The organism is Alicyclobacillus pomorum DSM 14955 (genome assembly GCF_000472905.1).
Taxonomy (GTDB): Bacteria; Bacillota; Bacilli; order Alicyclobacillales; family Alicyclobacillaceae; genus Alicyclobacillus_A; species Alicyclobacillus_A pomorum.
On the sequence record NZ_AXAR01000006.1, the window covers coordinates 1 to 55,807 of the forward strand.

63 protein-coding genes, 4 tRNA genes, 2 pseudogenes and 1 riboswitch (1 of these 70 cut by a window edge) are annotated in these 55,807 nt (G+C 52.5%); of the genes and pseudogenes, 19 read left to right on the forward strand and 50 right to left on the reverse strand.

Annotation, left to right across the window (positions count from 1 at the left end):
* The first annotated feature begins 1,141 nt into the window (after positions 1-1,141).
* Positions 1,142-1,477: a hypothetical protein gene (locus YWK_RS0107380; protein ID WP_035466424.1), complete on the forward strand. Its 336-nt coding sequence runs from the start codon at positions 1,142-1,144 to the stop codon at positions 1,475-1,477.
* Positions 1,478-1,645: 168 nt separating this feature from the next.
* On the opposite strand, the gene YWK_RS0107385 is transcribed toward YWK_RS0107380, so the two are convergent.
* From YWK_RS0107385 to YWK_RS0107440, 10 genes are all read right to left on the reverse strand, one after another.
* Positions 1,646-2,356, reverse strand: a complete 711-nt coding sequence (locus tag YWK_RS0107385; RefSeq protein ID WP_026964298.1) for a hypothetical protein — start codon at positions 2,354-2,356, stop codon at positions 1,646-1,648.
* Between the two features lie 15 nt (positions 2,357-2,371).
* The gene (locus tag YWK_RS0107390; RefSeq protein WP_156909069.1) at positions 2,372-2,596 is read right to left on the reverse strand and encodes a hypothetical protein; all 225 of its coding nucleotides are present in this window, start codon (positions 2,594-2,596) and stop codon (positions 2,372-2,374) included.
* Between the two features lie 115 nt (positions 2,597-2,711).
* A complete protein-coding gene (locus tag YWK_RS0107395; protein ID WP_026964300.1) occupies positions 2,712-3,002 on the reverse strand; it encodes a hypothetical protein in 291 nt (96 codons plus the stop codon).
* A 14-nt stretch (positions 3,003-3,016) separates the two neighbouring features.
* Positions 3,017-3,169 carry a hypothetical protein gene (locus YWK_RS21835; protein WP_156909070.1) on the reverse strand — a complete coding sequence of 51 codons (153 nt, stop codon included), beginning with the start codon at positions 3,167-3,169 and terminating at the stop codon, positions 3,017-3,019.
* Between the two features lie 152 nt (positions 3,170-3,321).
* Complete coding sequence (locus YWK_RS0107405) at positions 3,322-3,645, reverse strand: hypothetical protein (RefSeq protein ID WP_026964302.1); 324 nt, start codon at positions 3,643-3,645, stop codon at positions 3,322-3,324.
* Positions 3,646-3,667: 22 nt separating this feature from the next.
* Complete coding sequence (locus YWK_RS0107410; RefSeq protein WP_026964303.1) at positions 3,668-3,862, reverse strand: hypothetical protein; 195 nt, start codon at positions 3,860-3,862, stop codon at positions 3,668-3,670.
* A 3-nt stretch (positions 3,863-3,865) separates the two neighbouring features.
* Positions 3,866-4,066 carry a helix-turn-helix domain-containing protein gene (locus tag YWK_RS18795; RefSeq protein ID WP_156909071.1) on the reverse strand — a complete coding sequence of 67 codons (201 nt, stop codon included), beginning with the start codon at positions 4,064-4,066 and terminating at the stop codon, positions 3,866-3,868.
* 343 nt (positions 4,067-4,409) lie between these two features.
* Positions 4,410-4,619 carry a hypothetical protein gene (locus YWK_RS0107420; protein WP_026964304.1) on the reverse strand — a complete coding sequence of 70 codons (210 nt, stop codon included), beginning with the start codon at positions 4,617-4,619 and terminating at the stop codon, positions 4,410-4,412.
* Positions 4,619-5,065: an ECF-type sigma factor gene (locus tag YWK_RS22850; RefSeq protein ID WP_026964305.1), complete on the reverse strand. Its 447-nt coding sequence runs from the start codon at positions 5,063-5,065 to the stop codon at positions 4,619-4,621. The genes YWK_RS0107420 and YWK_RS22850 overlap by 1 nt, the downstream gene beginning before the upstream one ends.
* A 1,164-nt stretch (positions 5,066-6,229) precedes the next feature.
* Positions 6,230-6,685 (reverse strand): hypothetical protein, encoded by a 456-nt coding sequence (locus tag YWK_RS0107440; RefSeq protein WP_156909072.1) that lies wholly within the window; start codon positions 6,683-6,685, stop codon positions 6,230-6,232.
* 742 nt (positions 6,686-7,427) lie between these two features.
* Between YWK_RS0107440 and YWK_RS0107445 the strand changes: the two genes are divergently transcribed.
* Complete coding sequence (locus YWK_RS0107445) at positions 7,428-7,994, forward strand: site-specific integrase (RefSeq protein ID WP_026964307.1); 567 nt, start codon at positions 7,428-7,430, stop codon at positions 7,992-7,994.
* A 333-nt stretch (positions 7,995-8,327) separates the two neighbouring features.
* On the opposite strand, the pseudogene YWK_RS21415 reads toward YWK_RS0107445, so the two are convergent.
* The 4 genes and pseudogenes from YWK_RS21415 to YWK_RS0107495 form a co-directional block, all read right to left on the reverse strand.
* A pseudogene (locus YWK_RS21415) lies at positions 8,328-8,489 on the reverse strand (helix-turn-helix domain-containing protein); the annotation flags it as partial.
* 975 nt (positions 8,490-9,464) lie between these two features.
* A complete protein-coding gene (locus YWK_RS0107465; RefSeq protein WP_026964309.1) occupies positions 9,465-9,689 on the reverse strand; it encodes a hypothetical protein in 225 nt (74 codons plus the stop codon).
* Between the two features lie 120 nt (positions 9,690-9,809).
* Positions 9,810-10,328, reverse strand: coding sequence for a hypothetical protein (locus YWK_RS0107470; RefSeq protein WP_026964310.1), 519 nt, complete (start codon positions 10,326-10,328; stop codon positions 9,810-9,812).
* A gap of 2,768 nt (positions 10,329-13,096) precedes the next feature.
* The gene (locus tag YWK_RS0107495) at positions 13,097-13,348 is read right to left on the reverse strand and encodes a hypothetical protein (protein ID WP_026964313.1); all 252 of its coding nucleotides are present in this window, start codon (positions 13,346-13,348) and stop codon (positions 13,097-13,099) included.
* A 658-nt stretch (positions 13,349-14,006) separates the two neighbouring features.
* Here YWK_RS0107495 and YWK_RS0107500 point away from each other — a divergent pair.
* Positions 14,007-14,204 (forward strand): helix-turn-helix transcriptional regulator, encoded by a 198-nt coding sequence (locus YWK_RS0107500; RefSeq protein ID WP_211231387.1) that lies wholly within the window; start codon positions 14,007-14,009, stop codon positions 14,202-14,204.
* Here YWK_RS0107500 and YWK_RS20885 read toward each other — a convergent pair whose 3' ends face one another.
* Positions 14,205-14,681 (reverse strand): helix-turn-helix domain-containing protein, encoded by a 477-nt coding sequence (locus YWK_RS20885; RefSeq protein ID WP_051375330.1) that lies wholly within the window; start codon positions 14,679-14,681, stop codon positions 14,205-14,207. It lies immediately after the preceding gene.
* A gap of 140 nt (positions 14,682-14,821) precedes the next feature.
* On the opposite strand from YWK_RS20885, the gene YWK_RS22855 reads away from it, so the two are divergent.
* Genes YWK_RS22855 through YWK_RS22860 form a run of 3 tightly spaced genes read left to right on the forward strand, consistent with a single transcriptional unit; the run spans position 14,822 to position 15,478 of the window.
* Positions 14,822-14,998 carry a helix-turn-helix domain-containing protein gene (locus YWK_RS22855; RefSeq protein ID WP_169727151.1) on the forward strand — a complete coding sequence of 59 codons (177 nt, stop codon included), beginning with the start codon at positions 14,822-14,824 and terminating at the stop codon, positions 14,996-14,998.
* A 2-nt stretch (positions 14,999-15,000) separates the two neighbouring features.
* The gene (locus tag YWK_RS20890) at positions 15,001-15,192 is read left to right on the forward strand and encodes an Arm DNA-binding domain-containing protein (protein ID WP_051375332.1); all 192 of its coding nucleotides are present in this window, start codon (positions 15,001-15,003) and stop codon (positions 15,190-15,192) included.
* Entirely contained in the window at positions 15,134-15,478 is a 345-nt protein-coding gene (locus YWK_RS22860; protein WP_169727152.1) for a tyrosine-type recombinase/integrase, read from the forward strand. Before YWK_RS20890 ends, YWK_RS22860 begins: the two co-directional genes overlap by 59 nt.
* A gap of 89 nt (positions 15,479-15,567) precedes the next feature.
* Here the strand turns inward: YWK_RS22860 and YWK_RS0107520 are convergent.
* The 4 genes from YWK_RS0107520 to YWK_RS0107535 form a co-directional block, all read right to left on the reverse strand.
* Positions 15,568-15,641 (reverse strand) — tRNA-Cys (locus YWK_RS0107520).
* Positions 15,642-15,650: 9 nt separating this feature from the next.
* Positions 15,651-15,725 (reverse strand) — tRNA-Gly (locus YWK_RS0107525).
* A 62-nt stretch (positions 15,726-15,787) separates the two neighbouring features.
* A tRNA-Phe gene (locus tag YWK_RS0107530) sits at positions 15,788-15,863 on the reverse strand.
* Positions 15,864-16,003: 140 nt separating this feature from the next.
* Positions 16,004-16,078: transfer RNA gene (locus YWK_RS0107535), tRNA-Ala, on the reverse strand.
* A 136-nt stretch (positions 16,079-16,214) separates the two neighbouring features.
* On the opposite strand from YWK_RS0107535, the gene YWK_RS0107540 reads away from it, so the two are divergent.
* Positions 16,215-16,700 (forward strand): hypothetical protein, encoded by a 486-nt coding sequence (locus YWK_RS0107540; protein WP_026964317.1) that lies wholly within the window; start codon positions 16,215-16,217, stop codon positions 16,698-16,700.
* 80 nt (positions 16,701-16,780) lie between these two features.
* Here YWK_RS0107540 and speD read toward each other — a convergent pair whose 3' ends face one another.
* The 5 genes from speD to YWK_RS0107565 all read right to left on the reverse strand — a co-directional run bounded on the left by speD (position 16,781) and on the right by YWK_RS0107565 (position 20,412).
* The gene (speD, locus tag YWK_RS0107545) at positions 16,781-17,164 is read right to left on the reverse strand and encodes an adenosylmethionine decarboxylase (protein WP_026964318.1); all 384 of its coding nucleotides are present in this window, start codon (positions 17,162-17,164) and stop codon (positions 16,781-16,783) included.
* Between the two features lie 233 nt (positions 17,165-17,397).
* Entirely contained in the window at positions 17,398-18,036 is a 639-nt protein-coding gene (locus tag YWK_RS18805; protein ID WP_051375337.1) for a rhomboid family intramembrane serine protease, read from the reverse strand.
* Positions 18,037-18,080: 44 nt separating this feature from the next.
* A complete protein-coding gene (locus tag YWK_RS0107555; protein ID WP_026964319.1) occupies positions 18,081-18,971 on the reverse strand; it encodes an NAD-dependent epimerase/dehydratase family protein in 891 nt (296 codons plus the stop codon).
* Positions 18,968-20,107: a glycosyltransferase gene (locus YWK_RS18810; RefSeq protein WP_051375338.1), complete on the reverse strand. Its 1,140-nt coding sequence runs from the start codon at positions 20,105-20,107 to the stop codon at positions 18,968-18,970. Before YWK_RS18810 ends, YWK_RS0107555 begins: the two co-directional genes overlap by 4 nt.
* A complete protein-coding gene (locus tag YWK_RS0107565) occupies positions 20,107-20,412 on the reverse strand; it encodes a hypothetical protein (protein ID WP_026964320.1) in 306 nt (101 codons plus the stop codon). Before YWK_RS0107565 ends, YWK_RS18810 begins: the two co-directional genes overlap by 1 nt.
* A 220-nt stretch (positions 20,413-20,632) precedes the next feature.
* Here YWK_RS0107565 and YWK_RS0107570 point away from each other — a divergent pair, with 220 nt between their 5' ends.
* Positions 20,633-21,481, forward strand: a complete 849-nt coding sequence (locus tag YWK_RS0107570) for a zinc metalloprotease HtpX (RefSeq protein WP_026964321.1) — start codon at positions 20,633-20,635, stop codon at positions 21,479-21,481.
* A gap of 74 nt (positions 21,482-21,555) precedes the next feature.
* Here the strand turns inward: YWK_RS0107570 and YWK_RS0107575 are convergent, their stop codons facing one another.
* From YWK_RS0107575 to YWK_RS0107595, 5 genes are all read right to left on the reverse strand, one after another.
* Positions 21,556-22,767 (reverse strand): ABC transporter permease, encoded by a 1,212-nt coding sequence (locus tag YWK_RS0107575; protein WP_026964322.1) that lies wholly within the window; start codon positions 22,765-22,767, stop codon positions 21,556-21,558.
* On the reverse strand, positions 22,764-23,447 hold the full coding sequence (locus YWK_RS0107580) for an ABC transporter ATP-binding protein (RefSeq protein WP_026964323.1): 684 nt from the start codon (positions 23,445-23,447) through the stop codon (positions 22,764-22,766). The genes YWK_RS0107575 and YWK_RS0107580 overlap by 4 nt, the downstream gene beginning before the upstream one ends.
* Positions 23,444-24,499 carry an efflux RND transporter periplasmic adaptor subunit gene (locus tag YWK_RS18815; protein ID WP_051375340.1) on the reverse strand — a complete coding sequence of 352 codons (1,056 nt, stop codon included), beginning with the start codon at positions 24,497-24,499 and terminating at the stop codon, positions 23,444-23,446. Before YWK_RS18815 ends, YWK_RS0107580 begins: the two co-directional genes overlap by 4 nt.
* A 113-nt stretch (positions 24,500-24,612) precedes the next feature.
* A complete protein-coding gene (locus YWK_RS0107590) occupies positions 24,613-25,008 on the reverse strand; it encodes a hypothetical protein (RefSeq protein ID WP_026964324.1) in 396 nt (131 codons plus the stop codon).
* Between the two features lie 111 nt (positions 25,009-25,119).
* Complete coding sequence (locus YWK_RS0107595) at positions 25,120-25,368, reverse strand: DUF3905 domain-containing protein (RefSeq protein WP_026964325.1); 249 nt, start codon at positions 25,366-25,368, stop codon at positions 25,120-25,122.
* A 116-nt stretch (positions 25,369-25,484) separates the two neighbouring features.
* Between YWK_RS0107595 and YWK_RS0107600 the strand changes: the two genes are divergently transcribed.
* The gene (locus YWK_RS0107600; RefSeq protein WP_026964326.1) at positions 25,485-25,853 is read left to right on the forward strand and encodes a hypothetical protein; all 369 of its coding nucleotides are present in this window, start codon (positions 25,485-25,487) and stop codon (positions 25,851-25,853) included.
* A gap of 115 nt (positions 25,854-25,968) precedes the next feature.
* Positions 25,969-26,406, forward strand: coding sequence for a CBS domain-containing protein (locus YWK_RS0107605; protein ID WP_026964327.1), 438 nt, complete (start codon positions 25,969-25,971; stop codon positions 26,404-26,406).
* 35 nt (positions 26,407-26,441) lie between these two features.
* Here YWK_RS0107605 and YWK_RS0107610 read toward each other — a convergent pair whose 3' ends face one another.
* The 4 genes from YWK_RS0107610 to YWK_RS0107625 all read right to left on the reverse strand — a co-directional run bounded on the left by YWK_RS0107610 (position 26,442) and on the right by YWK_RS0107625 (position 28,859).
* The gene (locus YWK_RS0107610) at positions 26,442-26,807 is read right to left on the reverse strand and encodes a phage holin, LLH family (RefSeq protein WP_026964328.1); all 366 of its coding nucleotides are present in this window, start codon (positions 26,805-26,807) and stop codon (positions 26,442-26,444) included.
* A 144-nt stretch (positions 26,808-26,951) separates the two neighbouring features.
* Positions 26,952-27,152: an alpha/beta-type small acid-soluble spore protein gene (locus YWK_RS0107615; protein ID WP_026964329.1), complete on the reverse strand. Its 201-nt coding sequence runs from the start codon at positions 27,150-27,152 to the stop codon at positions 26,952-26,954.
* Positions 27,153-27,291: 139 nt separating this feature from the next.
* A complete protein-coding gene (locus YWK_RS0107620) occupies positions 27,292-27,495 on the reverse strand; it encodes an alpha/beta-type small acid-soluble spore protein (protein WP_026964330.1) in 204 nt (67 codons plus the stop codon).
* Positions 27,496-27,722: 227 nt separating this feature from the next.
* Positions 27,723-28,859 carry a citrate synthase gene (locus YWK_RS0107625; protein ID WP_026964331.1) on the reverse strand — a complete coding sequence of 379 codons (1,137 nt, stop codon included), beginning with the start codon at positions 28,857-28,859 and terminating at the stop codon, positions 27,723-27,725.
* 424 nt (positions 28,860-29,283) lie between these two features.
* Here YWK_RS0107625 and tpx point away from each other — a divergent pair, with 424 nt between their 5' ends.
* Entirely contained in the window at positions 29,284-29,796 is a 513-nt protein-coding gene (gene tpx, locus YWK_RS0107630) for a thiol peroxidase (protein ID WP_026964332.1), read from the forward strand.
* A gap of 131 nt (positions 29,797-29,927) precedes the next feature.
* Here the strand turns inward: tpx and comA are convergent, their stop codons facing one another.
* From comA to YWK_RS0107650, 5 genes are all read right to left on the reverse strand, one after another.
* Positions 29,928-30,896, reverse strand: a complete 969-nt coding sequence (gene comA / locus YWK_RS18820; protein WP_051375342.1) for a phosphosulfolactate synthase — start codon at positions 30,894-30,896, stop codon at positions 29,928-29,930.
* Between the two features lie 108 nt (positions 30,897-31,004).
* Complete coding sequence (locus tag YWK_RS0107640; protein WP_035466427.1) at positions 31,005-31,547, reverse strand: manganese efflux pump MntP; 543 nt, start codon at positions 31,545-31,547, stop codon at positions 31,005-31,007.
* Positions 31,544-32,935 (reverse strand): bifunctional folylpolyglutamate synthase/dihydrofolate synthase, encoded by a 1,392-nt coding sequence (locus YWK_RS0107645; RefSeq protein WP_026964334.1) that lies wholly within the window; start codon positions 32,933-32,935, stop codon positions 31,544-31,546. Before YWK_RS0107645 ends, YWK_RS0107640 begins: the two co-directional genes overlap by 4 nt.
* 113 nt (positions 32,936-33,048) lie before the next feature.
* Complete coding sequence (locus YWK_RS22645) at positions 33,049-33,180, reverse strand: hypothetical protein (protein WP_281172238.1); 132 nt, start codon at positions 33,178-33,180, stop codon at positions 33,049-33,051.
* Positions 33,181-33,300: 120 nt separating this feature from the next.
* Positions 33,301-34,728: an NAD(P)/FAD-dependent oxidoreductase gene (locus YWK_RS0107650; protein ID WP_026964335.1), complete on the reverse strand. Its 1,428-nt coding sequence runs from the start codon at positions 34,726-34,728 to the stop codon at positions 33,301-33,303.
* Positions 34,729-34,946: 218 nt separating this feature from the next.
* Between YWK_RS0107650 and YWK_RS18825 the strand changes: the two genes are divergently transcribed.
* The gene (locus YWK_RS18825) at positions 34,947-36,758 is read left to right on the forward strand and encodes a B12-binding domain-containing radical SAM protein (RefSeq protein WP_051375343.1); all 1,812 of its coding nucleotides are present in this window, start codon (positions 34,947-34,949) and stop codon (positions 36,756-36,758) included.
* Here YWK_RS18825 and YWK_RS22410 read toward each other — a convergent pair.
* Positions 36,722-37,135, reverse strand: coding sequence for a GNAT family N-acetyltransferase (locus YWK_RS22410; RefSeq protein ID WP_342664239.1), 414 nt, complete (start codon positions 37,133-37,135; stop codon positions 36,722-36,724). The genes YWK_RS18825 and YWK_RS22410 overlap by 37 nt on opposite strands.
* Before the next feature lie 102 nt (positions 37,136-37,237).
* Positions 37,238-37,975: pseudogene (map, locus tag YWK_RS22415) on the reverse strand (type I methionyl aminopeptidase); the annotation flags it as partial.
* A gap of 153 nt (positions 37,976-38,128) precedes the next feature.
* Here map and def point away from each other — a divergent pair.
* From def to YWK_RS0107675, 3 genes are all read left to right on the forward strand, one after another.
* Positions 38,129-38,866: a peptide deformylase gene (def, locus tag YWK_RS20900; RefSeq protein ID WP_051375344.1), complete on the forward strand. Its 738-nt coding sequence runs from the start codon at positions 38,129-38,131 to the stop codon at positions 38,864-38,866.
* A gap of 228 nt (positions 38,867-39,094) precedes the next feature.
* Entirely contained in the window at positions 39,095-39,448 is a 354-nt protein-coding gene (locus tag YWK_RS0107670) for a phasin family protein (RefSeq protein WP_026964336.1), read from the forward strand.
* A gap of 21 nt (positions 39,449-39,469) precedes the next feature.
* A complete protein-coding gene (locus tag YWK_RS0107675; RefSeq protein WP_035466429.1) occupies positions 39,470-41,161 on the forward strand; it encodes an ABC1 kinase family protein in 1,692 nt (563 codons plus the stop codon).
* Positions 41,162-41,239: 78 nt separating this feature from the next.
* On the opposite strand, the gene YWK_RS0107680 is transcribed toward YWK_RS0107675, so the two are convergent.
* Positions 41,240-42,538: a nucleobase:cation symporter-2 family protein gene (locus tag YWK_RS0107680; RefSeq protein ID WP_035466430.1), complete on the reverse strand. Its 1,299-nt coding sequence runs from the start codon at positions 42,536-42,538 to the stop codon at positions 41,240-41,242.
* Entirely contained in the window at positions 42,535-43,137 is a 603-nt protein-coding gene (locus tag YWK_RS0107685; RefSeq protein ID WP_026964339.1) for a xanthine phosphoribosyltransferase, read from the reverse strand. The genes YWK_RS0107680 and YWK_RS0107685 overlap by 4 nt, the downstream gene beginning before the upstream one ends.
* A gap of 188 nt (positions 43,138-43,325) precedes the next feature.
* Positions 43,326-43,427, reverse strand: a riboswitch (purine riboswitch).
* Between the two features lie 148 nt (positions 43,428-43,575).
* Here YWK_RS0107685 and YWK_RS0107690 point away from each other — a divergent pair.
* Positions 43,576-43,914 carry a hypothetical protein gene (locus tag YWK_RS0107690; protein WP_026964340.1) on the forward strand — a complete coding sequence of 113 codons (339 nt, stop codon included), beginning with the start codon at positions 43,576-43,578 and terminating at the stop codon, positions 43,912-43,914.
* 12 nt (positions 43,915-43,926) lie between these two features.
* Here YWK_RS0107690 and proC read toward each other — a convergent pair whose 3' ends face one another.
* Positions 43,927-44,769: a pyrroline-5-carboxylate reductase gene (proC, locus tag YWK_RS0107695; RefSeq protein WP_026964341.1), complete on the reverse strand. Its 843-nt coding sequence runs from the start codon at positions 44,767-44,769 to the stop codon at positions 43,927-43,929.
* Positions 44,770-45,139: 370 nt separating this feature from the next.
* A complete protein-coding gene (locus YWK_RS0107700; protein ID WP_026964342.1) occupies positions 45,140-45,973 on the reverse strand; it encodes a Cof-type HAD-IIB family hydrolase in 834 nt (277 codons plus the stop codon).
* Positions 45,974-46,573: 600 nt separating this feature from the next.
* Here YWK_RS0107700 and YWK_RS0107705 point away from each other — a divergent pair.
* Complete coding sequence (locus YWK_RS0107705; protein ID WP_026964343.1) at positions 46,574-47,023, forward strand: hypothetical protein; 450 nt, start codon at positions 46,574-46,576, stop codon at positions 47,021-47,023.
* Here the strand turns inward: YWK_RS0107705 and YWK_RS0107710 are convergent.
* The gene (locus YWK_RS0107710) at positions 47,020-47,526 is read right to left on the reverse strand and encodes a hypothetical protein (protein WP_026964344.1); all 507 of its coding nucleotides are present in this window, start codon (positions 47,524-47,526) and stop codon (positions 47,020-47,022) included. The genes YWK_RS0107705 and YWK_RS0107710 overlap by 4 nt on opposite strands.
* A gap of 305 nt (positions 47,527-47,831) precedes the next feature.
* Here YWK_RS0107710 and ilvA point away from each other — a divergent pair, with 305 nt between their 5' ends.
* Positions 47,832-49,118, forward strand: a complete 1,287-nt coding sequence (gene ilvA / locus YWK_RS0107715) for a threonine ammonia-lyase IlvA (protein ID WP_051375345.1) — start codon at positions 47,832-47,834, stop codon at positions 49,116-49,118.
* Between the two features lie 120 nt (positions 49,119-49,238).
* On the opposite strand, the gene YWK_RS0107720 is transcribed toward ilvA, so the two are convergent.
* A complete protein-coding gene (locus YWK_RS0107720) occupies positions 49,239-50,528 on the reverse strand; it encodes a glycoside hydrolase family 18 protein (protein ID WP_026964346.1) in 1,290 nt (429 codons plus the stop codon).
* Positions 50,529-50,768: 240 nt separating this feature from the next.
* Here YWK_RS0107720 and YWK_RS0107725 point away from each other — a divergent pair, with 240 nt between their 5' ends.
* Positions 50,769-51,008: a hypothetical protein gene (locus YWK_RS0107725; RefSeq protein ID WP_026964347.1), complete on the forward strand. Its 240-nt coding sequence runs from the start codon at positions 50,769-50,771 to the stop codon at positions 51,006-51,008.
* Here YWK_RS0107725 and YWK_RS0107730 read toward each other — a convergent pair.
* From YWK_RS0107730 to YWK_RS0107745, 4 genes are all read right to left on the reverse strand, one after another.
* Positions 50,992-52,461 carry a hypothetical protein gene (locus YWK_RS0107730; RefSeq protein ID WP_026964348.1) on the reverse strand — a complete coding sequence of 490 codons (1,470 nt, stop codon included), beginning with the start codon at positions 52,459-52,461 and terminating at the stop codon, positions 50,992-50,994. The two genes, YWK_RS0107725 and YWK_RS0107730, sit on opposite strands and share 17 nt — an antisense overlap.
* Positions 52,462-52,471: 10 nt before the next feature.
* The gene (locus YWK_RS0107735) at positions 52,472-53,362 is read right to left on the reverse strand and encodes a DUF7847 domain-containing protein (RefSeq protein ID WP_026964349.1); all 891 of its coding nucleotides are present in this window, start codon (positions 53,360-53,362) and stop codon (positions 52,472-52,474) included.
* A 134-nt stretch (positions 53,363-53,496) separates the two neighbouring features.
* On the reverse strand, positions 53,497-53,925 hold the full coding sequence (locus tag YWK_RS18840) for a cupredoxin domain-containing protein (RefSeq protein ID WP_051375346.1): 429 nt from the start codon (positions 53,923-53,925) through the stop codon (positions 53,497-53,499).
* Positions 53,926-54,008: 83 nt separating this feature from the next.
* Positions 54,009-55,807, reverse strand: the 3' portion of a protein-coding gene (locus tag YWK_RS0107745) for an ABC transporter ATP-binding protein (protein ID WP_026964350.1). Its footprint extends 7 nt past the window's final position; the window shows 1,799 of its 1,806 coding nt (coding positions 8-1,806); its start codon lies beyond the right edge, outside the window; the stop codon is at positions 54,009-54,011.

Sequence of the window (55,807 nt, forward strand, 5' to 3'; positions counted from 1 at the left end):
CGCCAAAGTACCATACAGACATATTGGGAAACCATGAATCAGGCATAACTATGGTTCTGAGGTGGTGGGATAAGGGGGCAGATCCGACAGACCGCATGTATAATAGTATGACATCGGAATGGACGACTGTCTTATTTCATTTGCTTGATAGGTACAAGCCGTTGTTTTTGAACTGTGGTGGCATATATTAAAATTACCCATCGATGCACCACTAAAGCCACCATCGTACATTCACCTTCCAATAAAACGCCCCCGTTTCTAGGGGCGTTTTATTGTTTGTCTAATAAGGGCGTACAAGCCGTGCATTTCTATGATACAAGCCGTTTCACGACTGAATCTCCCGCCATACCCTATATTAACTTTGACTTATAAGGAGGTGACTCAGAATGTCCTTTGGCGTACGTCGAGCTGAAATTGCGTTTCTCGTGATTTTTGTCCTGTTCTTCGTTCTTTTCACTCCATTTGGCGAGTTTTAAGTACAAGCCCAATAAAACGTCCCTCTGTACGGGGACGTTTTATTGTTTGTCTAATAAGGGCGTACAAGCCGCGCATTTCTATGATACAAGCCGTCTCACGACTGAATCTCCCGCCATACCCTATATTAACTTTGGTTTATAAGGAGGTGACTCAGAATGTCAGATGGGTTCCGACTGCGTCGAGCTGAAATTGCGTTTCTCGTGATTTTTGTACTGTTCTTCATTCTTTTCCCGTTCTGTTGATAGGTACAAGCCCAGTACAACGTCCCTCTGTACGTGAATCTCCCGCCATTTCCTATATTAACTTTAGCTTATAAAGAGGTGACTCAGAATGTCCTTTGGCGTACGTCGAGCTGAAATTGCGTTTCTCGTGATTTTTGTCCTGTTCTTCGTTCTTTTCACTCCATTTGGCGAGTTTTAAGTATAAGCCCAATAAAACGCCCTTCTGTATGGGGGCGTTTTATTGTTTGTCTAATAAGGGCGTACAAGCCGCTCCTTCTATGATACAAGCCGTCTCACGACTGAATCTCCCGCCATACTCTATATTAACTTTGGTTTAAAGAGTTGATGGCGATAACTCCTGCATATTGAGCAATCAATGATGGGGCAATGGGTAGAAGCACGAACGAAGCAGACACGACGGAGAAAGGAGGAGGGATATTTCTATGCCAAGGAAGTTCTTCGTAAAAAAGTCGTCTGCATTAAATGTACTGAAGCGAAATCTTGCGGGTAAAGGAAATGTTTTTGGGATTCTCGATGCGGTTAAAAAAGTCAATCCCGAGCAGTGGAAAAACCGATCGCAAGTGGAACAACTTGCTAGAAAGTATATCGACAAGTTGGGTCTTGCGGTTCCCGAACAACGCATCAAGCAATTTATGGATGCGTATACGGACGCAATAAGGAACGGATCGAATGCTGATGAATTGATTCAAAAATACGGTAAGAATGTAGATGAAGGGACCGCAACGGCGATTAAAAAATATGTTTCGAAATCAAAATGAACATAAAACCGGCATATCGGAGGGGTAACTGTACCCCTCCGATATGTTTGCTGTTCTGACTTTAAAAGTAAATTCGGTAGTAACTTTCCCCAAGGAAAGTGTTTGAGACCCCACAAGGCGACTTGTCCTACAAGATACCTGTCCGTTCCAACTGAGAATGACTCGTCACTATGATATGGCATGTCTGTGGTACACAAAAACATTGTTTCGACGAACGTAGATTTTCCGTTTGCGCCAGTTCCGTACAGGAAGAACAAACACTGTTCGTTGGTCTTCCCCGTCAAAGAGTAACCCACTGTACGCTGCAAGAACCGAATCATATCCTCGTTGCCGCTCATGATACGGTTTAGGAACGCTAACCATGTTGAGCATTCCACATACGGATTGTATGTGACATTGGCAATCTTGGTTAATGTCCCTTGAGTCATGCGCTTTGAATTGTCCAGTGCGTAAATCAATGGTTCCGTTTTGAACATTAAAAACCATCGGGTCGCGCTCAAACTGTGTAATCGTACATGCAATTCCTGGCCGCGTTGCAGCAAGTGCCAGCATATTGTTGATTCCTCGTCTTGACTCACTATCCTGAGCGTGGTCAGTTAACTGCCGCCGTAACTGTTGATTTGAACACCGCGCTGCCTCTTCGTACATAGATTGAATCGTCATGTCCGCCAGTTGGTACACGGCAGACAACTCATCCTCTGCCCATCGCTTGCCGTCGTAGATGTACCATTTCTGCTGAGACGTGACGTAGCGTAAATAGACAGAGTGTTGATCCGCAAATCGTTTGGCGTTACCCAAATCATTCAGGTTGTATGAATTGAGACTCACCACGTTATTCGGCATATGTTCGTTTTGCTGTGTGCTCTGTTCCGCGTTCATCCTTTCACCTCCTCATCATTTCTCTGCCATTGCCGTTACGCTCGGTACAAACCACAACACCTTGAACCGTGCGCGATCCGGCATACTGTTTTGGCGCAGATATTCCAATGCCTCTTTGTAGCCGTTGATTATAGTCTCGTCTGGTACGCTGTATCCAAGTTCGATATTCGCTAATGCGCCCTCATTCACGCCGAGGTAACGTACGATATAATACCGGGTTGCACCGGCGCGTTCTCTCATCCGTTTCAACTCTCGTCCAATACTCTTAGATAGATTCCTCCTGCAATATAGAAGGCCGATCCATCCGACCGGCCCGCGTGGTTAATATGGTTTGTCTTTATATGGTCTTGCGTGATTATTTGCGTTTGATGAAGAAAATACGTTGTGCATCTACATAGAAAACTTCATATCCATCCGCACCAAGCTGGAGCAGTTGGTTGTAAAAGTCCTCACTGAATTGGTCACGAGGTGTGCGCTCGATGACATGGTATTTAGGGAACTGCCCATCGTCTTCAAAACGAGAGAACCATCCACTCGCCAGATTTTTCTTAATCTCCGACTCGTCCGATACCTCCCACTCGATTTTTTCAGTGACCCAGTGTTGACCGTTGAAAACCGTATTACCTCTGCCGCAAATGAATTTCATGTGCTACGCCTCCTTTACTTATGCAGCAACACTTTGCCGTTTTTGGACATAAACACACGCCAGTTTTCGGTAATCACCTTGTTCAATTCACGTTCCAGGTGTGCATCTGCATCGACACGCGACACGAGATTCTTGAAATCAACCAAATAAAATTGAGTGTTGTTCATACCCGTTTCATCCTCCAATACGTTAATGATTTCGCAACCTTGCTCTACAAGCATCCTAATGTCTTCCAAGTGTCCACATGTGACGTACCCCTCAGCATCAAACCGAGACATTACCACGTTCGCCATCGTTGGGTTGTGCAGCCGTACGACCATTAACGGATCACCGCCTTCTTGAAGGTGATCCGCACCGTGTTACCGCTCTGGTATTGCTCGCTCTCGATTGCGTAGCCAGCAGACGCCATTTGCAGAACTAGACCATCACGTTTGTATGTCTGTTCAGTCACGGTGAACGTGTCGGGAGCAGTTGTCTTGGCTGTCGTCGCGTTGTCGGTGTTGAGTCCCAACTCTTGTTCGCGCTTGCGAATACGCGCCTCCCTACGTTGGAATGCCTCGTGCATCTTCTTTGCCGCATCAACTGTCTCGCTCACAGTTTTAACCAACAATTCCGGTGTAATTTTCTGGTTTTGATTTTCCATGATTAAAACATCCTCCTTGAAATTAAATGGTGAATTTGCTTACCAGTTTGCGAAATGCCATAGACGGATAAGATGTCCCACTCCTCACGAGACACTGATTGATAGTCTGATCTCTTTGGCTGATGCGCTCTAGTGCATCCGTGATTTTCGACAGTTTGGCTGATGTGCTTTCGAGTCGAGATATCATCATCTCCAGTGCGATTTGTTGCTCTTCCACGACTTAGACAACCTCCTTGAAGTCATCTGCTGTAAATTCAAACACGCTAATCCATCTCTCCAACAGCTTCTTTGACGGCCTGCGTTTACCCAACTCAACCAAACTGACGTACTGACGTGTACAGCCAATCAGGTCAGCAACGATATCTTGACGCATGCCGACGCTCATCCTCATCAGCCGCAACGTCTGTCCACTAATCTTCACTGGATCACCCCCTTTTTCAGAGTTTGAAAAAGCAACTAACAAACCAAAAAATAAAAAGCACGCCACAAGGACGTGCCCCCTCACAGGAAGGAATCCATCTATGTCAAAGGAAGATGGATGGACGATATGGAGATGGATGATATATGTCTAACGAGGTGTGTACCCCCGACCAGACCGAAGTTAATGTTCTCCCCCTTATCAATTGGGGGTTAAAACGGGAAAAGTAGCGGTTTCCACTCTATGCATCCTGGGACGATCTTGTACAAGGTCATCCCTCTATATATTGAGGTTGCGAGTCGACCAAAATGCAAGGTGACAACCTATCCCCTTATTACCGCTAGCGTTACGCGTTATAGAACTTTTTCACGGGGCCTGCCAAACACGCCAACTGTTTCGGGCCGAGACGCTCAGACGGCAATCGAACATTAAATATTCTCTTGTAATAATCAATTGTCGAAAAGGTATTGTTGTCGTCCAACTCGCTCATTTCGCCGTATGCAGCACGCTTGTGACTTGTTGAAGTGGTTCGCGGTTTATCTTCCACTTCACGCATCAATACCTCCCAATCGGGACGGCCCGACACATCTTCACGGTCCAAAGCTTAGTGATGTAATATGGCGGTCGCTTGGATATGTACTCTTTGCGGTTAGATTTCGGTTTGCATCCAAATGTATCTAATATAGCGCGACTTACAGCGGTTGGAACAATCCACCACTGGTTGCGATTATGTAATATGTCCTCATTCCATTTGTCGATGTCGGGATGAAACGATATATGTAATCCTGGAGAAACTCTTTGATTAACCGGCGTCCCATCTCCCACCAGTGCATCTGTCCACCTGTCACGCCATTGATCGATTCGCTTCTCAATCGCCTTTTCGCTCTTACCTAGTACATGTGCCACCTCCCGATTCGTGAGTCCGGCAAAAAAACGAAATGCTACGGTTTGTCTATCCGATGGTGTAAGCATGTCTGATTGCAGACGCTTCTCCAAGTCCATGCAAATAGTCAACGCCGTAATCGTAACTCATTCGCATTTCAGTAAACCCATCCAGCAACAATTCAATGCCTACGAGTTGTTCACTCTTCTTCTTTCGTCCTATCGATCACCCTCCGATTCCAATTTGTGAAATGCCTAGGCACGCAATATTCGGTTGTCAGGGAACAGGTAAAACAAAAATCGAACTGTCGGCACGCTAGTGGGCACACCTCGCCCACGTCTCGGCGATACTTCAACAGTTCAATATGCCTATATTATAACACGACATGTATAACTTTGTAAACAACTACATATTTATACACACGGCATATAAACGGCACGTTGAAAGGCCGACTTTTATGTGTGGAGTGCGTTGTAGCTACATCTGGTGAACGTATTCGAGGGGTGGAAGGGTAATTGGTCATGCGCGGGGGATGTGGTGCATCAAAGTGACCTACAGCGCATCTGGTGAGAAAATAAAAAACCCGCCGAAGCGGGGATGGCAGGATGGCACAAATAAATTTTCAGAACCGTGTGAGCGGAAACTGCTCAAACGGAAACCTCTTGTCTAGCAACCGCTATGGCTTTGCGCAAGTTTTATCACCACCAACCCCATGGCCCTAGCGCCGCAAGCGCCAAAAAGGGTAAGTGGAGAAATGGAAAAAATGCCTCTTCAACGTCATCTTTTGGCTGAGGCATGTTTTCCAGCAAATCAATGTTTACAGTACTGGCGTCTGTTTCATTCGCTAGACGAGCTCCGCCCCCTACCGGACGCATGTAATTCCATCACCTGTTACGGAATGAAGAACTCCGCGGTGAGTTACACCATCCCTCGTGCGAATGACGACGGGCCGTCCAATAGACCGCATGCAATGAGCACGTGCAATCACGGTTTTATCCCCCCTCCCCGGTATTTACTTGCCAATGCCATTTAATGTTTAGGGGATTGTGCATGCGGATTTTACTGTTTAGTAACCGCCGTGATGCGGAACAAGCAGGAAGAACAGCACGAAGATAATCAGAAAAACAACTGCCCACCGGGTGAAACCACCAAATACTCCTCCATCGTACACGTACCCCACCTCCTTCCCGTCAGATGCTGTTAGGATACGCATGCTTGACTGCATAAGATTAAGCCATTTACCGTGCGTCACACGCGGAAATAAAAAACCCGCCGAAGCGGGATCATTTCATGTTGGTCAATTTTTTCTTAAGTTCTAATGAACGTTGTACGAAATGGGCTACATTCGTAAGCATGTCGGCTGGTATGTCCCAATCTGCTTTATCTTTATATGGAATAAGCTGGCGTTGAAGCTCAGTCAGGTACTCCCAATGGACATATAGCTCGCTCACGATATCTGGTTCAAACAAATCCAGTATCGAATCATCAGAAACACCTTTGGATAATCCCATTTCTACAAACGCGTTGACACCTGTCACGCGTGTTTGTTCAAGATTCTGCGCAATAAGATCTAGACGTAAAGCTAGGATTTTGGCTATTTTGATGCGCCGTTTCTTCGTCCTCCACCATTGTCTTCCGCCAAGAATGAAATTGGTGACAGTGGCTATTACGACAACTATTACGTTGATTAATGCGGTAACAGCTTGAACATATGTCGGCCATAGTGGCTGTTGTTGCAAGATATCTCCTCCCGATGTCTCATTCGACGTCAGGAAGGTTTTCCCTCCATATGAAACGTACTCATACTCAATACTCTGTCCGTCCAACGCAAAAACGCCCACGCAATGTGGACGTCTCTGCTGATCATCTATGCCAACCACCGGCACCACCCCACTTAGCCCGCTAACTCTAAACTAGCGTACCCATTTTGAGTAAATATGGAGCCAATACGGAGATATTATGGAGCAGTGTACAGAGAATTCCAACAAATTTTTCTAATAGAAATCACGGATCGCAAATTTGAGTGAAACGTGATGCGTGACATGGCGAAATAAGTTTGATGTGTTACCAAACTTTATCATATCGAGGTTTTGTTGATCAAATTCACCGGTCGACCTACCTTGTCGCCGCCGCCGAGCCGAAGACACATTCCGCAAAATAAGTCTGAGCAAAACGGCCGGATTAGTATGTTTATTCTCCTGTTCTATTGTTTGTGTATGGTGAGTAAGATAGTAGGTTTATCTACATTACATCCTGCATATCGTTACCTTGCCTCATCCTCCGTCCAACAACGCCACCGAGTTGAATGTTACACAATTAGATTCTGTCACATTGGATAAAACCCCGAATTCCGCGTCGAATTCCGCGTCGCTATTGGGATTCCTGGCCTTTTTCTATTTCTCGCCTTGAAGCAGTTGATTTTTAATGTGTCATATTGTATATATAGATACAATAAATACCATTCGATTGGAGCGGATAACAATGGAGTTTGTGCAGCCTATTCGTGACCGTAAGAAAATCGAAGCGATGAAGAAGATACTTAAAGCGGATAACCTACGTGATTACTGCCTGTTCGTTCTCGGTATCAATTCGGGACTTCGGATCAGTGACCTCCTGAAACTCAAAGTCGGCGATGTCATGGAGAATGGCAAGGTAAAAGAACGCATTGTAGTGCGGGAGAAGAAAACCGGTAAGACAAAGGACTTCCCTCTTGGTGATAGCGCAAAGAAGGCCATAAGCGAGTATATGAAGTCCAGAGGGGAATACACGCAGGATGAAGCGTTGTTTCCGAGTCGCAAAGGTGGAACACCGTTAACCCGTCAACATGCGTATCGCATCATCAATGACGCAGCCAGGGCAGTCGGTATTACTGAGCAAATCGGTACACACACCCTGCGTAAAACGTTTGGGTATCATGCATATCAATCAGGTGTCGACATTACACGCATTCAGAAGTTGTTGAACCATTCCGCACCATCTGTTACATTGGCGTACATCGGTATCACCCAAGAGGAATTAGATGATGTGTACGTGAATCTGAACCTGTAACTAGTCACCGTTCGACACACTTTGTGATACAATTACTTTGCAAAACTCCTTGGGTAACCTTACCCCCTCATCGAATGAGTCACCGATACTGTTGCGGTGGCTCTTTCGCGTGCGAAGATTTTGCGGAAGTCGAGGCGGCGGGCGTGCTGAGCAGGTTGTAAGTGGGTTTATCCCACCTACCAATGCACTAAAGATCTCTCCCAGTGTCCATATTTGTACAGTTAAATCCCGACAAATAAACTAGGGATTATCTACATTTTCCTCCACCACGCTTCATTTTTCTCGTCATTACGTCAAATCCAAATCCTATAATTCCGAGTTGGACACTATGTATTATTTATCCTCGTTTTCCTCCTCATCCGGCGTCCACACAATCCATTGCCACGGCTCAACCTTCAACGCTTTGCATATCGCGTCAATGTGCTTCAATTCCAACCGCTCAACATATCCCTTGCAGATGTGGCTGATGCGGGCCTGTCGCACACCAGATAACTCGGCGAGATGCGTCGTTGGACAGCGTCAACTCGCGATTGATTTGGATCGCGTTTAAATCTGGTTACAGTATGGCAATACAAAACTAAGGAGGTGTTTGTCGTGACTGTCAAGCCACAACAATTAATCGACCAAGTTCGTAACCAAATTGACAAAGTTAAAACCATGATTGGCCGGTTCTTGCGCGGGTAATCCGCCGTCATTACATGGATTGATGATATCAACGGGAACGAATGGGAGATTGAAGTTGTAGAGAGTGACAAAGTGGGTTTGATGGACATTTTTGTGGACATTGTGAGCAAGTATTATCTGTGAGGAGGAACAGAAAGACACAATGTCACTCAGTATACGGAGTAGGTAAGCCTACTCCTTTTCTACGTTTGAGTCCACGTCCACGCCGAAGTATTCGCGTAACCGCTGCACGACAATTTCTTCTTACAGTGACCTCGTCAGGATTAGCCGGTATGAGATCAAATGGATCGGTGTAAAAGTTACGATACTCCCATGCACGATACATTATCTTGAGTAGGTCGTCTGGTGTACTGATACACGCTTGCGCCACTCATCTGCTTGTCGTTGTATTTGTTTTTCATATTCCTGCTGCCTTCGTATCGCGTCATTCAATGCATGACGCGGGTCAACGAACACACAATCCCAAGTCGGATCGTTTACGTCAAGTTTCAGTTCAATTACCTGTTCCTTGCTTTCGAGATTTAAGGCCCGTAGCTTGTAGCGCTGGTATCGTTTAGTTGGCTCATGTGTTACCTCATATATCTCACGCTTTCTGTCTGCTGTGTAGTAAACTATGTCGCCAACGCTAAAATGCCTGATCACACCCTCCACCTGTATTATGTGGTAACATGTAGGGGAACCGCCAGCGTGTCAGTTCCCTCTCACTGTACCTATTCCCCGTCGAGGATAGTACCATGTCGCAATATTGAATGTCGATTATGCATAGTAAATTATCGTGCCTCCACACTATAATTTAGTGATATCTATGCCGCGTTTCCTTAGTTCGATTGCGATTGCTCCCATGATCCGACCGTATGTCTGTGCTTCGTCACGTAGCCTGTTTGACGCTGCCATAGCAAAGCCAGCGTTAAAATTACCGATTTCTGTCGACTGTTTGAGTCTTTTTTCGTACATTTCTTTCACTCTCTTGAATTCCTCAATAAGTTTTCCTGTAGACCACGTACTAAACATGTTCCATAGTCCCTCCTGATTATTGGTTTTCACCTATATAACCGTTTCTCGGATGGGCTGATTGGAAAGTAAGGATATGAAATTGACGTCCAGGTGGGAAAAACCCGCCGAAGCAGGGCTTTACTCTTCGAAAAGACCGTAAATTTCGATCATGGATTTGGCATGTATTCGCCTAATCTCCTTATACAGCGATATTAACTTGTATTGCCTTTCATGAAAGCTCACCACTATGTTGTCCGGATCAAAATTACGAAAGTAGTCGTTCGGATCAAGCCATTTAAATTTAGCAGGAACAATGATGTTTCCATCCGTAAATACTCTATATTTAGAGGACTTTGCCCAGCTATCAATTCGTTCATCGAAGTTTTTGAAATAATTGCGGAGGCTTCTATCCCTCAGAACCGAATCGTCTGGTACCGCAAGACTCTGACGAACGATCTGGCCACGCTCAGGGTTTGACTTCGGCCAAAGCAATTTTGAAATATTCCCCGCTGCGACCAAAAACGCCTGAACGGAATACCATAGACGATCCTCGTCATTACTCGACAATGCATTTTTCAGGTCATCCATGGCCATCAGAGCGAATTGTGATTGTCGCATTATTTGATTCTGGAATATGCGTAGCGTTTCGGTATCCAAGTTACACCCTCCCGCTTCACTAGTACGATCCTTGGAGTCACTATTTTCTTTTTAGACTATCTGCAATTTGCATAAGTACCCCTTTATCGTAAATGTTCCTACACCAGTGATTACTATAATTGACTTTCCCATAATTGCCATTAGAGTGCCTCCTCTAGCGACAAGTAAAACCGCGATGACTTCACGTGTCTTTATTCTCCTTGAAAAAAGAAGATAGATATACAATGGAATGATTAGCACGCATCCTCAGCTTGTGACCACTTAGGATTGCGGCGGCTTTGTGGCGGACATCGGTCACTGTATGTGTCATGTCACTCACCGTCCTCGCCATGCAACGCTTCAAACGTCAGCTTGCTTACCTCGTACATGCTCGGGTTGTTTTCTATCCGTCACAAGCTCCTTTCGCCCTGACAACTTGTCACACTGTGGCATACACTGAACTAGCTCTGGCAAAACACACACCCTACGCAGACCAAAACCGTATATACACACTCTCCTTCGACACCAGAGCTCAGGAGAAGGTCGATACGTCGCCTTCTCTTTTAATGTTCACTGACCAACACGCTTTCACTTGGGCTTGTTTTCTACATAAAATGTGTCTATATGTCACACGCTCCTTTCGCCTTCACACCTTGTTGAAGGTCCACATATGATGCCGTGATCCATCAGCTGACCCAACTTCATGAATTCTTCCGAGGACTCTTGGAAGGTCGTCCACCCTCACAGGCGGCCTTCTCTTTTTTTGCGAATTCAACGATTGGCCCAAACATCATGTCTAGACTGCGCATATCCTGAAACCGTCTCTGGCAGCCGCGCCAGAGTTAATGGAGGAGGTCGTCCACTGCGCCGGAGGCCTCCTCTTGACATTCACCGAGGCCAGGAATACTCACATCAATCGCACATATGGTTATGTTGCTGGCAGACAACACCCCTTCGTCGAGCCAAGGCCCCATTTGAGGTCGGTACACCCCCGATCCTTCTCTTCTTTTTAAGCCACACGTCCTCTCATCGAACTCTAATCGCTCAGTCATGGCTTTCTAACATCGAGCTGATAAATTGAGGTAGCAATGAACTTTCCTACCCATCAATACTTGGTTCAATCCTCCCAGCAGGCCGGATGATGAATCCGGTCTGTTGCTTTTTTCAAATCCCGAGCGTCAACTGCTCGTATGGCCGTAATCCGTAGTGCCGCACGTACTCTTCCAGTTCCTTTGGCGTTTAAAACGGTGCCCCGCCGCCTCCATTGCCGTCCAAGTCCGCATTGATGCTACGAACATGAGTGGTGCCACGTAGCAGATATATCGTTTCCTCCGGCTGGCCTGTGGTGTTCAGCCTGATACGCATACAAATGCCCACTCGGCTATGGCTGCAGTACTGACTCACTATGCATGTGTTTAAGCCTTGGTGATGTTTACGTCAACGTCTCCCAGTCAATAATGCAATGGTGGAGCTTCTCTCTTCCCCATACAGTTGCCCTCATCTTCAGTCGGATGGGGGCGTTTTGTCATCCTGCTTCAGCGATATACTCCGGTGTATCATTCCTCACGTTTCCCACGAACTCCCATGCCACTCCTTTGTAAAGAACGACCCACGTGGGCGGAGCGCACGTCTGGTATAGAGTAAATAGACAGTCAAATTTATGACTGTTGAATAGTAGAATATAACTATTTATTTTCTGGATACTGTAAGTTACAATTTACTCATAATGTTACGGGAGGGAGGGTATTGCCCCGGATCTGCAACGAGATTGTCCATTACGGGGCCGCAAGCTTGAAGGCAAAGTGCATCTTGTGCAAAAGCTATGTCGATGAGTCTGAAATGAAGGTTATATTCAAAACTGGTTTCATACGTAAAGACAACACAGATTTTCCAATGGGTATTTGCCAACAGTGCAGTCCTTCGGTTGACTACGAATCACCCGTACATAAGACACACAGTAACCCGTCCGAATCCTGAGATCGGCGGGTGTTTTTAACCTGGCCACTCACAAAGGAAAAACCGCCGAATCGGGACAAATAAAAAAGGATTAGCGTTTTGTCTTTGCGTAAAGCAGATCCCCTACATCACTGTACCGTACCCTGTGATACGTTGACGCGACCTTCACTGGTGCGCCCACTATACATAGAAAAGGATATTACCTTCCGATCAGCCTTGCGTAAGAGTTCCGTTTTTAACTGTGCGATGATTTCGTTGGAAACACCCGCTTCGCGCAGTCGTCTTTCTAAGTACTCTTCCTGTGACATGTGCGACCATCCAAACATCAGTACCCACCTCATGGCCTTTATGTGTTTCATGTATCACCGCAATGGAGACTATCACATTATCCATGTCGAGTAATGTCGAAAGATGACTGACACATTTCTTTTTCAATTCGCCTTTGCAGTACACCCCGTTCTATCATTCCGCACGTTCCTTGATGATGTTTACGCCAACATCTCCAAGGCAATAATGCAATGGGTGAGCTTTTCTCCATACAATAGCCCTCATCCTTTATCGGATGGGGGCGCTTTTTGTTACACATGAGCCGAATAAAAAATACGCCCACATTATATATGTGAGCGCTATGTGGTGATACAGTGATACAGGGTCGATGTCCCATGTCGGCCGGAGACGGTTAGAAGTGTAGCATCTGCATGTGAAAAATATATGTAGATTGAGTATATGGTTTGTTTGATTTTCATTGAACAGTTACAAAAATCCCCCACTCATATCATCGTAGGGGAAACGGTGACGGCACTGTACACGTTACGCACATCATTTCCTCTACATCACGGCGATAGCATAGTCCCTCCTTTGCTTCGACTCCGAAACACCTCTGCCGCCGCTCTTGTACACGCGCTGAAATACTCGGCCACGTACTGTTCGATAACCCTTACCGCTAACTTCTCGGCCAACTCCTTTCGACAGCGCCCATCCAACTCCTCGCCGGACTCGAAATAGTACAGTTCCTCAACAAGATCTTTTAACTTGCGAAACGTCACTTTGGGAACAGATATCACGACGTCCGTCCAGAACCCCATTGATTATGCCCCCTTTGTATGCTGTAAGGGCTACGTGGCACGTATCCAGGCGCGACCATCTGTGTCACGCAGGGATAGTCATAAGTAAATCGCAATAGTGCAGCAGCAGCGTGTGCTACAGGACGGCCAAACGCAAAACCCAGTGCGTCAATAGATGCCCAATCATCCTGTGTGAACCGCATGGATAAGTGCTCCGTTACGTGTCCGCGTGGATTGATTAACGCGTCTAGGTTTTCGTGGTCAAGATGCCCAATCCAAGCGTGTGTACCGTGTGCGTAGTCCCTCCACATGTATGGAGCTAGCCGGTTTAGAGTAGGGAAGTCATTTAGTGAGGCGATGACCAAACGTGCGCCTGTCTCTCCCTCAGACTGCCGAAGATAACGACTCATATCATGGACATGTTCTTTGATGAAGCGAGGTACATATGGCGATACCTTTCTCTTCCTGTCTGCCCTGATCATCCTTCCACCAACTCTTTCTGCGGAAATAAGTCCGTCCCTCGGTTCCACGGTTCCACCTTCCATCAGTGGGGGAGTGGCACTGTGTCCCTCGGTTCCATCCGGACAGTAGAAGGTATTGAGCACCGCTTGGCCGTTATACGTTGTCCGCATAAATCTTTTTAACAGGACAAAGATGTGCCACTGTAGAATACATGAGTATGACACCGTTAAAACGATTACTGTTCGAAAAACAATTGACGCATAGATGGCTTGCGCAACAAGTGGGGATGACTGAAACAGCGATAAGCCTTGTGATAAACGGAAAACGCGTCCCCTCATTGGAGAACGCGCTACGTATTGCAAAGGTATTGGAGACAAGTGTAGAGGCGTTGTGGGGATTTGTTATTGAGGATTAATCAATCAACCACGACATGTTTCGAATGCATAAAATCAATAAACTCCTTAATCGTCACCATTGCTTGCCGATCTCCTATAAGACTGATTTCGTACAACTTCCGCGCCACATCCATCTGCTGATTGAGGATGAACGATGTAGTCTCTAGAGACTCCAAATCCATCGTTTGAAGTTGCTCAGACAGATTTGATACGTACGCCGCCTTTAATTCCCGTCTGTGCTCCAATTCCCTCTCAATCTCTACCTGCATCTGCCGCTCAACCTCGTCAGGTACAAAACCGAAATAGTCCAAAACAGACTCCTCGATGCCCAGTACATCCGCAATGCGTTTTGCTACATCATAGTCGGGACGTTTGACCAATCCGCGCTCCAATTGAGAAATGTAAGCCGATGACATCCCCACTTGCCGCGACAACTCACGTGTTGAGAGTCCCTTTCCCTTCCGCTTGTGCTTTACCAACTGCCCGAAGTCGTCCATAACGTCACCTCATATTGTATAGTAATATGATACTGTATCATATAATAACTATTTACACAACACAAATGCGTATGATATAATACAACACGTAACGCACTATACATACTAAAACACTATACAGGAAGGAGGGCAGCATGGGTATGGGTGAACTGTTGACTTTGGCAGAGGTACAGGCAATCCTTAAAGTCGGTCGGTCTAAGGTATATTCTCTGGCCAACGAGCCAGGTTTCCCTGCCGTGAGGATCGGCCACCGTATTCGAGTGCCACGTGCAGCACTCGAACGGTGGATTAATGAAAAAATGACACAGGAGGCGTGAGTATGGGATCAGTCGTTAAGCGAGGGAAGAAATACGGAGCACGTGCCTACATCGGATTTAAGGATGGTAAAAGGCAGTATAAGTGGCTGGGCACATTCGACACTGAACGCGAAGCAAAGCGGGCCATTCGCGAGGTTGAAAACGCAAAGGACATGGGGCGAGTATCAGGATTTCGAATTAGTTATTGCGCGTGAAGATGGTCGTCCAGTTTACTATCGCACCGTCGACAGTCAATGGCTGAAATGTATTAAGGACGCACGAGTCCCCCACATGGGCATACATGGATTGAGACACACCCATGCTTCAACACTCATCGCACAAGGTGTGCCGGTCAACGTCGTGAGCGAACGTTTGGGTCATGCACGAACAAGCATCACAATGGATATTTACGTCCACAGCAACGACGAGCAACAACGTCAGGCAGCTAACTCGTTCGCGGCGACTATATTTGATGACAAATTCGTTGTGAATAAGGACTGATGATCAATTGATGCGCAAACGAGACAATCAGAGATAAAGAAAACGACCTCTCCACAACCGAGAAGTCGTCCGCATAAGGAATTGTCATTTGGAGGCGCCACCCGGATTCGAACCGGGGATGAAGGTTTTGCAGACCTCTGCCTTACCACTTGGCTATGGCGCCATCGATATGTGGAGCGGAAGACGGGATTCGAACCCGCGACCCTCGCCTTGGCAAGGCGATGCTCTACCCCTGAGCCACTTCCGCATCAGCTTGCTGTATGACCTGTTCAACCATCTCACTGTGGTACTTTCATCTGTCGTACCACGTGGTGGCTCGGGACGGAATCGAACCGCCGACACGAGGATTTTCAGTCCTCTGCTCTACCGACTGAGCTACCGAGCCGCGCTTTAGGGGAACAGTGAAGACTATACAACATGCGTTCCTGCTCTGTCAACCGAACTTTCCAGTGGAGTTGCGGTTGTTACTTCAGCCTCAGAGCCGGCGGGTGCTTGCCATTGCTCCAACAGCACCCGCTCGCTGTTTGGTGGAACCGATGGGATTCGAACCCACAACCCCTGCGCTGCCAGCGCAGTGCTCTCCCATTGAGCTACGGTCCCGCGGAATCAACGGCGTCAACATCGCTTATTATACTGAGGTTTAGCACCAAAAATCAAGCAGAAAAATATGTAATTGAATTGGATGGTTTTGGACAACCTACAATCGTCAATTGCCAACCACGAGGAGGACGACGCCATGAAAAAATGGGTGGTCAGTGTTACTACCTTGGCTTTTCTTGTCAGTACAACACCGAGCGTCTGGGCAGGTGATGGTCTTCAGCGACCCTCACCGTCAGCAGATACAGCTACAGAGCCAACAGCCGGTGAATTCACCGGAGGCACCCCGGTCCATCACTGGGACATTCGCTCCAGTGTCCAAGTGTCACGACAGGAATTACGGGACGCCTACCTTGCGAGCCGCATCGCCTATACCCAAAAACTGCAGAAGTACGCGAAATGTGCCCCAGCACAGGCTAAGAAGGCGATTTCTACCGCCCACCCTGGCTCTAAAGTAGCCGACGTGCAACTGCGCAACATCCGAACCAGCCTCGTATATTTCGGGATGGCGGAAGACGGAGAATACAGGTACCTGGTCGTCGTGGATGCCGGAAACGGCAAAGTACTTTTGGACAAACCCATTCCAACGCATCACGAGCGCGCATTCGCCGATAGAGACGAGTAAACGTTCCCTCCACTGTCCTACGGGAACCCGTGAAAAAAGCGAGAGCTGGCGCTCTCGCTTGCTGGGTTCCTCGTTTGGACTTAGAGTGCTCGGACTTTCACATCCTGCACTTGAATGGGTCCGACGCCTCTAGGAACTTCAATGGATTCCAGACGAGTAGCGCCGAGCTTCTTCGTAATGTAGTCACATGCCACGTTCGGATCTATACGATCACCACAGGTGTAAACGTCGATGCTCGCGTATCCGTGTTCTGGAAAACTATGAATTGTCAGGTGCGACTCGGAAATAATCACGACGCCACTGACACCTTGCGGTGCGAACTTGTGAAACGCAACTTCGCGAACCTCTGCACCAGCTTCCAGTGCCGCATTTACCATGATCCGTTCGATACCTTGCAAGTCGTTCAGAACTTCGGCGGGACAACCCCACAACTCGGCAATGACATGACGACCCATTGTGTCCATACCAAAAAATCCCCCTTTACAGAAAATAAGCCATGCCGCTTTCAGGCATGTGGAATCAGGCCCTTTCACCACGGGGGAAAGTTAGTCCTTCGAGGTCCTAACCCTTTAAGTGAAGGCGATTCCTTGACGAGCGCGTGGCACATTGTGCCCCGCCAGACATTACGACTGATAGTATAAGTCCATCAACGACAATTTGCAACAAGATTTTCTCCAGACCATAGAATTGGGTGCAATTACCCAAAATAGGCGAAGGCGAGTGCGACCGCTGTGAGTATCCCACAGCAGATAGCAATGACATTCACCTGCATACGGGCACGCTGTACAAAAAGCGCGGCGCACATGACACCCGTGACCAAACCGCCGACGTGCCCCGCAAGACTGACGCTCGGCGTCACCACATCGTACACCAGATTCAGCGCGAGAATGAAAATCAATTGGTTGCGCACGTTTTTGGTCAGAATGCCGCGCAAGGCCATGTACAACACAGCGCCAAACACCCCAAAGATAGCTCCGGACGCACCTGCGGAAACGGTCATCGGACTGGTGATAGCGGTAGACAATAGGAACCCGATGAAGCCGGATAGCCAATACGTCACGAAATACTTGGCAGATCCGAACCAGACCTCCACCATCCGAAGCGACCACAGTGAAATCATATTGAGGACGATGTGGGTCGGGCTGGCATGTACAAACATCGCCGAGAGCAAGCGATACCAATCTCCACTGGTGACCAGAACAGGCGCGCAGGCACCAGAAGCAACCAGGCCATACGCACCCAAGCCCCGCGGTAACTCCACCGCAAGAAACCACAGGATGTTGACAGCAATTATGACGTACGTGACCGGAGTGTGAGCCGCACTGCGGTAGCGCACCCAAACCACCCCCATCTCGTCGTGGGACAGATAACTCTTTCGGGTTACTGTGCGGCTCTGCGTAACAGCTGTTCAAGTCCCGTGGACAGCGAAATCTTTGGTGCCCATTGCAGGATGTTCTTCACACCGGTTACATCGTAATAGCTGGAGTGGATGTCGCCCGGGCGCGGCGGCTTCTGTACCACTTCGAAAGATGTGGATACCAAGCTCCGCAACACGTCAATCAGGTCGTTGACGGAAACCGGAATTCCACTGCCGAGGTTCAAAAGGAACGACCCATCTTGTTCGATGGCAAGCGCGTTTGCACGTGCTACGTCTTCCACGTGTACGAAGTCGCGAACCTGTGTGCCGTCTCCGTACACCTCAATGCGCCCATGGCGCGTCACACCTTCGATAAACTTGGCAATCACGGCACCGCCTTCTGCAGATTGCCGTGGTCCATACACATTCCCATAGCGAAAAATTGCGTAAGAAAACCATTGTTTGTAGAACCCGATAAGGTACTGTTCAACAGACCGCTTTGAGATGCCGTACGGAGACATGGGCACCACCGGCGCATCCTCCCCAATGGGCGGCGTTGCTGCATCGCCGTACACCGCTGCGGAAGATGCGAACAACACGCGGTCCACACCAAACTTGCGGCAAGCCTCGAACACCGACAGAGATCCGCCAATATTCTGCTCCATATCCATCTGCGGGTTCGCGACCGACGCCGGAACGCTGATGTGTGCAGCGAGGTGAACGACGCGTTGTGGCCGCTCTTCCTGAAATACGGCTTGCAGGGCGTCCGAGTCTGTGACATCGACTGCATAGTACTTCTCTCCGTGGACAGCGGGCTGCAAATCGACGTTGACCACGTCGTGTCCGCGTGCCAACAGCGCCGAGACTGTGGCGGCCCCGATGAATCCACTTCCACCTGTTACGAGAACCTTCATATCATTTCACGCTCCTTGGCCAGATGTCGCTGGGCGCCGAGCACTTGTTCGTACCCGTCCAGGTAGGCCTGTAACATCTTTTCCGGTGTATATTCAGGGATAATGCGCTCGGCAAACGCCCGTGCAAGGCGTTGTGCGATGTCTGGGTGCTCGAACAGGTCATCCGCCACTTCAGCCAGCGCAGTGGCATCGCCAACAGGGAAACACCGCCCCGTCTCGCCATCCAACAGGAGGCGCGTCAAGCCGGGGATGCTTGTCCCGATGTTGGGGACACCAAGCCACCCCGCCTCGAGCACAGAGAACGGCGTGCCTTCACTGTGCGACGCGAGGACATGGATATCCAACGCCGCGTAAAACTCGAGCACATTGTCGATGAACCCAAGAAAGTGAACGCGGTCGCGAACGCCAAGTTCATCGACGAGTTGCTCCAAGGGCTGGCGCTGCTCTCCATCTCCAGCGACGACCAGATGAGCGTTTGCCGTTCGCATCTTGGGGACTGCGCGAATGATGGTGCCGATGTCCTTCACCGGATCGAACCGCGCAGCTATGCCGAGCAGCGGAGTCCCTTCGGGCAAGTTCAACTGTCGGCGAAGTGCCAAGCGGTACGCGGATTTATCCCGTTCTAAAGGTTTCAAGGAAATGCCGTTGGGCACGTACAACACGCGCGACGTAGGAAAAAACTCGCCGAACATCGGGTGCACGACAAACACCCCGTCACTGTGTGCTACGCACCAGTGGTTCAGCCGAGTCAGGATCAACGTCTTCCAACGGCTGGACAGGAAGTCTTTGTAAGGGTTACTGTGCACAGTCGTGACCCACTGGTTGCGCCCCGAACGCGATGCGAGGTACGCCAGCACGTTTAAGCGGGGCCCGTGCGCATGCAAGATCACCGGCTGAGTCCTCTGTTTTATGTACTTACGAAGGGCGGATACGGCCGCCCAAGGACTGCTTGGGAAGACAACCGTCGTCACGCCTTGGGACTTCGTGCGATCCACCAACGGGCCGTCCCCCACAAATCCAAAGCAAAAATAGGGTTGAAGCCCGCGTTCGCGAACCACAGCTGCAAGCGTTGCGATATGTGATGCCGCTCCACCTCGTTCATTGCCGGCAGCGAACACGAGTACTTGGTAGTTCATTAGGACGGTCGATTCCCCTGTTTGGTATGTTCCTGGACGTACTCGGCCATGTCCGCTTCGTCAAAGTGAATGCTCTCGCGGTTGAGAAGCAGGAAATCAATCGACGCGCCCACTTGCTCCGCGGCGAAGCCAAGGATGTGGTGACGGCGCTGCGTCGGCTCCGGCCAGTAGTCCGCAAAGTATTTATCCAACTGATTAAACTGTTCCACGGTCAATCCAGGCACCAGTTGTACAAACGCCTCAAGTGGCAGTTCCAAAATGTCGTAGTTCTTGCCACCATACTCAATGTTTAGACCTAGCCGCATGAGGTCACTTCCTCTCCATCAACTGCCCTGTTTCGCTACTCAGTATAACGAAAGCCGGAACGTCAAACAAATCAATGGTGACAAGTCAACGACATTTCCACAAAACCACCATAATGCGTGGACTTTCGCCCCGAATCGTACTTTTCCTTTCTTGGTCTGGGGAATACAATACAAATTGAGTCCAGCTTTCTACTGCCATTCTAGACGGAGGAATGATTGGATGAACTCACTGAAAACCTGGCTGCTTATGGGCGTGCTAACGGTCATTTTGGTGCTGTTTGGACGACTTATTGGCGGTTACCACGGGATGATTTTCTTTCTCATCCTGTCCATCGCGATGAATTTTATCGGCTACTGGACGAGCGGTTCCGTCGCCATTGCAATGACAGGTTCGCGGCCTGTCTCCGAAGCGGAACTGCCAGAGGTATACGCCATGGTGCGCAGACTCGCACACAACGCCGGCCTCCCAATGCCTGAGATCTACCTGACTCCCTCCCCGCAGCCGAACGCGTTCGCGACGGGGCGCAACCCGAGACACGCGAAAGTGGCTGTGACAGAAGGGATTTTGAGGGCGTTGTCGCCGCGCGAACTCGAAGGGGTACTCGCACACGAAATGGCTCACGTCAAGAACCGCGATATCCTGATTAGTTCCATGGCTGCGATGCTCGCCGGCGTCATCACGTCTATCGCCAATATGATGCAGTGGGCGATGATGTTCGGTTTTGGCGGGCGAGACGACGAAGACCGGGGCAATGTCATCGCTGAAATCGCGATGATGATCTTGGCGCCCATCGCGGCTACGTTGATACAACTCGCCATTTCGAGAACGAGAGAGTTTAAAGCTGACGCGGTAGGCGCCCGACTCATGGGCGATCCAAACCCGCTCGCGGACGCACTGGAGCGCCTCGAGGCGTATGCATTCCGAATCCCCGGGGATTTCAATCCAGCGACGTCCCACATGTTCATTGTGAACCCATTTCGCGGCGAGTCGATTGTCCGCTTGTTCAGCACACACCCCTCCACAGAGGAACGTGTGCGCAGACTGCGCAACATGCGCGTCCTTGGCTAACCAGAATCTCATCCGATACAGTGGCAAGCCCTTGGAGTCGACCAGCGACACCAAGGGCTTGTTTGTTCAGGGAGTCATTCGTACCGCAACGCGTCAATCGGATTCAATTTCGACGCCTTGTTGGCGGGGTACAGCCCGCAGAGCACGCCAATGACCACAGAAAAGAAAAACCCGATGACAACCGCTTGCCACGACACCACGGACGGCAGCGGCGTGAACCAATGAATCAGCCACGACGCCGAAATGCCGAGTAAAATCCCGATGGCGCCACCCATCACCGTTATCATCACGGACTCAAGCAAAAATTGAACCAAAATGGCCGCGCGCGTCGCTCCAAGTGACATCCGAATGCCAATTTCCTCCGTGCGCTCCGTAACCGATACCAGCATGATGTTCATGACGCCGACGCCGCCCACAATCAGTGCGATACCGGCAACGGCTCCAATCACCAGGGTCAGAATGGACGTCACCGTGCCGACCGTTTTTTCAATGCCCACCAGAAACCCGCTGCTGTCGATGAACGCATCCGCGTTGTGCGCGTGGATATTCAGCGCGGTGACAATGCGCCGCGCTAAGTCGGCCTTATCCGTACCAGGTGTCACCAGCACGTCCATCTCGGAAATGTTCCACCAAGGAAATAGGTCCTTGCACGTGGTCGCTGGCATGTACAGGTAGTCCGAGCCGAAAAACGTGGCGAGCAGATTGAACTGATTCGATACGGCCACGCCGACGACCTGAACTGGCTGGCCTCCGACTTTCACCACTTGTCCGATGGCAGATGCATCATTGCCAAACAGCTTCTGCGCCAGCGAATGGCTCACCACACCGACGCGCCGATGAGCCAGTACATCGATGCTGGTGAACATGCGGCCAGTCACGACGTCAAAGTTGGCCAGGTCGTTCAAGTCGTTCGGACCGCCTTCAATGGACGTGTTCACCGCTTTATCGCGGAATGCCACGTTGCCTTGGCCACTGAGCGTATAAGAGACGTCCGCTACCCCGTGAAACTGCCGTGCGATGAAAAAATCCTCATCAGAGAACGACAGCACCTGCCCTGGTTGCGGCAATCCAGGCTGAACGACCTCCTTCGGCAGAATCTCCACCGTTTGTTGTGCTCGCTGGCTCTCAATCACGTCAATAATGGCAGACTTCCCGCCTTGGCCGATGGCGACAATGGCAATGATGGACGCCACCCCGATGAGGATACCCAACATGGTTAGAAACGCCCGCAACTTGTTTGCGGAAAGGGAATCCCACGCCGAAGCCAACATTTCCCCGATATTCATGCGCCTGCACGCCCCTGGTCGTCCACAATCTGACCGTCCACAATGCGAATCACTCGGGTGGCGTACGAGGCCACGTGTGGATCGTGTGTAATCAAAATGATGGTCATGCCATTCTCGTTCAACTTCTGGAACAACGTCATGATGTCCTTTCCAGTCGCCGTATCGAGCGCGCCGGTCGGTTCATCTGCCAACAACAAACTGGGTTGATTGGCGAGTGCTCGCGCAATGGCCACGCGCTGCTTTTGACCGCCCGATAGTTCGTTCGGCAAATGGTGCATCCTATCCGCGAGCCCGACTTCGGACAGCAGGCGCATGGCCCTCGCACGCCGCACATCCTTGCGTTCACCTGCATAGACAAGTGGCAACTCGACGTTTCTCAACGCGCTCATGCGAGGCAACAAGTGAAAGTTCTGAAACACAAAGCCAATCTCCTGGTTCCGCAACCGTGCCAACTCCACGGGGCTGAGTTCGCCGACATGCTGGTTTCGAAATTGATAAGAACCTGAAGTCGGCACATCCAAACATCCGATGATGTGCATCAGGGTGGACTTGCCACTGCCCGACGGACCCATGATGGAGACAAACTCCCCTTCGCTCACGTCCAGCGACACTTCCTTCAACACGCGAAGTTCAGTATCGCCGGACGGATAGGACTTGCAGACGTTCCGCAGGCGGATCAAGACACGCTCACCGCCTCCCCATCCTTCAGCGAGGTGGGAGGGTTGACCACGACGGCTTCTCCAGCCTGTAATCCCTTGGTGACCTCTACTTCTTGGTCCGTGGTGATGCCAAGGGTGATGTCGACCTTTTTCACGCGGCCTCCTTGGACAACGTACGCAGAATACTGTTCTCCATCCTGAACGACTGCGGAATACGGGATGACCGGCACTTGCTGTTTGGTTTCAGTGACGATATTCACGTTCACCTGAAATCCGAACGGAACCGTAAACGGCCCCTTCACCTGCAGGTCTACTTCTACTTGCCCCGTACCCGACGCACCTGCCACGGCAAAGTCAGAGACCTGCGTCACCGTGGCCTTCCAATGCTTCTCCGGATACGCGTCCGCGGTCACGTCCGCGGACATCCCGGGTCGAATCTGAACAGCGTCCACCTCGGATACTTCGATGACCAGCTGTCGGGCAGGTCCGACGACTTCGACGACAGGCGAGGGATTTCCGTTTGAGTCAATCCCTTCCGGATTCACAATGACGACCGTTCCGTTCAGCTTAGCCTTGATAAACGTGGCGTCATATGCCGCTTGTGCTTGCGCCAACTGGGCCTCGGCCTGCGCGAGGGAGGATTGTTCGTTCGCAATGGTACCTGCGAGCTGCGCCTGATATCCTCGTGGTGCCGGAGCTTGCTGCGCCTTCGTTTGGTTGAGGGCGGCCTGCGCCTGCTGTACGGTCGCCTTCGCTGCATTGAGTGAAGCCAACTGCGCTGCGTGATTCAACTGCAGCAGTGTGTCGCCCACGCGGACGTGTTGCCCCACCTGTACATTGACTTGATCTATGGGCCCTGTCAGTTGTTGAGACATCACGATTTGTCGCGATATCGGCTTGACGGTCCCTGTCGCAAAGATTTTGTTGGCCAGCGTCTGCCGCTGTACGATGGTCGTCGTCACTCGCGGAGGTTGGGGATACAACACGGCAATCAAGGCCACCAACAGCACCGCGATGACACTCCCCGCAAACCACAACCACCGCCAAGATTGACGTGTTTGCACTTCCTTCACACCGGTTCACCCAATCCCATTTGGCTTGTGCACTTTGATCCAACGATACCACAATGCCAGTCCGCGCAAAAAGGCGAGGAGACATCCCCCTCGCCTGCGCTCAGTATTGGCGTTCACATACGGCCGTACGCGGTGGTCTCCGATTGCCGCCCCGGCACTGGGAGCGCAGTCCCTTGGTTGATGCCCGTGGTTCCATAACTGGTGTTGTGTCCGTAGGCACTGTTTCCTCCGACGGAACTGTGGTTTCCGAACGTGCTGAAAAAACCTCCATTGGGTTGACTCCCGGTAGCGGCTGGGTGTGGCATCTGGGGCTGCAACGGGTCTATGTCACTTCGACCGTACGCCGATGGCCGGACAGCATAGGAACTGTGAACTTGTTGAAAAGGCGATGGCTGTTGCTGGAACTGGCTCATCAGCATATGAATTTTTTCGTGGACGTTCTGCAAGTCCTGGGTGATTTGAAGCATTTCTTGATGAAGTTGGCGCAGTTGCTCCATGATTGGGTGCATGTTGCCCTCCTCGAAAATCCTGCCGATCTCGCGGTATTGTATACAAATGGAGAAATCATATACCTGGCGCAGAAGTACACAGCCCTTCATCTTGGCCGAAACACTCTGTCGTCACTCGGACTCTCGGTCCACGAAGACATCGTCCACCAATCCGTAATTCGTATCATGCATGGGATGCATGAACTGCGCTCCCATGTACGTCAGGCCGTTGTGTTCTGCAATCCGCTCCGCCCCAGGGTCGCTGGCCGGGTCTTCTGACGCCCATTCATCCCCTGCCATGATGGCTGGGTCGATGTCAGTACTCCAGTGATCCAAAGGTGTTTCCTTCCACGGAGGTCGTGGATTCGATTCCTCAGACATCGTGTCACCCCCTTCCCCTTAGAGTGCAACCTCGGCGCGGCGAGTATGCGGCCACAGCATATCCCACGTGGACGAGACATACAGTGTAGGGACACCCGGAAAAGGAGCCACATTTCATGTACACGCCAATTTTCAATCGATTGTGCGGATGGTTGTTTTTTGCGTTGGGATTAGTGGGTTTTACCACCGGCAGCGTGGAAAACTACATACGGGTATCAACATTCGAGGGTATCGCGTACACCGCTATCGGTTTGCTGGGAATGGTTACAGCCCGACTGCGCCACCGCGATGCGACCTTTTTTTCCTTGCTTTTTGGCCTCGTGTTGTTTGGCTGGGGCGTTGCTGGATTTGTGTGGCCGGTGACCTGGATGGGGACGAGTGAGCCACTTGAAAACGCTGTTCGGCTCGTTGCGGGTCTGTGGGGAATGTATGCTTCTGTAAACGACGTTTTGGCCTGGCGCACCTCGCTGGCCAGGCCGTCATAAGGTGCATGGACCTCTGCAATCTGCAAACATAACCCCCGATGCCCTGAAGCATACTATCTCTGGCTCCACACTGTGGATCCGTTCAGGACGTATGCTGCAAAGGGGGAGACAAACCATGAAAGTGAAAGACTTGATGACCAAGGACGTTACGTGCGTACAAACGACGGATACGATTCAAAAAGCCTCGCAAGTGATGCAACAATTGAATGTCGGGTCCGTTCCCGTGTGCCAGAACAACAAAGTTGTTGGGATGTGTACGGACCGTGACATCGCCATCAAAGCTGTGGCAAATGGCAGTCCACACACCACGCCGGTTTCCCAGTGCATGTCAACACAGGTTGTTACCTGTACACCTGAGACCGACGCGCACGAAGCTGCAGACCTGATGTCACGGCATATGATTCGCCGCCTTCCGGTTTGCGACAACACGGGGAACATTGTTGGCATTTGCGCCATCGGTGACCTTGCGACTGTGGACATCCACATTAACGAAGCCGGGGATGCCTTAAGCAAAATTTCGCAACCCACTCCGGGCCAAAACGCCATTCACTAAACGTGCCCACACACCGCTTCGCGGCAGCCCTGATGTCAGGGCTGTTTTTTTAATGCCGCTGGACGCTCAGCGTGTGCCTCTTGAACCGCCGCTTCAATCGCTGCCCGTATCTCGTCGCTCGAAAACGACGTGCCGGTTCTGTCTAGTACCTGCGACGCGTACGTCATCGCTTGTTCCAATTTCTCTCCCCCACTCTTCCCAGCCAACGATGCTTCCGCAAACGTGTAGGCCTCGCGCCCAATGAAGGCGAGAATCTGGCGCTCACGCTGGGTTAAGTGGTGCTGCATCCATGTACGCACAAGGGGAAGCAAGCGGTGTGCCAGCAGCAACAGAGTAAAGACGACAAGTTGCAGTAACAACAAAACCACTTGGTGAAGCACGGTCATCCACACATCTTGCATGCCCATCCCTCCTTGCATGGATATGCTTCTGTCACGAAGCTGAGGGGACAGTACAACGTATGTTGAATGACCGGAAATGGTCAAACGAGAGGGACCCCGTCGTTCGACGAGGCCCCTCTTGGTTACATATCGGGAATGTTGGTTTTACCGGCCACCAGCCAGCTGCTGCTCAGCGAACGCCACGAGACGTTTCGTGATTTCTCCACCGACAGAGCCGTTTTGGCGCGAGGTCGTTTCTGCACCCAGCTGAACGCCGAATTCCGTAGCAATTTCGTACTTCATTTGGTCCAGCGCTTGGGAAGCATTTGAAACAAGGTGGTCATTGCTTGATCCTCTATTAGCCATTGTGAACACCTCCTTGTGAACCTTATTCTGTCCATCCGCTTCACCAATACACTGACACTTTCTGCATATCATCCCATCATAGGCACACAGAGAACAGCGGATACGCATGGTATCCGCTGCCCTGGAACATCGTATGAAATTAGACGCGGCGGCCCGACATCGCCTGTTCAGCATAAGCCACGAGACGTTTTGTAATCTCGCCACCAACCGAACCGTTTTGACGGGAAGTCGTTTCTGCACCCAGCTGAACGCCAAACTCAGTAGCAATTTCGTACTTCATTTGGTCCAGCGCTTGGGAAGCATTTGAAACAAGGTGGTCATTGCTTGATCCTCTATTAGCCATTGTGAACACCTCCTTGTGGACCTTATTCTGTCCATCCGCCTCACCAATACACTGACACTTTCTGCATAACTCTCCATTTGCGTACCGTCTACGTAAAATCGCTGAAACAACAAAACGGACGCAGTCAGCGTCCGTTTTGTTGTTTGCATATCATCGAATTCCTGAATTCGAATCAACCGTCCACACAGGGTCTCCGTAACGCGGTACAAAATCTGCTCGAAAGGTGATTACCGTTGGGACAGCGGTACGAATTCGCGGTGCGTCGGGCCCGTGTACTCTGCACGAGGACGGATGAGTCGGTTGTTGCGGTACTGCTCCAACACGTGCGCCGTCCATCCGGAAATCCGGCTGCATGCGAAGATGGGTGTATACAGGTGTGTCGGCAAGCCCATGGAATAGTACATGGACGCGGAGTAGAAGTCGACGTTCGGATTCAGTCCCTTTTTCTCCTTCACCACGCGTTCAATCACCTGAGACATTTCGAACCACTTGGTATCCCCAGCGAGTTCGCCTGCTTGTTGACTCAACTTGCGAAGGTGCGTGGCGCGCGGATCTTCAGTACGGTAAACCCGGTGTCCGAAGCCCATGATTTTCTTCTTGTTTGCCAACGCATCCTCAATGAACGCTTCTGCCTTAGAGACTTCACCAATCTCCAGGAGCATCTTCATGACTTGTTCATTTGCGCCGCCATGCAAAGGACCTTTCAACGTGCCTACTGCAGACGTGATACTCGAGTACATATCGGACAACGTAGCCGCCGTTACGCGCGCAGAGAACGTGGAAGCGTTCAATTCATGGTCCGCATGCAGAATGAGGGCGATGTTAAACGCTTTCTCGACAAACTCCGAAGGTTTGGTTCCGTTCAGCAGGTAGAAAAAGCTTGCTGCCGCACTGAGCGACGGATCAGGATCAATCGGAGCTTCCCCTTTGCGGATGCGTTCGAACGCAGTGACAATCGTTGGGATTTGAGCCACCAGGCGCGTCGCTTTCCGTACGTTGGCTTCCATGGACTCATCGCCTTGATCTTCGTCATAGAGGCCTGCAAGGCTGACAGCTGTGCGCAGAACTTCCATGGCGTTTGCATCCTTCGGAACGGACTGCAAGAACTTCAGGACTTCTGGATGCAGTGCGCGATTTTCTGCAATGGACGCTGTAAAAGCTTTCAACTGGCTGGCATTCGGAAGCTCGCCGTTCCACAACAGGTACACCACTTCTTCGAACGTGGCTCCGCCACCAATCAAATCGTGAATGTCATACCCGCGATATACAAGCCGCCCTTCGCGGCCGTCCACGAAACAAATTTCAGACGTGTTGGCAATCACATCTTCCAACCCTGCGACAAAGTTCACTGTTTCCTTCGCCACGCGAAATTTCCCCCTTCATCCCAGTGAATTAAGCCTATAGACAGTTTGCGACATCGCTCCCGTTTCTACGACTCGACTCCCCATTTTGCCGCAATGCCCCGAAAACGACAAATGACACCTTGTCTATTATACTACAGTCCCCCACGTCGGAAAAAATCAGTCCAAATGGTGCCGAATTGCATAGATGTCATCCTGAGTGCGGTCCAGCACCCCAAGACATCTCATTGACGAAACGGTCAGACAAGTCAAATCCGTTTCTCGACCTGGAGTTTCGCTGTGCTATGATGAAGACAGCGAGCGTTGGACAAAAATGCGTGTCGAAAAGAGGCCAAGGTTCAGTGCGAGTCAGGCGCAGATGCAACGCGAAAACCTGCAACCTCTCTAAACGCATAGCGCTCGGAATCTCAACGAAGGGACGATACATATGGCAGAGGGACGTACGTTTCTGTTCGCAGGGAAACCCGTGACACTGGAAGGACCGGAGTTAAAGGTCGGTGACAAGGCACCGAATGCAGAACTGGTCGCAAACGACCGCTCGAAGGTCACACTGGACGCCTACAAAGGTAAAGTACGGCTGATCAGCGTCGTTCCGTCGCTCGATACAGGTGTATGCGACGCTCAAACCCGCAAGTTCAACGAAGCAGCTGCCAATCTCGGCGACCACGTAGTGGTGTTGACCATCAGCGCGGATCTCCCGTTTGCGCAGTCCCGCTGGTGCGGCGCCGCTGGCGTGGATCGCGTCATTACGCTCTCTGACCACTATTCCATGTCGTTTGGTCAGGCCTACGGCACTTACATCAAGGAGTTGCGCCTGGAATCGCGCGCCGTATTTGTGGTGGACTCGTCGGACACCATCGTCCACGTGGAGTACGTTCCAGAAGCTGGACAACATCCGAACTATGAAGCCGCTCTGAATGCGGCGAAATCCGCCAAGTAACGTATGAACGTCAAAACAAGGGTCCGTCGCATTACCGGACCCCTGATTTCTTATTTTTCCTCGTGATTCCTCGTGCGCGATGTGCAGCCTACCACGAGAAATGGTCGCGATGTTGCATTTCGCAGCGTTCGTCAATGCGGCCGCTGGTCCTTGCGGTCATTCCGCCATTTCGTGGACGGTGCGGGTTCCCCGCCATCCGTCCAGAGCGTGGGCTTGGTGAGTCCAAACTGAATCACGTTCGGTTCCCGAGCGTGTTCGTCGTTCCCCGATTCATCCGGTACTGCCAGCAACACCTCGTCCTCCATGATGCCAAGCGCGCTACGCAACGTATCGCTGCGTAAACCCCGCCGCAGACTTTCCAACGACACCACGTCGAGCGGTTTAATGTTTCCCAAGTTCACCTTGTGTCCAAATTCCTGAATATAGTACACCTGTTGTTCCGTCAGTGGCGCCTCCCAGATCAACCTTGTGGCCAAGGGACCCAAGAGCTCGACAAGTTTCCGGACCATATCTCCGCGGACGCAGCCTTGCGCGTCGAACACACCGACCTCTTTTCCTCCTTCGCGGCCTTCCACAATGACGTAATGTGCTCCGCTGTTGAGGTCCGTCTGGATGAGCTGTGCCATCCGTTCCGGAGGAAAATACACCCCTCGCCGTTTCTTCCCGATTTCAGACAAAACGGTGAATCCCTTTTTGCGCGCCGTTCGAATCAATTCCCGCCGCTGCTTGGCCGACAGATCTATCGTGCCGTCTGAGACCTCTACCACGCGCACCCCGCCTTCCCACAAGGCTTCCATATACTCCTTCCATACTCCTTGTGTAACCGCAATTTCCATGGAAGTCCCACCGGGGTAGGCGAGCACGCCGTACTCCTGACACATCGCGACCTTGTTGGCAATACATTCAGGGGGACAGACGGCGGCACTGCCAAATCCAAACTTCCAAAAGTCAATGTGAAGTGCAGATAACTGAAGAATGTCTCTCACCATCGTAGGCGGTGTACCTGTGTCAATGACCATGGTTAAGCCAGACAGCCGCGGTTTGGCAACACGGCCTGGCATGACGTCCTGTAGAAGTTGAGACCAGATTGGATTGTTCACTCTGTACGCCCCTTCACCGTGAGTTGATACTCTACCCACAGCGTATGGGCGCCTGCTCCATTCTGTGACCGCGTCTCAACACGTCACACAGGTGGATGCCGAGGCCCGTCATTGAACGACCAGCATGACCACCGCAATCAACAGCAAAACGGCCCCGGACAGCTTGTCCGCTGAAATCGACACTTTCGATCCCACGAATCGACCTACCTCAAGTCCAATCAACGTCATCATCAGGCTCACGATGCCGAAGGTCAGCGCGGCAAGCCCAAGCGGCACGTCCAACATGCCCAATCCAAAACCGACCGTCAAGTTGTCCAAACTAAGTGCAACGGCCAACAGCAGCCCTTGCGCCCCCGCCTTTCTCGGAACAGCCTCTGCCTCGTCGTTTGTATCGGCAGGTTTCAACAGCAGGTAGACGCCCAGTACCACCAGCACACCGACGCCGATGTACTTGGCGAAGTTCCCCGCAATCTGGGCCATTTCGCTCCCGATGAACAATCCAATCACTGGCATCAGCGCCTCGAATAGCCCAAATATCAACGCGGTGCGCAGCTGCTCGGAGCGCTTCATGTTCATGGTGCCCAAGGCCACGGAGGCCAGGGCATTGTTCATGCCCATCGCGACGCCCAAAAATACAAGTTGCCAAATCATCTATCTACGCTCCCTACAGGATTCCTCATCCAAAGGCTCGTTGTCTCTGTCTGATATTGCCGCAGCACGTCTCCCACGAACGACTGCGTGCCGGCCATCACGAGCATGTCTGCATCACCGATCTTGGTTTGCGCCGACGCCAGCGCCTCTTCCACGTAAGGTTGCCACTCCACATCATCTACCATGTTTTTTGCACACTCGTACAATGCATGGTCAAATGTCAGGTGCGGATTGTGCGCTTGCGTCACAATGACCGAGTCGACCACCCCGGCGAGTTCGCCAAGGACACCTCTGCCATCCTTGTCCGCCGGGACGCTCACAATGGCGCAAACTTTGCAACGACGAGCGTTCTTTTGCTCCTCAATCCAGCGCCGGAGGTATCTGGCTGAGGCTGCATGAATGGTGCCATCGACCACGGTGAGCGGATGTTCGCTCAACACCTCCAGCCGCCCCGGCAGCCGAAGGGTTGACAGGTCAATCTCGGTTGGCATGCGGACGCCCGGTCGCTTGGCCTGCCAGACTTTTCGCGCGGCGTCAAAAGCGACAAGAGCGTTTTCCAGAAAGAATCCTGCCGCCGAAGGCAAGCGAACCTGGTATGTTGCCTCCGGGTACACCACCTCGAGCAAGCAAGAATGTAGCGCATGCACCTGCCCAAAGTCCTCACCCAGGTACCGCACGTCTATCGTCGATGCAGCACGTTGGGAAACGGCCTCGCGCACAACATTGGACTGCGAATGGCTGCACAGCCACAGCGTGTCCTTTGTGAGAACACCTGCCTTCTCCGCCGCAACATCTTCCAGTCTGGGTCCCAATTCGCGGACGTGCTCCAGGAACACTGGCGTCAACACAGCCCCTTGGTGAACAATGCGGTTCACGTCGTCGTGCAGCGCGCCCCGCCCCAACTCGTACACATTCACGTCCGTGTTGGCATCTTGAAACCACATCGCCGCAGCCACTGCAAGTAACCCGACCGGTCCAAAGTATTGGCCCTCCATTAAGGTAAACGCTGCCGCGGCACGGGCCACCCGTTGCACATACCGGACAAACTGGGATTCCGAAATCGTTTGTCCGTTGACGCGACAGCGCTCCAAAAAGTCCACCAGGTGCGGTCCCGTGAACAACCCGACGCGAAACCCGAGTTGTTGCAGAATCCCTGCCAGGAGAATCGCGTGTGACCCCTTCCCCTTGCTCCCCGTGACCGCCACGTTGTAGCGTCCGAGATCGGGTCGATTCATCGCTTCCAACAGACGGCTCGTCCACTCTGGATGCCGAATGTATCTGTCTGGGCGTCCCGCAGCCAACAACGGCTTCGCTCGATTATATGAAGCGTATATCCAATGGATTGCGTCACCCACGGTCTCTATGTACGGAGTGTCTGGTTGCACCATGTATTACCGCCTTGCATTGTGGTTTTGTTCAAAGTGTACCACACCAGGGGCAAAGTACACGGTCCGCGCTGGTCGGCAGCAAACGAAAACGGGAGGGTAACCCTCCCGTTTCATCAGCAGACCGGTGTAGTGGTGCAAGTCGTTGTGTAACCTCCGTGACCTGGCACGAGCAGGAAGAATAACACGAAGATAATCAAGAACACGACGGCCCAGCGGGTGTAACCACCAAACGCTCCATAATACATCCCACACACTCCCTTCGCATGTTCTAGTGCAGTGTATTCTCACCGTCCAGACGACTGCAGTGGTAAACGCCTATGGCAGGGCCCGATTTCGAAGGGAGTGGGAAGCAACACTGGTGTCATTCAGGGCAGTGTTCGTATGATGTTTCGAGCGACGTATACACCGCTACTCGCAGCCTGTGATATCCCCCTGGAAATGCCGGGGCCGTCACCTGCGCAGTACAGTCCTTTCACTTTCGTTTGCAGCCTTTCATCCACGTCCGCACGAGACGCGTAGAATTTCGCCTCCACACCGTAGAACAGCGTGTGTTCACTGGCGATACCTGGTGTCACGTAATTGAGCGCTTCAATCATTTCGCGCAACGCCACCATCGTCTTGTAAGGTAGTACCAGGCCGAGATCTCCAGGCACGGCCTCCTTCATCGACGGCTCAATGAATCCTTCCCGGATACGTTGTTCCGTGCTTCTGCGCCCTTTCAACAGATCCCCGTAACGTTGAATGATGATGGACCCGTTCGATAGTTCGTTGGCATGACGACAAATCTGCTTTGCAAACTCGTTCGGCTTGTCAAACGGCTCTGTAAATTTGTGACTCACGAGCAGCGCGAAATTTGTGTTCTCTGTACCCAGTGCGGGATCTTTGTACGCGTGCCCGTTTGCAGCCATCACTCCAGAGTGATTTTCCACAACCACGTGCCCCGACGGGTTGCTGCAAAACGTCCGGCAACGCAACCCCGTTGACGGCGACTCGAAGATAAATTTCCCTTCGTACAGATGTTCGTTGATTTCCTGCATCACGACGTTCGACGTTTCCACCCGTACGCCGATGTCCACCTGGTTGTTGGTCATTTTCAACCCATGCTTCCGGAACAACCCGCTAAGCCATGTCGATCCGTCCCGGCCCGGCGCCACGATGACGTTCTTCGCGAGAATTTCCTCCCCTTCCCGCGTCACGACGCCGCGAATTTCTTCACCTTCAATGAGCAAGTCTTCGACAAAGGTGCGAAACCTCAGTTCCACGTGGTGAGAGAGGTACTCAAAAATGCTGTTCATGAGCTCCAGGTTTTTATCCGTACCAATGTGCCGCACTCTGGCGCGCAACAGCTTGAGGCCCGCACCGGCTGCCTTCCGTTCAATCGCTTTCACCGCGTCCGTCGTCGGGTCCGTGATGGAACCAGGCGCGCCGTGGCGTAAATTAATCGCGTCCACGTACTCGATTAAGTTCAAAACTTCAGACGCTGGGAGATAGTCCGTGAGATATCCACCGAACTCGGCGGTGATGTTGAACTTCCCGTCGCTGAAACTGCCTGCACCGCCCGCGCCGTTCAAAATACCGCAAGCCGGCAGACAGCCCGCGTAGTCCTTCTTTTTGTTCGCAGGCGGACACTTGGTAATCCGTTCTTCGAGAATGGGGCACCGACGCTTGTGCGCCTCCACCCCTTTATCGAGCAGAAGCACTTTGCTCTGCGGTCGTTTAAGAGTGAATTCATAGGCTGCATACAATCCTGCTGGACCTGCGCCAACAATCACCGCGTCGTAGATAGTTGCCACTTGAATCACCCTGCTTTCGCAATCTTCATTCCACAACCCAAAGGAACACTATACGTCGATTTCAGAGGCGGCGCAAGAGATGAAACCAGATGTACCCGGGCCTCCTCGCGGCACCTGGCGCTTTGCGATACCTGCCCCGCTTCGTAGTACAATGGAATGCAGGTCACACCCGAAACGAATATGGATAAAGACACCGATGGTTCGAAAGGTGGTTCTCTGTGAACATTGTCTTGACCACGTTGAACGCAAAATACATCCACTCGTCGCTCGCCCTGCGGTACTTGCGAGCCTACTGCCGCCGCGATTTTCCCGATGTGCAACTCGTGGAATTCACCATCAAAGACCCGGCAACGCACATCGTGGCGGACCTTTATCGCCGGCGACCGGACGTCATTGCGTTTTCCACATATATTTGGAACATTGAAGAGACCATTCCAGTGGTGAAGATGCTCAAACAGGTGTTACCGAACACGCGCATTGTCCTCGGTGGACCGGAGGTCTCCTACGATGTGCACCACTGGATACGTCGCCTTCCCGAAGTGGACTTCATTGTGGTCGGAGAAGGCGAAGCGACTTTTCACGAGCTCCTGTCCAATTTGAGGAACGGTGGTGATGGGACCGGGATTGCAGGCACCGCTTATCTGCGTGGCGACAAGGTCGTGATGGAACCCCCGCGTGCCAAGCTAGATCTAGCCACTGTGCCGAGCCCGTATGAGACCGACGAAGACCTGCACGGCTTGACCCACCGCATTGTCTACTTTGAAAGCAGCCGCGGTTGTCCGTTCTCCTGCCAATTCTGCTTATCCTCCATTGAAAGTGGCGTTCGCTACTTTCCCATGGAGCGGGTCAAACGGAATCTGCTGAGACTGATCCATGCCGGGGTGCGGACGATTAAATTTGTCGATAGAACGTTTAACCTCAAAAAAGATTACGCAATGGAGCTGTTCCGATTTTTGATAGAACATCGCCGCGACACGGTCTTCCAATTTGAAATCACGGGCGACATCTTGCCGCCGGACGTGACGGATTTTCTGGCCGAGAATGCCCCGCCCGGTGCGTTCCGCTTCGAGATTGGCGTGCAGTCGACAAACGACCTGACAAACACCCTCGTGCGGCGCCGCCAAAACTTTGACAAGCTGCGCCGGACCATTGAAACCATCAAAAACAGCGGGAGGATTGTCCAACACCTGGATCTGATTGCCGGGTTGCCGGAAGAGGATTACACTTCGTTCCGCAAGACGTTCAACGACGTGTTCGCGTTGGAACCGGAAGAACTGCAACTCGGGTTTCTCAAGATGCTGCGTGGAACCGGTCTGCGTGCGCGTGCATCGCAGCACGGGTACATCTACCAGGAACATGCACCATACGAAATCCTCGGCAACAATGTGTTGTCGTTTGACGATATCCTCCGGATTAAACAGGTCGAGGACGTGTTGGAGAAGTACTGGAACGATGGTCGGTTGCGCAACACCGTGCGCTATCTCGCCAAGCAGGTGTTTCCATCTCCATTCGACTTTTTCCAAGCGTTTGGCACTTACTGGGACGAACAAGGGTGGAGCCGGATTGGCCATCAACTCAAGGACTTGTTTTTACGGCTCCACCAATTCTTACAGAACACATGCAGCGGCCAGGAATTGCAGGCAGCACAGTCGCTCATGAAACTGGACTACCTGCTGTCGTTCCGTGTTCGTCCGCACGAAGTGTGGTGGGGAGACCGCGTGCACAAAAGCGACGTAAAACGGCTGTTGGCTTCCCTGGTGGCTCACCCAGAAGCGCTCGGTGCGCAGTTTCAAGCACTCAGACTGACGGCGGACGCGTTGGACCGCCACACGGTCGTGGAAGTGGTGCCCTTCCATCTACAGTCCCTGCTTTCACACGGGATCTTAGAGGAGACGCCAACGTTGCTTCTCGTCTACTACGCCCCAGGCCTCGGCAAAGGGGAGCACCCACCCTACTTCTTGACACCATTAGAGGCTTTGGAAACGCCTCTGCTTCAAAGTGTTTTGCGCATATGCAATGTTCGAAAGTAAGGCTTACCCACCACGACAAAGCCCAACTTTTCGTAAAAAGCGATGGCGGTGGCGTTGTTCTCCTGGACCCACAATTCCACGGCGGACAACTGCCTCCGCCGGGCGACGCCCTCCAGTTCCGTCATCAACGCGCGTCCTAACCCGGTTCGTTGGCACGAGGGTGAAACCACCAACGTGTTGACATGAAGCGACGCGCCCATCACAAAGATGACAAACCCCACCATCTCACCGCTGTCCAATGCACAAACCCAAGCCTCTGCCGACGGGTCCCCAAACAGCTCGTTCGGCTGTGAGCGCCTGCCCCAGGCCTCCATCAGAATGGGATCCATGGTCCGATGTACCAAGTCTACCATGGCCGCTCGATCCGCCTCTTTCATACGCCGCACGTGAATCGGCCCGAGCTTGTCGGTCCGCACGGTCAGGGCCAGCTCCCCGCAGTTTTCCAAATCTCCCACCGGATCCGTATCCGAAGATGCACGGGTCAAGATTTCCGGCCCCGCTTCCGTGATGAGAACCGTGTGCTCGAAGTGCGCAGCGAAAGCCCCATCCACCGTCACTGTGGTCCAACCGTCATCGAGGGTGCGCGTGTACCTCATTCCCGCTGTAACCACAGGTTCAATGGCCACCACCATGCCTGCTCGCAATCCTGGCCCGCGACCTGGCGGCCCGAAATTGGCAATCTGCGGATCTTCGTGCAACGCGGTGCCGATGCCGTGCCCAAACGCGTGACGTACCGTTTCATATCCAGCGGATTTGACGTCCAGGTAGATGGCGGACGAGATGTCGGAAACCCGCGCACCGTCACGGGCCGCTGCAATGCCACGGTAGAGGGCACGTTTGGTGGCTTGCATCAGTCGCTGTGCAGATTCGTCCACTTCGCCGACGGGATACGTCGCGGCGGCATCGGAGTGCATGCCGCCGTAGGAAAGGCCTACGTCAATCGTCACAATGTCTCCTTCGCGAAGTGGCGTTTTGGACGGGATGCCATGGCCAACTTGTTCATTCACGGATACGCAAATGGCACTCGGAAAGTCCGTCCACTCTGGAAACGACGATGTGGCGCCCATCTCTTTCATCACTCGAAGCGCAATTTGTTCCAGCTCCACGCCGGTGACTCCCGGTTGTAGTGCCGCTGACACCTGTTCATGGACCTTCGCGTTCATTCGCCCTGCCTGCCGCAACGCGTGAATTTCCTCCGCAGTCTTGACCAGCCCCACGTGTCTCCCTCCTGCTTCTCGGATGTTCTCGTACTGTCGGTATATGTCCGGCGGCGTCCAAACGAAACGGTCTCAACTAGGCGAATACCCGAGTCACTCGGAATCTCTGCAGCATTGTTATGAGAAAGGACTGTGGATCCGAGGGGGATGGGGATGTCAACACGTGACGTTGTGCAAGGAGACGTGCCAGAACTGCGTATTCCATGCGCCAAAGTGACCGCTTTTGATGAAACGCTGCACACGATTCTGGATGACCTCGCAGATACCATGAAGCACCACTGTGGAATTGGGCTGGCTGGGCCACAAATTGGCCAACCCATTCGCGCATTTGTGATAGACGTCGGAGACGGAGTCCTTGAGCTTGTCAATCCGGAACTGACAGACAGCCAAGGTGAACAGGAGAGTGTGGAATCCTGCCTGAGCTTTCCAAGTCTCACATTACAGCTCCGGCGTCCCAGCGAAATCACAATCGTCGCACAGGACCGATTCGGTCGGGAACGGCAGTACGAAGCTTCCGGCCTTTTCGCCCGCGTGGTCTGTCACGAACTGGACCATTTGAACGGCGTGCTGTTCACGGATCACTTATCGGATGAGGAAGTATTTGCACAGGTGTGGATGCAGCTGGGTGAACAGCTGGAGGGCGACCTGGAGTCTGCCATGAGTGGTGACGCAGGGGAGATTGAGACCAGCATCGCTCTTGCCCGGCATGAAGAAATTGTGCATGCGGTGCAAATCCTTGCCGACGCGTCGTGGAAAGTGACGCTGGCGTTGGAACTGCTGCGAGACCACGAAGACCTGCTGCCTGAGCTGGAAATGGCCGTATTGACGGATATCGAATCGCGACTGAGTGACGTGGCCGACGAATTGGAACAAGCCACCGCGGATCTCTAACGATACATGAGCACGCCAGACACAGAGGAGAGGGATGTTGCGTCAACACCTCTTGCAATGGTTTCGTAGTACGTGGTCAATCGGTTCAAACCGATTGGCCATGTTTTTTTCGCTATCATTAAGGCAACCTACAAGTATCTACACTTAAAATGTACTGTATATCGTCATGCTGAACCGCGCTCAAGGAATGTCACGAAGAACGGATATCTATCAGAGGAGCTGAGCCCCATGGAGGACTTCTTGAAAACCATCGCCGATCTCGGCATCGGTATGATTTCCATCGGCCGCGAGAAATTGGAAGCGAAGATTAAGGAGTGGACAGATTCAGGTCAGTTGTCCGCCGCTGACGGAAAACGACTATTGAACACGATAGTGGAACGAGGCGAACAGGAACGGGCGGAACTACAGCGAATGATTCAAGAGCAGGTTCAAAAGACCCTGTCGAAAATGGGCGTGTTGCCGAAGGAAGCAGGATCTGAAACTGAAACCGTAGATCCAGCTCCGGTCACTGCTGAATATATCCAGCAGTTAGAAGCGCGAATCGCAGAACTCGAAAAGAAATTGAACACACCAACGGAATAAGTTGAAAGTAGGTTACGATGCGTGAATGGGAAAGTGGTGCTTGGCAAACGAATCCGTCATCTCAGTCGATATCAGGAGATTGCACAAATTCTGATTCGCAATGGATTTGGCTGGTTCCTCGATGAAATTGGGCTCACTCATATGTTGACTTTGCCAAGACGATGGTTCGTGGATGGACAGTTCACCGAGACCATGTCCCTGTACGAACGCATCCGAGTTGTCATCGAACAGTTGGGCCCCACGTTTGTCAAGATGGCTCAGGTGGCCAGCTTACGGACAGATGTGTTTCCCGAGGCTTTGATTCAGCAGCTTTCCCGACTTCATGACGATGTACCCGCCATGCCGAACGAAACCGTCCGTCATGTCATCGAATCTGAGTTTCAGAAACCCATGGAAGCGCTGTTTGCCGACTTCGCGGAACTGCCCATCGGATCTGCGTCCATTGGTCAAGTACATCAAGCGACGTTGCACTCCGGTGAAGTCGTGGCTGTGAAAGTTCAGCGACCAGACATCCGACGGAACATCGAAGTCGATGTCGAAATCCTCGCCGACATCATCCATTTGGCGGAAAAGCACTTTGAATGGGCAAAGCACTACGAACTCAGTGACGTCCTGCAGGAATTTCGACGGACGCTCTTAAACGAATGCGATTTCACCATTGAAGCACGAAATGCGGATAGAATCCGGAAGATGTTTGAACAGGATGACACAGTATACATCCCGGCCATTCACTGGGACTTCACTACGCCGAAAGTGTTGGTGATGGAGTATGTTGACGGAATCAAGTTCAGTGAGAGAACCTCCCTCCGTGAGATGGGATTCAATCCGCAGATACTCGCCAAAAGGACCGCAAAGGCCGTTTTGACGCAAATTCTGATTCATGGTTTTTTTCATGCGGATCCCCATCCAGGGAATTTGGCAGCCCTGCCGGGCAATGTCATTCTATTCATGGACTTCGGCATGGTTGGACGGTTGAACTCAGACATGAAACGCAGGCTGGCAGGACTGATTATCGGACTCAGGTTCCGCAATACAGATTTGATTATTCGCGCACTGTACCGGATGGGGGTCGTTCCGGCAGACGTGGACGAGGGGAAACTGCGCAGAGACGTGGACGAACTGCGCGAGAAATATTACGATGTCGCCCTCAGTCAGGTCAACATCAGTGAGCCGGTTCGCGAGCTATTGGCCGTCGCATTCAGGCACCGGATCAAGATTCCACCAGACTTGTCTCTAGTCGGAAAGACGCTGGTGACCATCGAAGGTGTGGTGGAACACTTGGATCCCACATTTCGCATCATGGACGTCGCAGAACCTTTCGGAAAGAGACTCTTGAAGGAACAGTTGGATCCCAAATCTATCGGGCGTCATGCCGTTTCCTCCATGGTGGATGCGGCCGAACTGCTCATTGAACTTCCGAGACAGATTCGGCTTTTAACCCAACAATTTCGTCAGGGAAAGGCCAAGGTGCAGGTAGAGATCCCAGTACTGCAGAACGCCCTCAAGCAGTTGGAGCGAATCAGCAACCGCCTCTCATTCAGCGTCATGCTCCTGGCGTTCAGCATTTTTATGTCAGGACTGATGATTGCTTCCTCGTTGGCCAAAACCAGCAATGCTGTCTTCAACGTACCGATCACCGACGTCGGTCTTGCCATTGGCGTATTGATGGCCATTGCATTGATATGGTCCATTTTCAAATCCGGACGAATGTGATGCGTGTATCAGGGGAACTAGCGAAAGGGAGTGCGTCGCACTCCCTCTCATCGTCGTTATGGATTGTGAACCTTGTAATTACGCCTCGGACATCGCGTCCACTGCAGGCACCGTATGCCGCTCTCCGCGCCAGTTAAGCAGCACATTGAGCACCACAGCAGTGACAGATCCAGTCACAATCCCGTTTTGCAGCAACATCTTCAGCGTATCTGGCACGTGGTCAAAGATTTGCGGTACCACGGCCGAGCCCAGTCCTACTGCGATACTGCAAGCCACCACGAGCATGTTTTCCTGCCGCCGAAAGTCGACATTGGCCAGGATGTTCATGCCCGATGCCACCACCATACCAAACATCGCCACCATGGCACCGCCAAGGACAGAAGTTGGGATGACAGTGGTTAGCGCGGCGATTTTGGGCAGGAACCCGAACAGCACCAATATCACTCCGGCTGCGACAATGACGCTGCGCTTCTTGACGCCGGTCATGGAAACCAGCCCTACGTTCTGGGAGAACGTCGTATAGGGGAATGTGTTAAATAACCCGCCGAGCACAATGGCAACGCCCTCCGCGCGCAGCCCCCGCACCACGTCGGCATCGGTTAACTCGGCGTCCGTGACCTTGCTGAGCGCAAAGTAGACGCCCGTCGATTCCACCATGCTGACCAGACACACCACAATCATAGTGACTATCGCAGCGACGTTGAAGACCGGGAGACCGAAGTACAGCGGATGCACCACGCTCACCCAACTCGCTTGTGAAACGGAGGAGAACTTCACCATGCCGAGGAAGTAGCCGGCAATCGTTCCGACAATGAGACCAATGAGCACAGAAATCGCGCGAATGAAACCGGAAAACAAGCGATTGACTACGAGAATGACGAGCAACGTACACAGCGCCAACAGCAAGTTGACAGGCCGGCCAAAATCCGGACTGCCCTGTCCGCCCGCCGCATTGTTCATCGCCACTGGAATCAGCGACAACCCGATGACCGTCACCACCGAGCCGGTGACCACTGTGGGAAACAATTTTAATACGCGGCCAAACACAGGTGCCAGCAACATGACGGCAATGCCGGCAATGATAATCGCACCGAAAGCTGTAGGCAGATTTGCGGTCGTACCGATGGCGATAATGGGACCGACCGCCGTAAAGGTACAGCCAAGGACGACCGGCAGGCGGATACCCAAAAAACGAGTTCCTAGAACTTGCAGTAGCGTCGCCAATCCACAGGTGAACAGGTCGGCAGAGATCAGATACGCCATTTGTGCTGGATTCAGCTTCAACGCGCCGCCGATGATCAGTGGAACGACAACAGATCCGGCGTACATCGCGAGCACGTGTTGCAGTCCCAATGTAACCACTTTGCTTTTGCTCAACGCCGAGCAGCTCCTTCCGGACGAGATTCCTGGATAAACTCAATCCCCGATTCAGACATCGCGCGAATGCGCGCCAAAGCGTGGACGCGTACACCGGCTTCTTCCAACTTCTCGCGACCTGCTTGGAAACTCTTTTCCACCACCACGGCAGCACCGGCGATGCTTGCTCCCGACGATTGGACTACTTCCGTCAGTGCGTGCAGCGCAGCCCCTTCGGCCAGGATGTCATCGACCATTAACACCACGTCCTCTGGTGTCAAGTACGACTTTGACACACTGATTTGATAGGTTTCCTGCCGCGTGTAGGAGTACGCAGGTGCAGTCCACACCGCGTCGGTCTGGGTAATGGCTTTTTTCTTTTTCGCATAGACAAACGGAACGCCAAGCGCCAACGCGGTCGCCATAGCGAAGTGAATGCCGCTCGCTTCCACCGTGAGCACTTTCGTGACACTGCAGTCCTGGAACGGTTCCGCCATGGCCGCGCCAAGCAGAAGCGTGAACTTTGGATCCACCTGGTGGTTCAGAAACGAATCCACCTTCAAGACGGTGGGAGACAAGACCAAACCTTCACGGCGTATCCTTTCTTCCAAAATCTCCAATTTTGCACCTCCCACGTCTTTTGCAAAACGCAAACAAGCCCGGAGGAACAGGTACTCTTCGCGCGTCAGCGCACTCCAAGTGAAACCTGTCCTTCCGGGCTTTTCTCCCAAAGGTGTAGCAATATTTGCCCACATCGCTCGGTCCAGACTCGTGACGAGGCCGCTCAATGGCCGCATCGCGACGGAACCCTAGATGTGCTTTCACTCGTAGTCAGGCAATTTACGGTTGCCTGGTAGAGACTTACGGGCCATATTCCCGTGATTATACGAGTTCCGATTGAGTTGTCAGCCAGCGTTTTGCAATACGCTGATGCAACAAACATATCAAATGGAACGAGTGGCGGCAATAGAAGAGAATGGCATGGGGGGTGGTTTTGGGCCCCTCGTGTTCGGTTCGCTATAATGTCGTCAGAACGTCTTAGAAACGGAGGGCACGCCATGACGCGAGTTCAACATCCTGTGTGTCACAACTGTCAGGAACCCATCTCGTCGAGAGCCGACCTGTCCACAGCGTTTGTCGGCGTTCACCTCGCCACGTTCCACAAACAGTGCGTGCGACAGCTCCCGGTGCAGAAAGCCTGGAGCCTTCTAGGCGGCACACCGTTGAACACGGCGGCCACCAACTGGGCTGTCGTTCTGCTTCCGCTTGCAAGCGTCCTGTTCCTCGTAACCAGAGGCGCGGGGAATTGGGTGTATTTCTTCGTTGTATCGCTCATCCCCGCTATCCTTCGCTTCTATGCGTGGTTACGCTATGAGCGCCATCTCCCCCGCTCGTGATATACACCGTGTTTAGTCGCCCTGGTTCGACTCCGATGGTGCCAATTGGTACGCCTTGCCCATCTCCGCGGATCGGGCGGCGGCGGCCAAAACGGCTTCGTACACGTAGCCGCGCACGTACCCTGCATCCAGCTGTTTCACGCCGGCCTCCGTCGTCCCCTTCGGCGACATGACGCGCTGACGCAATGTCTCAGGCGACACGCCCCACTCCGACAGCGTGAGTGCTGTTCCAGCCATCGTCTTCACCAGCAACTTGCGTGCCAGCTCTGGAGAGAATCCAAGCCGAATCGCGGCCGCCTCCATGCCCTCGAGGAAGTAGGACAGGAATCCCGGGCCACTGCCGGATACAGCGGTTGCAGCGTCCATCAAGTGTTCAGGAATTTCTACCACGTCCCCGAGCGCACTCAATAGTTCAAAAACATATGCCCTATCCACCTCACTGACACCTGGCCCATACGCGACGGCGGTCACTCCACACTGGACGGACACGGGCAAATTAGGCATAGCCCGAACCGTGCCCACCCCTGGACAACGGTCTGCAATATACGATTGGTTGACCCCAGCGGCAAACGAAAGCAGCAAAGGGCGGTTCAGATGAGGAGCCGCCAAACGTAATGCCTCGGTCACGTCAGCCGGCTTGACCGCAAGTACGACGAGGTCCGCGCCTGTCGCGTCACTCCACGAAGCTGCAGCTTGCACCCCGTACTGCTGAACAAGCTTGGTCAAACGTTCAACGCGGCTGCGGTTGATGACGCGGATGTCTTGCGGTCGAGCAACACCCGCCTTGGTAACGCCACGAATGAACGCTTCCGCCATCGCCCCTGCTCCAATGACGAAAATTTGCTTGTGTGCCATTCATACCTCGCCTCCTTGCAATACATTTCTAGAACGCGAAAACTCCCGCTCCTGCATACGCAGGGGCGGGAGTTCTGTTCCCACGGTACCACCCTGATTCCATAGCTGCCAACATAATGACAGGCAACCACAGATCTCGTGCGGCGATAACGGCGCCATCCGGACACCTTACTCAAACGTTCGGGCATCGTCTCCGAGGCCGGTTCGCCTGCGCTCCGACAGGACGGCTTTCAGCCGCTGACCATCCTTCTCTGGGTCGGAGTATGGCAGGGTACTTTTCCTCTTCATCGATCACATTCCAAAATGTTGCGCTGATTATATCTCAATCCACGTGTTTGCGCAAGTGGCAAATTGCCCATGTACGTGCAAACTACGCGAATTTCACACCTCTTTTCCCGAGTTCGTGCTCGATGGCTTTGGCCACTCCGCTCTCGTCGTTGGAGGCCGTTCGCAATGAGATGCTTTGCAATACGACGGGTTCGGCGTTGGCCATGGCATAACCGACGCCAACGTGGCGGAGCATTTCCAAATCATTTTCTCCATTGCCGATGGCGACAACATGTTCGAGTGAAAGCTTCAAGTCGCGGATAACACGCTGAATCCCCGACAGTTTATTGACACCATGTTGCGTAATCTCAATCTCCATGTCTGGCGTACGGGAGAGCTCAAAGGCGTTCCAAGACTTCAACTCTTGGTACACTTCGAGCAATTCTCGTTCACTGTGACATCCGACGGTGGCTTTTAAAATCGCCTCAGGAGGTCGTTCTAAGTACTTCGGTACATCGTCTTCCGACAAGACCACGGTGCCTTTGTAGTAGGTGTGCAGAAATGGTTTCAAGTGTTCAAAGTGGTCTGTGGCACACACGATGTAGTCGTGTCCAAACAGTCTGTAGGTCAGGTCGGCGTTCTCCGCTAGATGTATGAGTTTTAACAAGGGTTCCTTGGCAAGGGGCGTGCACCACAAAATCGCGCCAGTTTGAGCATCTATGATTTCTGCCCCATTCTGTGTCACCACTGGGGCATTGATCTGAAGGTAGCGCGCCCAGACAAGGGCCGACTTTGCCATGCGGCCGGTGGCCAAACTGACGTAATGCCCTTCATGCATGGCTCTCTGAATTGCAGCCCAAGTGGGCTCATCTACGGTTTGCCTGGAGTTGAGAAGCGTACCATCAATGTCAATCGCAAAAAATAACGGCTCCTTCATCCCGTCTCCCCCTGTCCGTCCAGATGTGCAACCACACATCCTGCGACGCCATGTACACCGAGCACCTCCAGTGTAAAGCACCGAAGTAAATTTTCTGTCAATTCCGGTTAAAGAGAGTGTAAAGAGTGGCCTACCTCCACAGTCGGTCCAGGACAATCTGCTCGAACCATTGATTGTTGATGGTTCTAATCATCGAATCAAAAAGTAGAGATTTTCACCTCACGCGGCACCACTCCCACGAGCACGATTGTCGTGAACAACGACAAGGTGTCGTCGCCCCATACATTCACCAAAGGCGGCTCTGTCTACATCCCTGTGTGGTATGTCATTCAAGCGCTCAACAACGCCGGAATTCACAGCACATGGAAGGGGAAACAGCTGGTATCTGACAGCTTCTGGTGCAGGTTTGTCCGCGAGTGGGGCTCACACGACCGGAAATGGTAATGTTTCTGTCTACTTGAACGGGAAGAGATTGTGTAAAATCCCGTCCATTGTGGCTTTGGATCCCGCTTCTCACCACAACACCACTTATTTACGCGTGAACGACATTTCTAATATCCTGAAAAGCGTAAACATTATTTCCACGTGGAATGGACAGTCGTGGACACTGCAAACCCAGGACGTGAAATCTTTGGCGGACGATTTGCCAATACGTCCACTGCACCTCAATCCCAGTTCAAAGGCATCATCACAGAGCACGTCCAATTGAATGTCACCGACAAAGCTGCATCCGGACTCGGCGAGGCGCCCACGAGCATCGACATACAGATGAGTATGAACTTGATGGAAGGTACCGTCCATGGCGAAAGAGCGATGGAAGCCACCATGACAATGACGAGTTCAGACGACACCTCCGCTTCACAGCCACTGACCATCCAAGAGTACGTACAAGGTTCACGCGTGTGGATCAACGAGGGCAAAGGATGGTCAGAAGCGACGGACAGAAGCAAAATAACGGATGCACGAATTGCACCATGCCACTCGAGAAGACGGATGAAAGAGAGTCCGCTCCGGACTCTCTTTCATCTGCATGGACACGTCCTTCGCTAGTCTGTGTACACCTGAAAATCTTTGAACTGAAGGTATATGTCCTCTGGTAACGCATTGCGGGTCAGTGTATGTTGCAACCCCGTGGCATCCAAGTACTTGACCACCAAGGACGAACAGATCTTGCGATGCCGCTCTTCGCTCTCGACGAACGAAACGGGCAAGTGAACCAGGTCATGAGTTATCGCCCGCAAAACGTCGTCAAACACCAACACCCAATCGTAGTGTTGCCCCACCAGGGTCCGAATGAACCTCAGCGCCGCATCACGCGAGTCAAGCGGAACCGGCGGTCTGAATGCATCAAACCCGTCATGGGCGAGCGGCTTCATTGCAACGGTCTGTCCATCGGACTCGATTTCCGTGTGCGCATCCAGTGCAATGGAGCTGTGGTAGTAGAAGTACGGTTGGCGGCCATCCTTCAGGCGTTCGACCCAATCAATTTCTCGCACCTCGAGGTCTTGCAACTTTCGGTACAACAGGATGTCCCCAGGCTCCGCCATGTACATGTAAGACACCTCAACCGACAAGCAGGATATCCAACATTATTCGGTAAGAAGGTGAGATGGTACATACACACGACCCAGTGGCCAGACAGGAATCACATTTCCGTGCACACAGCGTGATATTTTACTGATTTTTACGTGAAGTTTGATATATTTGAGGTTACATTGTTAGTATTTTAATGTCAGCGCCAACGGCTCCATGCTTTTTGGAACGTAGAGTATAAAAATTCCTACTGTTCAATGACGTGATGTCCGTTGGATCTTTGAAACGACTGGAAATCATGACTCCTATGCGATGGGCAGAAAGGATGGCACACGAAGTGACAGGCACGAAAACGGGATTGCCCAAGACAGATGTGACTTTGGAGGACATTACGCTCGCGAGAAATGTAGTCAAGGATGTCGTTCGCAAGACGCCGCTCCACAGGAATCACATTCTATCCGACAGATACCATTGTAATGTCTATCTCAAGCGTGAGGATTTGCAGAATGTCAGGTCATTCAAGATTCGGGGAGCGTACAACTTTCTCTACAACATGTCCGAGGCGGATCGACAAAGAGGCGTAGTTTGCGCCAGTGCCGGGAACCATGCACAGGGTGTCGCGTTCTCCTGTCAGTATCTCAACATCATGGGCACCATTTTCATGCCCGCGACCACGCCAAGACAGAAGGTTTCGCAGGTGTCGTTGTTTGGTGGCGAGTTTGTGGACATTCGCCTCGTGGGCGATACGTTTGACGATTCCTTCTCCGCGGCCATGCAATATTGTAAACAAAAGGATATGACCTTTGTACACCCATTTGATCACCCGCTCATCATTGCCGGACAAGGGACCATTGGAATGGAAATCCTACACGACATGGACGAACCTGTGGACTATGTGTTCCTCGCCATTGGCGGTGGTGGTTTGGCCGCGGGTGTTGGCGCCTACATCAAAGGCGTTTCTCCAACGACGAAAATCATCGGCGTTGAACCGGCCGGTGCTCCTTCCATGAAGACGTCCTTGGCGAAGGGGGCTGTCGAGACTCTGGAAAACATCGATACATTTGTGGATGGGGCGGCTGTCAAACAAATTGGACGCCTGACATTTCAAATGTGCCGGGACGTGTTAGACGATGTGGTTGTCGTACCGGAAGGTAAGGTCTGTACCACCATTTTGGAACTGTATAACGAAAATGCCATTGTAGCGGAACCTGCCGGGGCTTTGCCCATCGCCGCTTTAGAGAGTTACAAAGCCCAGATCCAGGGCAAAAATGTCGTCTGCATCGTAAGCGGAGGCAACAATGACATTGACCGGATGCAGGAAATCAAAGAGCGCTCACTGATCTACGAAGGCCTGAAACACTACTTCATTGTCCATTTCCCTCAACGGTCTGGCGCTCTAAAGGAGTTTATCGACAAAGTATTAGGACCTCATGATGACATCACGCGCTTCGAGTACACCAAGAAGAACAACCGAGAGGATGGCCCGGCATTGGTGGGAATTGAGCTACATCGTAAAGAAGAGTACCAAACGTTGATTGACCGGATGGAGCAACACGGTATCCATTATATTGAGATCAACAAAGATCCAGTGCTGTTTCATCTATTGATTTAAATGGCGACTGTATCAGCCATGTGACAAAGTGGGGAGCGTCTCGCGAGCGGCATCCACCATCTCGTCATGAGATGGCGGATGCCCACAACCGCAGCGAATGTCGGTGAAACAGCGGCAGGATCACACTTTCCGTACGTTGAAGCTGTCGCGAATCAAGTGCCAGACCTGCGGAAATTCGTTTCCAAGAACCCAAAAACTTGCACCCCGCATGCCGTAATCGTAGATGAGTTGCAACTTCACAGCAGCACTGAGTGCATCTTCAAACCATACCACGTGCTGCCGACCTTCCGAGTCTCGATAGCGAAAAAAGGGAGATGCGCTTTCCACACTCCACTCAATCGGGACCTGTTGGCTCATCGCAAGATTTTGCGCACTCTTGTTACTAATCCCGGATGCCCTCCCCGCCTGCGGGTGGGGCAGTGGCCAGTCGTACCCGTACAGCGCCATTCCCATGAGGAGCTTACTCGACGGGATCACCGACGTGGCGTAATTCAATACGGCGCGGACTTGATCCAGCGGGGCGATGGCCATCGGTGGTCCTCCGACCCATCCCCACTCATACGTCATCAACATAATGAAGTCCACTTCCCCGCCGAGCGTGCGATAGTCAAAGGCACCCATCCAGGAAGCGGTCGGCTCATCGGATGTCTTGGGCCCCATGGCGATGGAAATCGAAAGGCCCTGGCGACGCACTGCCTGGCCGAGCTCGCTGATAAATTCGTTGTACAGCGGTCTGTCGGACGGCTGCATGTGTTCAAAATCGACGTTGATGCCCCGAAAACCGCGATTGCGGGCGGTACGTAGAATGTTATCCATCAGTTTACGGCGGATGGACGGGTTGGACATCACCGTATGCGCCAGTTCCGTATTGAAATTGGTACCGTCAAAGTTGGTGACCGTCATCAGTGGAGCAACGCGCAACTGTCTGGCTGCGGACAACGCATCGTTGTCCTTCTGGCCAACCAGGCTTCCGTCTGCCCTGGCCTGATAGCTGAAAATGCAAAGGTAGGTCAGCCGCTGGCCGGTATCTTGTACAATTCGCGAATCATTTACGTTTCCTTCTGGCAGCAAATATCCGTTGACTTCAATCGTACGCTTCCCCTGTACACGAGTGGGTACGTACAGCCGCTGCTGAGGACGAAGCGACTGCCCTGCCCGCAGACCGAGCCAACCGCGCAATTCATCGGGTGTAACGCCCTGTCGGCGCGCGATACTTTCCACCGTGTCACCCGACTGCACCGTATAAGGACGGGCCAGCGTGGCCGGACCCGGAACCAGCAAGTGTAGACCAGGGACAATGATGTTTTCGCTCTGCAATTCGTTTAAGTGCTGCAGCTCCCGAGTGGTGGTTCCGTATCGGGCCGCGATGTCGCGCAAACCTTCTCCTTGTACTACCGTATGAATGAGCATTTTTCTACCGCTCCTTGTCATCCACATCATGTCGCATGTGCGTACGCCTACGCCTATGCCATGATACGGTGCAGGGTCTTCATTCGTGACATCCAGTCACATTCTGAGTATCGGCAGAGGAATTCACAGACGGCTCGGCGAATGGGGAGAGAGGATGAGAGAAACTGAACGAACGCTTTCCATGGGCTGTGCAAAAATGGGGATCCCCATCTACATGGAGACCCCGTTGGGGGGACATCTGTGTCCAATCAAAACTTACAGACGACCTATTTCAGCTGTTCCAAGTGTCAATACTGGAGAACCGTCGAGGCGCAAGGGGAAATTGTGGCTGGCCCCACCTGCAAAGTGTGCCACAGCTCCATGCGCCTCGTGCACATGCAACAACTGGACCTCGGACTCTTTGAGGATGCTCCGCTACACAAAAAACGTCCCGGTCGGCGAACCCATCGGTCCACCCGGGACGTCAAGAAACTGGATTGATGGCGATGCGATTCCGTACCAGAATCTCCGCCGTTGCGTCCTGGTAGACCACGCGCCAATCGGGATTGTGCGTCAAAAAGGTGACAACGGGTTCACCGCTTGGGAACAGCGCAACGTCACATTTGTAGCTGTCAATCAGGTCCGGCCCGTTCCACCACACGTCCTTGATGGCCAAGTAATCCACAAACACGTTCTGACCCTGCAAAAAGATGTCCGTCCGCCCATCGACAAAGGTCGGGACGCCCCGGTAGATGAGGTACCCTCCCCATTGATACGCGTTCAACACATGCTGAGTCAAATGGTGTTTCTGCAGGTAGTCTACTGCGTACACAGGATAAGCCGAGGGCGACCAGTGGCTGTTCACGCTGCCCTTCACGGTCGGCAACTGTGTTCCGAAGTACACCAGCGCTGCCAGACTCAAAATCCCACTGCACGCCATGACGACTCGATGTGGCTGCAGAAGTTTGCGGAACAAATCCCCAATGAGCGGCGCTAACAACAACGCGGAGGAGATAGCCATGTAAGGCGCAAATCGCTGGTAAATCAGCATCACCGCGAAACTGCCGCAAAAGTACAAGGTTTCACGCATGGGCAACGGTTTCCACCGAGCCAGGAGAATGAGAAACATTATCAGCAAGAATGGCAGCAACCCGTATTTGAAGATGTCGTTGTGAAAGTCCGGTGAGTGCCACTCGTTGATGTTGTCCACCATGGTCTGGTTGGTCGACAGCAATGCGTAGGTGTACGCTTTGTACGTGTTCGGGTTGCACAGCCCAATCAACGCGCCGACCACTGCAGCACACAGGAGGCGCCAACGTGCGCCGGACGGAAGTCGCAGTTTCTTGAGTCTACCCAAGGACGGGAAGAAGCTGATGAGGACTTCCAGCAACAGCATGACAATGCCGATGCTCGAACTCCCGTGGGCATTGGCCCACATGAGCATCAGCGGCGGCACCAGCCACAGCGTCCGAAACGCACCCCTCCGGACTCGCTCCAGAATCCAGAGAAAGATGGCAAACATCATGTAGGACACGGCCTGCGGGCGCATCGTCCAAAACACCAACGGCACCAGCGTTGCCAAGCAGGCACAGACGGCCGCTGCGATGGCATTGCTGCCGGGCAGGCTTCTGCAGACACGGTATAGCACAATCACGGTCACGGCGTGTACCAGCGACAGGAATCCCCAGACGCCAGGGAAGCCAAAGTGAGAGCCAAGCCACGCCAGGGCCACTTCAAACAACCATTCTTGCGTGACCCACGGTTTGCCGTGCATGGTCCACGAAAATGGATCCGTGGTCGGAACGGTGTGATGACTCAATATGTAGAGACCGGTGGCGTAGTGCCAGGGTGTGTCCGGGTCCGACAGGGGCGCCATCTGGTAAATGGCGAACCCGACAATCCATAAACACAGGAGCATAGTTTGTACGCTGAGAATACTGCGCCAATTCGTCACCGTACGTATCCTACCAATCCTTCTGATCTGGGTCCTCTGCTCGCACGCGCAAATCGAGGTACAAGAGTGAGATGGCCACAAACGTGAACGGCGTGATGACGAGCTCCGTCACACTGTCCAACACGATGGTGACCACGGTGTTTGGGATGAGGTGAAACAACGTTGTCAAACCGAAACTGACGGCACCGGCTATCAGCTGAACGAGGATGAAGTAGCCAAGCACGCGCCAAAAGTTCCCTTTGATGAGCCGCCACGACCCCATCATGGCATTCCATCCCGCCTTGCCTTCCATCACTGCAACGGGCGTCGCTAGGGCGAACTTGACAAGCAGCCACACGTCCAGGCACAGAACGCCAATCGCGAGCAGGGTCACAACGATGCCCGTCACCACCGCGGGCGCCCCGATGCCGCCGAGCAGACCGATGACAAGCGCGAGAATGCCGCCGGTCACCACAAACGTCACAAGCAGGATAATCCACTTCAGGAGATCAGTGCCAATCACTGCAGGCAAACGTCGCCAAGCGTGGCCGACAGCCTGCTTGAAGGTCAGCGTTTCACCTTCGAACTTCAGCTTCGCCAGGAAGTGTATCATGGTTCCATACAGGAGCGGTATCGCGACGAGGGCACCGAGAATGGAAATCACCACGTAGGCAATCAATTGCGGAAGCACTGCCGTCAGTTGTGTCATGAGTTCGCTGAATGACTGCACATTGTCCATCCCGGCTGTCAGAGCGTTCACGTTCGCCGAAAATATATCCTGCAAAACGAGGTACGGCAGGTAGATGGACAAGGTCGCGACAGCCATGAGACGAAAATGATGGCCAATGGTGCGAAATGTATCGTCGAGCAAATGCCCGATAGATTGCGGACGTAAATGGGTCCTGCTGGGTTGGGTTGACACGCGTGTTCCTCCTTGATGGCCTGTGTTGCCAAAACTTCCACCTCATCATACCACAGCGTGTGTCAGTCGGAGCATGGAACGCCAACAACCCTGCCACACCGAGCAGTGGCAGGGTTGGGCTCAAATCAAACGCTTCACTTTGGCGTCACAACGAGGTACGCCTCCATGGGGCCTTCGTGGGCCGCGTCGGCGTGCGCAGTGCAAATCAACCGAAAGAATCCCGCCTTGTTTGCTTTGAGCTTGATTGTCGTCACCTGATTGCGGTGCACGACGCCTTGAATTCCGTAGCCCTCGAGTTCCACAGGGTGATCCTGTCCCTTCAGTCCTCGGATCTTGATGACCACGTCGTCTCCCTGTCCCGCGACGTACACGGCCGGGTCAAACCGATATACTTCGATGGTTGAGCCGTCTTTCTGTTTCGCGGCGATTTCGTTCGTGACCACTTGGTACGTACGCGTCGCCGCGCTGGCCTCCGGGATTCCCCCCGTCACCAGACCCGCCAACCCAACGCCTAGAAGGCCTATCACGCCGTACTTCGTCCACCTGCTCGAAAAACGCGCCATGTGCAACCCACCTTGGCTAGATGAGGCTTCGTCCTGCCGGACAACCACAATTGGCAGCAAAGCCTTCTATTGCTTCCATTTTCCTAATTAGGTTGCTCGATTTGCGGAGATTCATACTCAATCCCCGACTTGGCGTGCAATTCCGCATAGAGTCCACCGAGCGCGAGCAGCTCCTCGTGCCTTCCGCGCTCGACGATGTGACCGCGTTCCAATACGTAGATGCAGTCCGCGCGACGAATGGTGGACAAGCGATGCGCAATCACGAGAGTGGTTCGATTCTGCGCCACCGCCTGCAGACCGCGGCTGACCAGTTCCTCGGTCTTGCTGTCGAGGTTTGCTGTGGCCTCGTCCAAAATCAAGACGCGCGGGTTCAGACAGACAATCCGGGCAAACGAAATCAATTGCCGCTCGCCCATCGACAAATTGGCGCCCTTGCTGTACAGATGTGTGTGATACCCATCCGGAAGCTTTTGCACTATGTCGTGCGCTCCAACGGCTTTCGCCGCTTCGACCACTTGTTCCTCTGAGATGTCCTCGCGGAACAATCGGATGTTGTCCAAGACCGTGCCTGTGAACAAATTGGCTTCCTGCAGGACGAGGCCAATGACTTTACGCAAATCGCGCTGGCGAAATTCGCGCAAGTCGGTGCCGTCAAGCAAAACCTGGCCGCTGGTCGGATGGTAAAAACGGACGAGCAAACTCATCAAGGAACTCTTGCCCGCGCCTGTCGGACCGACGAATCCCACAAAGGAACCCGGCTCGATGTGAAAGGAAATGTCGCGGAGCACAGGCTGCCCTTCCTTGTAGGCAAACGACACGCCTCGAAACTCTACTTCTCCTCGCACGTCTGTCGGTGTAATGGGCTTGGCATCTGGAGCGTCCACGATAGCCGGCTCGACGGACAAGATGTTGCCAATCCGGTCCGCCGCCACTGCCGCGGACTGCAACGTATTCCACTGTTGCGTAATGGAGTTAATCGGCTGGAAGAACTGCCGAATGTAGTTGATGAACGCATACAGCGTGCCAAACAGGATGGCACCGTGCAGAACCGCACCGCCGCCAATCCAGACGACGGCCGCCACCGCCGCGTTGCCGAGCATTTCGAACGTCCGGTTAAACATCACGGAAATGCGGTACTCACGGACGTTGGCGGACCTGTGGCGAACATTGAGTTCCTCAAACTGGCGAGCCTGTCGACGTTCCTGGTGGAAGATTTGGATGATGCGAATGCCCGCCAAGTTTTCCGCCAAAAACGCCATGGTGTTGGACAACCGAGTCCGCGTCGTCTGGTAGGCGCCCCGCAGGCGCTTTCGAAAGACGGCCGAGATGCCAAACAGAAGCGGAATCAACACCATGCAGTACGAGGCAATCCGCACGTCGAGCTCAAACATGGCAACAATGACCATCACCAGGGACAGCCCGTCGCGCAGCATACTCAAGAAAAAGTTTGTGAAGAACTGGCTCACCGTTTCTGTGTCGTTGGACACGTTGGTCACCAGGCGGCCGATGGCGTTGGTGTCAAAGAAAGCCATCGACTGGCGCTCAATATGCTTGAACAGCGCCAAGCGGATTTCACGAATCACATTCTGTCCCGAATACTGGACAATCAGTATCTGGACGTAGTTGGCGACCAAACTGACGAGGACAACCATCACGTAGAGGAGGCTGACCGTCCACAATCCGCGCATGTTGGGATGCGGGGCAGAAATGTCGTCGTCGATGGCCACCTTGACGAGGTAAGGCTGCAGAACGGACGTGGCGTTGTATACGAGGACGAGCAGAACAACCGCTGCAAAGTGCCAGCGATACGGCTTGGCGTACGGCAAGAGCCGCAGTAGACTGCCAATCCCCTTGCGCCTTGGCGCTCCTTGTTCCGTTTGTG

What these genes read in the sequence shown, in the direction of transcription:
- YWK_RS0107380 (WP_035466424.1), top strand. Translation starts at nt 1,142, where the DNA reads ATGCCAAGGAAGTTCTTCGTAAAAAAGTCGTCTGCATTAAATGTACTG.
- YWK_RS0107385 (WP_026964298.1), bottom strand. Translation starts at nt 2,356, where the DNA reads ATGAACGCGGAACAGAGCACACAGCAAAACGAACATATGCCGAATAAC.
- YWK_RS0107390 (WP_156909069.1), bottom strand. Translation starts at nt 2,596, where the DNA reads ATGAGAGAACGCGCCGGTGCAACCCGGTATTATATCGTACGTTACCTC.
- YWK_RS0107395 (WP_026964300.1), bottom strand. Translation starts at nt 3,002, where the DNA reads ATGAAATTCATTTGCGGCAGAGGTAATACGGTTTTCAACGGTCAACAC.
- YWK_RS21835 (WP_156909070.1), bottom strand. Translation starts at nt 3,169, where the DNA reads ATGAACAACACTCAATTTTATTTGGTTGATTTCAAGAATCTCGTGTCG.
- YWK_RS0107405 (WP_026964302.1), bottom strand. Translation starts at nt 3,645, where the DNA reads ATGGAAAATCAAAACCAGAAAATTACACCGGAATTGTTGGTTAAAACT.
- YWK_RS0107420 (WP_026964304.1), bottom strand. Translation starts at nt 4,619, where the DNA reads ATGCGTGAAGTGGAAGATAAACCGCGAACCACTTCAACAAGTCACAAG.
- YWK_RS22850 (WP_026964305.1), bottom strand. Translation starts at nt 5,065, where the DNA reads ATGGACTTGGAGAAGCGTCTGCAATCAGACATGCTTACACCATCGGAT.
- YWK_RS0107445 (WP_026964307.1), top strand. Translation starts at nt 7,428, where the DNA reads ATGGAGTTTGTGCAGCCTATTCGTGACCGTAAGAAAATCGAAGCGATG.
- YWK_RS0107465 (WP_026964309.1), bottom strand. Translation starts at nt 9,689, where the DNA reads ATGTTTAGTACGTGGTCTACAGGAAAACTTATTGAGGAATTCAAGAGA.
- YWK_RS0107495 (WP_026964313.1), bottom strand. Translation starts at nt 13,348, where the DNA reads ATGGGGTTCTGGACGGACGTCGTGATATCTGTTCCCAAAGTGACGTTT.
- YWK_RS0107500 (WP_211231387.1), top strand. Translation starts at nt 14,007, where the DNA reads ATGACACCGTTAAAACGATTACTGTTCGAAAAACAATTGACGCATAGA.
- YWK_RS20885 (WP_051375330.1), bottom strand. Translation starts at nt 14,681, where the DNA reads ATGGACGACTTCGGGCAGTTGGTAAAGCACAAGCGGAAGGGAAAGGGA.
- YWK_RS22855 (WP_169727151.1), top strand. Translation starts at nt 14,822, where the DNA reads ATGGGTGAACTGTTGACTTTGGCAGAGGTACAGGCAATCCTTAAAGTC.
- YWK_RS20890 (WP_051375332.1), top strand. Translation starts at nt 15,001, where the DNA reads ATGGGATCAGTCGTTAAGCGAGGGAAGAAATACGGAGCACGTGCCTAC.
- YWK_RS0107540 (WP_026964317.1), top strand. Translation starts at nt 16,215, where the DNA reads ATGAAAAAATGGGTGGTCAGTGTTACTACCTTGGCTTTTCTTGTCAGT.
- speD (WP_026964318.1), bottom strand. Translation starts at nt 17,164, where the DNA reads ATGGACACAATGGGTCGTCATGTCATTGCCGAGTTGTGGGGTTGTCCC.
- YWK_RS0107555 (WP_026964319.1), bottom strand. Translation starts at nt 18,971, where the DNA reads ATGAAGGTTCTCGTAACAGGTGGAAGTGGATTCATCGGGGCCGCCACA.
- YWK_RS18810 (WP_051375338.1), bottom strand. Translation starts at nt 20,107, where the DNA reads ATGAACTACCAAGTACTCGTGTTCGCTGCCGGCAATGAACGAGGTGGA.
- YWK_RS0107565 (WP_026964320.1), bottom strand. Translation starts at nt 20,412, where the DNA reads ATGCGGCTAGGTCTAAACATTGAGTATGGTGGCAAGAACTACGACATT.
- YWK_RS0107570 (WP_026964321.1), top strand. Translation starts at nt 20,633, where the DNA reads ATGAACTCACTGAAAACCTGGCTGCTTATGGGCGTGCTAACGGTCATT.
- YWK_RS0107575 (WP_026964322.1), bottom strand. Translation starts at nt 22,767, where the DNA reads ATGAATATCGGGGAAATGTTGGCTTCGGCGTGGGATTCCCTTTCCGCA.
- YWK_RS0107590 (WP_026964324.1), bottom strand. Translation starts at nt 25,008, where the DNA reads ATGCACCCAATCATGGAGCAACTGCGCCAACTTCATCAAGAAATGCTT.
- YWK_RS0107595 (WP_026964325.1), bottom strand. Translation starts at nt 25,368, where the DNA reads ATGTCTGAGGAATCGAATCCACGACCTCCGTGGAAGGAAACACCTTTG.
- YWK_RS0107600 (WP_026964326.1), top strand. Translation starts at nt 25,485, where the DNA reads ATGTACACGCCAATTTTCAATCGATTGTGCGGATGGTTGTTTTTTGCG.
- YWK_RS0107605 (WP_026964327.1), top strand. Translation starts at nt 25,969, where the DNA reads ATGAAAGTGAAAGACTTGATGACCAAGGACGTTACGTGCGTACAAACG.
- YWK_RS0107610 (WP_026964328.1), bottom strand. Translation starts at nt 26,807, where the DNA reads ATGCAAGATGTGTGGATGACCGTGCTTCACCAAGTGGTTTTGTTGTTA.
- YWK_RS0107615 (WP_026964329.1), bottom strand. Translation starts at nt 27,152, where the DNA reads ATGGCTAATAGAGGATCAAGCAATGACCACCTTGTTTCAAATGCTTCC.
- YWK_RS0107620 (WP_026964330.1), bottom strand. Translation starts at nt 27,495, where the DNA reads ATGGCTAATAGAGGATCAAGCAATGACCACCTTGTTTCAAATGCTTCC.
- tpx (WP_026964332.1), top strand. Translation starts at nt 29,284, where the DNA reads ATGGCAGAGGGACGTACGTTTCTGTTCGCAGGGAAACCCGTGACACTG.
- YWK_RS0107640 (WP_035466427.1), bottom strand. Translation starts at nt 31,547, where the DNA reads ATGATTTGGCAACTTGTATTTTTGGGCGTCGCGATGGGCATGAACAAT.
- YWK_RS0107645 (WP_026964334.1), bottom strand. Translation starts at nt 32,935, where the DNA reads ATGGTGCAACCAGACACTCCGTACATAGAGACCGTGGGTGACGCAATC.
- YWK_RS22645 (WP_281172238.1), bottom strand. Translation starts at nt 33,180, where the DNA reads ATGTATTATGGAGCGTTTGGTGGTTACACCCGCTGGGCCGTCGTGTTC.
- YWK_RS22410 (WP_342664239.1), bottom strand. Translation starts at nt 37,135, where the DNA reads ATGAAAGAGGCGGATCGAGCGGCCATGGTAGACTTGGTACATCGGACC.
- def (WP_051375344.1), top strand. Translation starts at nt 38,129, where the DNA reads ATGTCAACACGTGACGTTGTGCAAGGAGACGTGCCAGAACTGCGTATT.
- YWK_RS0107670 (WP_026964336.1), top strand. Translation starts at nt 39,095, where the DNA reads ATGGAGGACTTCTTGAAAACCATCGCCGATCTCGGCATCGGTATGATT.
- YWK_RS0107690 (WP_026964340.1), top strand. Translation starts at nt 43,576, where the DNA reads ATGACGCGAGTTCAACATCCTGTGTGTCACAACTGTCAGGAACCCATC.
- proC (WP_026964341.1), bottom strand. Translation starts at nt 44,769, where the DNA reads ATGGCACACAAGCAAATTTTCGTCATTGGAGCAGGGGCGATGGCGGAA.
- YWK_RS0107700 (WP_026964342.1), bottom strand. Translation starts at nt 45,973, where the DNA reads ATGAAGGAGCCGTTATTTTTTGCGATTGACATTGATGGTACGCTTCTC.
- YWK_RS0107710 (WP_026964344.1), bottom strand. Translation starts at nt 47,526, where the DNA reads ATGTACATGGCGGAGCCTGGGGACATCCTGTTGTACCGAAAGTTGCAA.
- ilvA (WP_051375345.1), top strand. Translation starts at nt 47,832, where the DNA reads ATGGCACACGAAGTGACAGGCACGAAAACGGGATTGCCCAAGACAGAT.
- YWK_RS0107720 (WP_026964346.1), bottom strand. Translation starts at nt 50,528, where the DNA reads ATGCTCATTCATACGGTAGTACAAGGAGAAGGTTTGCGCGACATCGCG.
- YWK_RS18840 (WP_051375346.1), bottom strand. Translation starts at nt 53,925, where the DNA reads ATGGCGCGTTTTTCGAGCAGGTGGACGAAGTACGGCGTGATAGGCCTT.